45 protein-coding genes (2 of these 45 only partly in view) are annotated in these 57,671 nt (G+C 53.1%); 21 read left to right on the top strand and 24 right to left on the bottom strand.

The genetic code is table 11. The features are described from left to right. The 4 genes in view from mutL to KO508_RS12835 are tightly spaced (at most 52 nt apart) and all read right to left on the bottom strand, a layout consistent with a single transcriptional unit that may run on beyond the window. Nucleotides 1-1,119, bottom strand: the 5' portion of a protein-coding gene (gene mutL, locus KO508_RS12820; protein ID WP_216008692.1) for a DNA mismatch repair endonuclease MutL. Its footprint begins 798 nt before the window's first position; 1,119 of the gene's 1,917 nt are visible here — the first part of the coding sequence; its start codon is at nt 1,117-1,119; the stop codon falls past the left edge of the window. Between the two features lie 20 nt (nt 1,120-1,139). Further along, nucleotides 1,140-2,480, bottom strand: a complete 1,341-nt coding sequence (locus KO508_RS12825) for an N-acetylmuramoyl-L-alanine amidase (protein ID WP_252738131.1) — start codon at nt 2,478-2,480, stop codon at nt 1,140-1,142. A gap of 52 nt (nt 2,481-2,532) precedes the next feature. Further along, nucleotides 2,533-3,030 carry a tRNA (adenosine(37)-N6)-threonylcarbamoyltransferase complex ATPase subunit type 1 TsaE gene (gene tsaE, locus KO508_RS12830; RefSeq protein ID WP_216008694.1) on the bottom strand — a complete coding sequence of 166 codons (498 nt, stop codon included), beginning with the start codon at nt 3,028-3,030 and terminating at the stop codon, nt 2,533-2,535. Next, nucleotides 3,027-4,607 carry an NAD(P)H-hydrate dehydratase gene (locus tag KO508_RS12835; protein WP_216008695.1) on the bottom strand — a complete coding sequence of 527 codons (1,581 nt, stop codon included), beginning with the start codon at nt 4,605-4,607 and terminating at the stop codon, nt 3,027-3,029. Before KO508_RS12835 ends, tsaE begins: the two co-directional genes overlap by 4 nt. 147 nt (nt 4,608-4,754) lie before the next feature. On the opposite strand from KO508_RS12835, the gene queG reads away from it, so the two are divergent. Next, complete coding sequence (queG, locus tag KO508_RS12840; RefSeq protein WP_216008865.1) at nt 4,755-5,834, top strand: tRNA epoxyqueuosine(34) reductase QueG; 1,080 nt, start codon at nt 4,755-4,757, stop codon at nt 5,832-5,834. Nucleotides 5,835-5,842: 8 nt separating this feature from the next. On the opposite strand, the gene orn is transcribed toward queG, so the two are convergent. Beyond that, nucleotides 5,843-6,385, bottom strand: coding sequence for an oligoribonuclease (gene orn, locus KO508_RS12845; protein WP_200365174.1), 543 nt, complete (start codon nt 6,383-6,385; stop codon nt 5,843-5,845). Between the two features lie 321 nt (nt 6,386-6,706). On the opposite strand from orn, the gene rsgA reads away from it, so the two are divergent. Further along, nucleotides 6,707-7,762 (top strand): small ribosomal subunit biogenesis GTPase RsgA, encoded by a 1,056-nt coding sequence (gene rsgA, locus KO508_RS12850; RefSeq protein WP_216008696.1) that lies wholly within the window; start codon nt 6,707-6,709, stop codon nt 7,760-7,762. A 19-nt stretch (nt 7,763-7,781) separates the two neighbouring features. Here the strand turns inward: rsgA and motB are convergent, their stop codons facing one another. Both motB and motA read right to left on the bottom strand, forming a co-directional pair. Next, nucleotides 7,782-8,741, bottom strand: coding sequence for a flagellar motor protein MotB (gene motB, locus KO508_RS12855; RefSeq protein WP_216008697.1), 960 nt, complete (start codon nt 8,739-8,741; stop codon nt 7,782-7,784). 25 nt (nt 8,742-8,766) lie between these two features. After that, on the bottom strand, nt 8,767-9,618 hold the full coding sequence (motA, locus tag KO508_RS12860) for a flagellar motor stator protein MotA (RefSeq protein WP_216008698.1): 852 nt from the start codon (nt 9,616-9,618) through the stop codon (nt 8,767-8,769). A gap of 198 nt (nt 9,619-9,816) precedes the next feature. Here motA and asd point away from each other — a divergent pair, with 198 nt between their 5' ends. Further along, entirely contained in the window at nt 9,817-10,677 is an 861-nt protein-coding gene (gene asd, locus KO508_RS12865) for an archaetidylserine decarboxylase (RefSeq protein ID WP_216008699.1), read from the top strand. A gap of 206 nt (nt 10,678-10,883) precedes the next feature. On the opposite strand, the gene epmA is transcribed toward asd, so the two are convergent. Together epmA and efp are read right to left on the bottom strand one after the other, a co-directional pair. After that, complete coding sequence (gene epmA, locus KO508_RS12870) at nt 10,884-11,852, bottom strand: EF-P lysine aminoacylase EpmA (protein WP_216008700.1); 969 nt, start codon at nt 11,850-11,852, stop codon at nt 10,884-10,886. A 7-nt stretch (nt 11,853-11,859) separates the two neighbouring features. Further along, the gene (gene efp, locus KO508_RS12875) at nt 11,860-12,432 is read right to left on the bottom strand and encodes an elongation factor P (protein ID WP_200365186.1); all 573 of its coding nucleotides are present in this window, start codon (nt 12,430-12,432) and stop codon (nt 11,860-11,862) included. Between the two features lie 45 nt (nt 12,433-12,477). On the opposite strand from efp, the gene epmB reads away from it, so the two are divergent. From epmB to KO508_RS12890, 3 genes are all read left to right on the top strand, one after another. Next, entirely contained in the window at nt 12,478-13,527 is a 1,050-nt protein-coding gene (epmB, locus tag KO508_RS12880) for an EF-P beta-lysylation protein EpmB (RefSeq protein ID WP_216008701.1), read from the top strand. 225 nt (nt 13,528-13,752) lie between these two features. Further along, complete coding sequence (locus KO508_RS12885; protein WP_216008702.1) at nt 13,753-15,561, top strand: GTPase; 1,809 nt, start codon at nt 13,753-13,755, stop codon at nt 15,559-15,561. A 191-nt stretch (nt 15,562-15,752) separates the two neighbouring features. Then, nucleotides 15,753-17,837, top strand: coding sequence for an EAL domain-containing response regulator (locus KO508_RS12890; RefSeq protein ID WP_216008703.1), 2,085 nt, complete (start codon nt 15,753-15,755; stop codon nt 17,835-17,837). 17 nt (nt 17,838-17,854) lie between these two features. On the opposite strand, the gene serB is transcribed toward KO508_RS12890, so the two are convergent. After that, a complete protein-coding gene (gene serB, locus KO508_RS12895; protein ID WP_354668029.1) occupies nt 17,855-19,087 on the bottom strand; it encodes a phosphoserine phosphatase SerB in 1,233 nt (410 codons plus the stop codon). Continuing rightward, a complete protein-coding gene (gene parC / locus KO508_RS12900) occupies nt 19,080-21,386 on the bottom strand; it encodes a DNA topoisomerase IV subunit A (RefSeq protein WP_216008704.1) in 2,307 nt (768 codons plus the stop codon). The genes serB and parC overlap by 8 nt, the downstream gene beginning before the upstream one ends. 290 nt (nt 21,387-21,676) lie before the next feature. Between parC and KO508_RS12905 the strand changes: the two genes are divergently transcribed. Both KO508_RS12905 and KO508_RS12910 read left to right on the top strand, forming a co-directional pair. After that, on the top strand, nt 21,677-21,940 hold the full coding sequence (locus KO508_RS12905) for a hypothetical protein (protein WP_216008705.1): 264 nt from the start codon (nt 21,677-21,679) through the stop codon (nt 21,938-21,940). Between the two features lie 94 nt (nt 21,941-22,034). After that, nucleotides 22,035-23,672: a methyl-accepting chemotaxis protein gene (locus tag KO508_RS12910; RefSeq protein WP_216008706.1), complete on the top strand. Its 1,638-nt coding sequence runs from the start codon at nt 22,035-22,037 to the stop codon at nt 23,670-23,672. Nucleotides 23,673-23,704: 32 nt separating this feature from the next. Here KO508_RS12910 and KO508_RS12915 read toward each other — a convergent pair whose 3' ends face one another. The 10 genes from KO508_RS12915 to KO508_RS12960 all read right to left on the bottom strand — a co-directional run bounded on the left by KO508_RS12915 (nt 23,705) and on the right by KO508_RS12960 (nt 37,683). Next, complete coding sequence (locus KO508_RS12915) at nt 23,705-24,286, bottom strand: YceI family protein (RefSeq protein ID WP_216008707.1); 582 nt, start codon at nt 24,284-24,286, stop codon at nt 23,705-23,707. 52 nt (nt 24,287-24,338) lie between these two features. After that, nucleotides 24,339-24,899, bottom strand: coding sequence for a cytochrome b (locus tag KO508_RS12920; protein WP_216008708.1), 561 nt, complete (start codon nt 24,897-24,899; stop codon nt 24,339-24,341). 399 nt (nt 24,900-25,298) lie between these two features. Beyond that, the gene (locus KO508_RS12925; protein WP_216008709.1) at nt 25,299-27,074 is read right to left on the bottom strand and encodes an SLC13 family permease; all 1,776 of its coding nucleotides are present in this window, start codon (nt 27,072-27,074) and stop codon (nt 25,299-25,301) included. A gap of 115 nt (nt 27,075-27,189) precedes the next feature. Beyond that, nucleotides 27,190-29,085, bottom strand: coding sequence for a DNA topoisomerase IV subunit B (parE, locus tag KO508_RS12930; RefSeq protein ID WP_216008710.1), 1,896 nt, complete (start codon nt 29,083-29,085; stop codon nt 27,190-27,192). A gap of 82 nt (nt 29,086-29,167) precedes the next feature. Further along, nucleotides 29,168-29,647 carry a protease complex subunit PrcB family protein gene (locus KO508_RS19080; RefSeq protein WP_216008711.1) on the bottom strand — a complete coding sequence of 160 codons (480 nt, stop codon included), beginning with the start codon at nt 29,645-29,647 and terminating at the stop codon, nt 29,168-29,170. A gap of 29 nt (nt 29,648-29,676) precedes the next feature. After that, the gene (locus tag KO508_RS12940) at nt 29,677-32,382 is read right to left on the bottom strand and encodes a S8 family serine peptidase (protein ID WP_216008712.1); all 2,706 of its coding nucleotides are present in this window, start codon (nt 32,380-32,382) and stop codon (nt 29,677-29,679) included. Between the two features lie 157 nt (nt 32,383-32,539). After that, nucleotides 32,540-34,591, bottom strand: coding sequence for a TRAP transporter large permease subunit (locus KO508_RS12945; RefSeq protein ID WP_216008713.1), 2,052 nt, complete (start codon nt 34,589-34,591; stop codon nt 32,540-32,542). 15 nt (nt 34,592-34,606) lie between these two features. Further along, complete coding sequence (locus tag KO508_RS12950; RefSeq protein WP_216008714.1) at nt 34,607-35,617, bottom strand: putative solute-binding protein; 1,011 nt, start codon at nt 35,615-35,617, stop codon at nt 34,607-34,609. Between the two features lie 74 nt (nt 35,618-35,691). Beyond that, the gene (locus KO508_RS12955; protein WP_252738134.1) at nt 35,692-36,720 is read right to left on the bottom strand and encodes a hypothetical protein; all 1,029 of its coding nucleotides are present in this window, start codon (nt 36,718-36,720) and stop codon (nt 35,692-35,694) included. Nucleotides 36,721-37,035: 315 nt separating this feature from the next. Further along, nucleotides 37,036-37,683, bottom strand: coding sequence for a TetR/AcrR family transcriptional regulator (locus KO508_RS12960; RefSeq protein ID WP_216008716.1), 648 nt, complete (start codon nt 37,681-37,683; stop codon nt 37,036-37,038). 124 nt (nt 37,684-37,807) lie between these two features. Between KO508_RS12960 and KO508_RS12965 the strand changes: the two genes are divergently transcribed. The 8 genes from KO508_RS12965 (at nt 37,808) to KO508_RS13000 (ending at nt 49,563) form a co-directional block, all read left to right on the top strand. Next, nucleotides 37,808-39,604, top strand: coding sequence for an acyclic terpene utilization AtuA family protein (locus KO508_RS12965; RefSeq protein WP_216008717.1), 1,797 nt, complete (start codon nt 37,808-37,810; stop codon nt 39,602-39,604). 150 nt (nt 39,605-39,754) lie between these two features. Further along, the gene (locus tag KO508_RS12970) at nt 39,755-40,621 is read left to right on the top strand and encodes an SDR family oxidoreductase (protein ID WP_216008718.1); all 867 of its coding nucleotides are present in this window, start codon (nt 39,755-39,757) and stop codon (nt 40,619-40,621) included. Between the two features lie 9 nt (nt 40,622-40,630). After that, nucleotides 40,631-42,247, top strand: a complete 1,617-nt coding sequence (locus tag KO508_RS12975; protein WP_216008719.1) for an acyl-CoA carboxylase subunit beta — start codon at nt 40,631-40,633, stop codon at nt 42,245-42,247. 295 nt (nt 42,248-42,542) lie between these two features. After that, entirely contained in the window at nt 42,543-43,703 is a 1,161-nt protein-coding gene (gene atuD, locus KO508_RS12980; protein WP_216008720.1) for a citronellyl-CoA dehydrogenase, read from the top strand. 153 nt (nt 43,704-43,856) lie between these two features. Then, nucleotides 43,857-44,675, top strand: a complete 819-nt coding sequence (locus KO508_RS12985) for an enoyl-CoA hydratase/isomerase family protein (protein ID WP_216008721.1) — start codon at nt 43,857-43,859, stop codon at nt 44,673-44,675. A 235-nt stretch (nt 44,676-44,910) separates the two neighbouring features. Further along, nucleotides 44,911-46,881 carry an acetyl/propionyl/methylcrotonyl-CoA carboxylase subunit alpha gene (locus KO508_RS12990; RefSeq protein WP_216008722.1) on the top strand — a complete coding sequence of 657 codons (1,971 nt, stop codon included), beginning with the start codon at nt 44,911-44,913 and terminating at the stop codon, nt 46,879-46,881. Continuing rightward, entirely contained in the window at nt 46,878-47,705 is an 828-nt protein-coding gene (locus KO508_RS12995) for an SDR family oxidoreductase (RefSeq protein WP_216008723.1), read from the top strand. The genes KO508_RS12990 and KO508_RS12995 overlap by 4 nt, the downstream gene beginning before the upstream one ends. A gap of 34 nt (nt 47,706-47,739) precedes the next feature. Further along, the gene (locus KO508_RS13000) at nt 47,740-49,563 is read left to right on the top strand and encodes a long-chain-acyl-CoA synthetase (protein ID WP_216008724.1); all 1,824 of its coding nucleotides are present in this window, start codon (nt 47,740-47,742) and stop codon (nt 49,561-49,563) included. Between the two features lie 389 nt (nt 49,564-49,952). Here the strand turns inward: KO508_RS13000 and KO508_RS13005 are convergent, their stop codons facing one another. After that, the gene (locus tag KO508_RS13005; RefSeq protein WP_216008725.1) at nt 49,953-50,933 is read right to left on the bottom strand and encodes an NADPH:quinone oxidoreductase family protein; all 981 of its coding nucleotides are present in this window, start codon (nt 50,931-50,933) and stop codon (nt 49,953-49,955) included. Nucleotides 50,934-51,159: 226 nt separating this feature from the next. On the opposite strand from KO508_RS13005, the gene KO508_RS13010 reads away from it, so the two are divergent. The 5 genes from KO508_RS13010 (at nt 51,160) to KO508_RS13030 (ending at nt 55,906) form a co-directional block, all read left to right on the top strand. After that, nucleotides 51,160-51,771: a trimeric intracellular cation channel family protein gene (locus KO508_RS13010; protein ID WP_216008726.1), complete on the top strand. Its 612-nt coding sequence runs from the start codon at nt 51,160-51,162 to the stop codon at nt 51,769-51,771. 173 nt (nt 51,772-51,944) lie between these two features. Beyond that, on the top strand, nt 51,945-53,243 hold the full coding sequence (locus KO508_RS13015; protein WP_216008727.1) for an NCS2 family permease: 1,299 nt from the start codon (nt 51,945-51,947) through the stop codon (nt 53,241-53,243). A gap of 30 nt (nt 53,244-53,273) precedes the next feature. Next, nucleotides 53,274-53,816, top strand: coding sequence for an adenine phosphoribosyltransferase (locus tag KO508_RS13020; RefSeq protein WP_216008728.1), 543 nt, complete (start codon nt 53,274-53,276; stop codon nt 53,814-53,816). Nucleotides 53,817-53,885: 69 nt separating this feature from the next. Beyond that, on the top strand, nt 53,886-54,548 hold the full coding sequence (locus tag KO508_RS13025) for a fumarylacetoacetate hydrolase family protein (RefSeq protein ID WP_216008729.1): 663 nt from the start codon (nt 53,886-53,888) through the stop codon (nt 54,546-54,548). 47 nt (nt 54,549-54,595) lie between these two features. After that, nucleotides 54,596-55,906 (top strand): ABC1 kinase family protein, encoded by a 1,311-nt coding sequence (locus KO508_RS13030; protein ID WP_216008730.1) that lies wholly within the window; start codon nt 54,596-54,598, stop codon nt 55,904-55,906. Between the two features lie 100 nt (nt 55,907-56,006). Here the strand turns inward: KO508_RS13030 and KO508_RS13035 are convergent, their stop codons facing one another. Then, a complete protein-coding gene (locus KO508_RS13035; protein WP_216008731.1) occupies nt 56,007-56,690 on the bottom strand; it encodes an SIR2 family NAD-dependent protein deacylase in 684 nt (227 codons plus the stop codon). Beyond that, nucleotides 56,690-57,671, bottom strand: the 3' portion of a protein-coding gene (locus KO508_RS13040; protein WP_216008732.1) for an FAD-binding oxidoreductase. 422 nt of this gene lie beyond the right edge of the window; only the last 982 of its 1,404 coding nucleotides appear in the window; its start codon lies beyond the right edge, outside the window; its stop codon occupies nt 56,690-56,692. Before KO508_RS13040 ends, KO508_RS13035 begins: the two co-directional genes overlap by 1 nt.

Genomic DNA, 57,671 nt, shown 5'->3' on the forward strand with positions numbered 1-57,671 from the left:
CTGCCCGCTCCATGGGTAGGTTTGTGAAGGTGCTACCCCATCAGCCTGCGGCAATCCCTGCTCTTCCGTTTCGCGGCCAAACGACTGGGCTACAGCGCCCCGGAGATGATCATCGGGACGTACATCAGCCAAAGCCTTGTGCAGCGTGCGGAAGATAAAATCGTGGACCAGCCTGCCATCACGAAAACGCACTTCGTGCTTGGTTGGATGCACGTTCACATCAACAGTTGCAGGATCAACTTCGAGATATAGAACAAACGCAGGATGGCGATTGTTATACAACACATCGCGATAGGCTTGACGAACAGCGTGGGCAACCAACCGGTCGCGGATAACGCGACCGTTCACAAAGAAATACTGAAGGTCAGCCTGACTGCGAGAAAAAGTGGGCAAAGCGACCCACCCCCACAAGCGCAAACCTGTGGCTTCCGCGTCAATTACTACCGCATTATCGATAAACTTTTGCCCACACAAGGCGCCAATGCGGCGTTCTTTATCGAGCATGGACTCTGCTGCCCGTAAATTCTGAACAACTTTCTGATTATGACGCAGGGTAAAGCCCGCATCAAAGCGACTGAGCGCTTGCCGCCGCACGCATTCTTCTACATGGTTAAACTCGGTTTTCTCGGTACGCAGAAACTTGCGCCGGGCTGGAGTATTGAAAAACAGGTCTCGCACTTCCACCGTGGTGCCCACGGGGTGTGCGGCAGGTGCTATTTGAGCATCCATATCACGCCCTTCAACCTCCACCCGAGAGGCCGCCTGCTGCTGGTCGGTGCGGGAGGTTAGCGTTAAACGGGAAACCGAGCTGATACTGGCGAGGGCCTCACCTCTGAACCCGAGCGAGGCGACAGACTCCAAATCGTCGAGGCTAGCGATTTTGCTTGTAGCATGGCGGCTAAGCGCCAGAGGCAGGTCGCTTTCCGCAATACCACTCCCATCATCGCGTACACGGATTAGCTTTACACCGCCCTGTTCCACCTCGATCTCAACGCGATCAGCGCCCGCATCGAGTGCGTTTTCAACCAGTTCTTTGACAACAGATGCAGGGCGCTCAACCACCTCGCCGGCAGCAATCTGGTTTGCCAGCCGCGGCGAGAGTAATCGGATGGAGGGCATGTTTCGGAACTACCTCTTATTCAGGATGCGGGAATACGAATGGTTTGCCCTACCATAACACGGTCATCCCTCAGGCCGTTAAATTGCATCAACTCGCTTACGGTTGTTTGGTTTTCACGCGCCACTTCTGAAAGGGTATCGCCACTTCGAACCCGATACCTGCTAATCCGCCCACCACCTTGGCGGTTCTGCTTCTGCCACGCCAGCAGGGTACCGGGCGGGGGTGTTTTCTGGAAGTAGTCATCTATACCCTGCATGATGGCGCCAGCGAGCTTGCGTCGGTACCAGTCGGTAGACAAGTTCTTCTCTTCCTGCGGGTTAGATATAAAGCCTGCCTCCACAAGAATGGAAGGAATATCCGGCGATTTGAGAACGGCGAAGGCCGCCTGTTCCACGCCGGGTTTGTGCAAATGCGCCACTCCGTTGAGCTTGCCCAAAATTGAACTGCCCACACCCAAACTGGCATTGATACTGGCGGTCATTGAGAGGTCAAGCAGCACACCAGCGAGCATGTCGTCGCGACCATCAAGAGACACTCCACCTGTACCGCCAATCAAATCCGAGCGGTTTTCGCTTTGCGCCAACCAACGAGCCGTTTCACTGGTTGCGCCACGCTGAGAGAGCGCAAATACCGAGGCGCCCTTGGGTTGCGGCGTGCGGAATGCGTCCGCATGCACAGACACAAACAGATCCGCACTGTATTTGCGGGCCAGAATGGTGCGATTTCTCAGGCCTATATAGTAATCACCGGTGCGGGTAAGCTTAGCCGTATAGCCCGGCCGCTTATCAATCATCTCTTTGAGAATGTGAGCCATTTTTAGCACTATATCTTTCTCATGGGTACCCCTTGGACCAATAGCGCCAGGGTCTTCACCACCGTGGCCTGCATCGATAACAACGATAACGTCGCGCTTGCCCGCTGAGTTGTGAGTCACCGTTGGCTTGGCCGCCTTTTCCAACCGACTGCCACTTTCGTCAATTAGGTCCAGAACCAGACGATGACCATACTGTTGGTTGGGTTCTAACTGAAAACTTCTAGGCTTGATATCGCTAGCTAAATCAAGAACCACCCTTAGATCGGTGCCATTGCGCGGTGCACTGCGAATACGGCGAACCGGGCTGCCAGACAGATCAAGCTTGTCGAGGTCGGTTTTCAGGCGTGTGTTTTTGAGGTCAATCACCAAGCGCGAAGGATTGCTCAACGCGAACATATTGTGATCCACCTTGCCTGCGGTATCCAACACCAAACGGGTATGATCCGGGGCTGGCCAGATGCGAATCCCCTCCACCTGAGTACCTGCTTGCGCCTGTAAGGATGCCGAAAGCAACCACGCGGACGCCAGAGCCACTAATATCGTCATCGTCAGCTTGTGTTTTTTCATACAGTCTGCCTGTTTGTGCGGTTTCGGCCAGTCAATGCTCTGGCCCGATCAATTCCAACTCGTTCAACAGTGACGCACCAAACTCCGATCGCGCCCTAATGACCGCCGACCGACCGTCGCCCTGATGCTCTAAATGCACTTCGAGATCCGGGTTTGGCAGCACCCCCTCACCACGTTCCGGCCACTCGATAAGACAAATACTCTGGCCACTGAAATAGTCACGAATGCCCATGTACTCCAACTCTTCCGGATCGCCCAACCGATATAAATCAAAGTGATAGGTCGGTGGGACCAAGTCTTCGTAGGGCTCAACCAACGTATAGGTCGGGCTTTTTACAGCGCCCTCATGCCCAAGGGCTCGAATAACCCCACGGCTGAGTGTGGTTTTCCCCATTCCTAGGTCGCCCTCGAGGAATATGGTCAGCCCTTCACCCGATTCTTTTGCCAAACGGGCCAGTTCACTGCCCAGCTTTTCGGTCTCTTCTTCACCTTCCAGAAACAACCTGCGCTCGTTCCCGAAAATGCTCATTCTTCCTCCTCGCGGCGGCCAATGATTGACTCCGCCTCCCGGAAAACCTGCGGCAATGCATCAATCACGTCAGTGGCGATGAGCCCCATATAGCCTTTTTCAACGGATGCCCTGCTCGCCGCTTCAAGATGCACAACAGCGCCCAGTGTGGCGGCCTGAGCGGGTGACTCATTGATTTGGGCATAGAGTGCGCCAATGACTCCCGAGAGCACGTCCCCCATGCCCCCTGTTGCCATACCCGGGTTGCTGCCCTCGGCAATATCCACAGCCGCCTCGCCAGCGGAGATAACCGTTCCTGCCCCCTTGAGCAAGACTGCGCCCCCGTATAAGGACTGCAGCTTATTCGCGGCAGCCAAACGATCCGCTTCAATTTCCGGTACAAGACAATTTAGCAATCTCGCGGCCTCGCCCGGGTGAGGCGTTAAAATTTGATTGTTGGCTGGCACAGCTACCCGGGATGAAAGCAGGTTTAAAGCATCTGCATCCAAAACACGTGGCTTGCCGCTCTCCACTACCTGTTGCAGCATCTGCTGCCCCCAGGCGCTCTGCCCCATACCGGGCCCACACACAACAACCGTTGCGGCATCCAGCAGCGAGGGCAGTTCCGAGCCGTGGGTCAACCCATGAACCATCACCGAAGGGCAGCGTGCCAATGCGGCGGTTACATGCTCAGGGCGTGTTGCCAGCGACACCAACCCCGCACCAGAGCGCGCAGCTGCTTCTGCAGCGAGCAAGCCCGCGCCACCAAAACCACGATCACCTGCGACGACCAAAACATGGCCAAAACGACCCTTATGTGCGTTTGCAGGGCGCCGGGGCAGCCATCCCTGAACTGACTTCCAACTCTGAAGCATGGCTATGGGGCTTTCGCCGCTCTCGCGATTTTCACCAATGTCGCCGGCTTTCATGGCAGTGCTCAATGATTCAAACACCGTATCGCCGCACGCCGCCGCGCCGTGCCCGGTATACAACCCAGCCTTGCGGCCAATAAACGTAACGGTCATGCTGGCCTGCACCACCTCGCCCTTGGCTGCGCCTGTCGTCGCGTTAAGCCCGGAGGGCACATCAACCGCCAACGTAGGAAGCCCCGAACGATTACAGCGTGCTATTACACTGGCAAACGGCTCTCTGGGGGAACCGGAAGCCCCTGTCCCCAACATGGCATCTACGATTAACCCGGCGTTTTCTATTAACGAATCCAGCTCGGCCTCACTGACCTCGGCCAGCTCCCGGACCTTTACTCCGTCAGCAGTTGCCTTCTGCCAAGCCTTGCGGGCATCTCCGTTCAATTTTTCTGTGGGGGCAACCGCGACACAGTGCACAGTCAACCCGTGCCGCGCCGCATTGGCCGCTATCAGGTAGCCGTCACCACCGTTATTGCCTGCACCACAAAGAACCAGCAAAGTTTCAGTGCCGGGCCAGCGCAATGCTAGCCTGCGAAATGCCGCACGGGCAGCAGACTGCATCAAATCAAATCCATCGACACCGAGCTGTTCGATAACATACTGATCGATACGGCGCACAGAATCGGCGGAAAACAGCGCGTCTGGTAAACTGCCTCCAGCATGCTGTGGCATGAGCCTTTGCTCCCGTTACAGAAACCGGTTTAAGAAAATTGGCCAGCTATTTGTAAAGCATAGCAAAACCATGGAAAAGGTCATAACTTAATCAAATTAAATATCTGTACCTCCAGCTCGGGCATGGCGGGTACACCAATGGTACTTATGAGCGCACCCAAAACAGACATGTCTTTGCCACCAGAACTGGCTGATTTGCCTACACTTATCCGGCAATGGGCCAAGGAGCTCGGGTTTTCTGATGCAGGAATAACAACGGCGGATACCGGCGAACATGCCCAGCGACTTCAAGACTGGCTTGACCAAGGCTATCAAGGAGAGATGGAGTACATGGGACACCACGGGGATAAGCGCTACACTCCTACGTCGCTGGTGCCTGGAACAACCCGAGTCATTTCTGTACGCATGGACTACATGCCCACACCAGACAGCCCTAAAGAAGCGCTTACTAACCGGGAAGGCGCCTATATCACTCGCTATGCCCTAGGTCGCGACTACCACAAACTGATCCGGAAGCGGCTGGCCACTCTGGCAAAAAGGATTGACGAGGCAGTTAGCGGATATGACCACAGGGCATTTGTGGACAGCGCCCCAGTTCTAGAGCGGGCACTGGCGCAACGCGCGGGGTTGGGCTGGATTGGCAAGAACAATATGTTGATTCATCCTAAGGCTGGGTCGTTCTTTTTCCTTGGGGAAATATTCACCAGTGCTCCCTTGCCCGTAGACCCTGCCTTTCAAGCCGACCACTGTGGCAGTTGCTCTGCTTGCCTGGATATGTGCCCCACCGATGCGTTCGTGGGTGCTCACTTACTTGATGCACGGCGCTGTATCAGCTATTTGACTATTGAGCTTAAAGGCAGCATTCCGGAAGAGTTACGCGCGCCGATGGGCAATCGGGTGTTTGGCTGTGATGACTGCCAATTGGTGTGCCCCTGGCAGAAGTTTAAAAAGCCGACTCGGGAAGATGATTTTCAGCCACGGCATGGCCTGAACAATAGTTCGCTGGCAGAGCTGTTTTTATGGACGGAGGAGCAGTTTCTGAAGCGCACAGAGGGTTCAGCTATTCGCCGCACGGGTTACGAGGGTTGGTTGCGCAATCTGGCGGTAGGGCTGGGCAACGCACCTTCAACGATCCCGGTTATTGAAGCCCTTAAGTTGCGCGTGAACCATCCTTCAGAGATGGTCCGCGAGCATGTTCAATGGGCATTGGCCCGGCACGGTTTATAGCTTTTAGGTTACAGCTTGAAGAAGTGCTCGCGGTAGTGGCGCAGTTCGTTGATTGAGTCGCGGATGTCATCTAGTGCTAGGTGGCTGCCCTGTTTTTTTACGCCTTCTAGTACATCCGGGCGCCAGCGGCGTGCGAGCTCTTTTACGGTGGATACGTCTAGGTTACGGTAATGGAAGAAGTCTTCCAGTTCGGGCATGTATTTTACGAGGAACCGGCGATCCTGGCCTATGCTGTTGCCGCACAGGGGGGACTGGCCTTTTTCCATGTATTCTTTGAGGAAGGCGATGGTTTGCTGCTCGGCTTCGGCTTCTGAGATTTTGCTTTCGCGGACGCGTTTGGTTAAGCCGCTTTCGCCGTGGGTGCGGGTGCACCATTCGTCCATGGCTTCGAGCAGGCTGTCGGGTTGGTGAATGGCGAGAACCGGGCCTTCGGCTATGAGGTTTAGTTCGGAGTCGGTGATGATGGTGGCCATTTCTATGATGCGTTCTTTTTCTGGATCAAGGCCGGTCATTTCCAGATCGATCCATACTAGGGGTTTCCCTGCTGACATTCTGCTTTCCTCACTAATCAAACATCGGTGGCGAGTGGAGTGGCCCCTTGCTTTCCGGGAACCGCTACGAGCTCTTCCCTGAGCGCTTGTCGTCGGCCATCCATGGCCGTCGGCATTCCCAGAAAGCAAGGGGCCACTCCACTTCAAACTTTGGTGATATATCCCATATGGTTCGGGCAGTTTTATCTGGATAAGACACTGCACTGCCCGGAGGTTCGGTGATATGTTTCTATTAATCGGCTCGGTTAAAGCCGCACAAAATTTATTCCCGTATGATGGCACAGCAACGTCACAACTTTCATCCGTGTTAACTGAGACCTTATGGCAAAACGGCAACTGAACAAGCAACAGCAATTCCGGATCAAGAAGATTCAGGAGGAACGTGCGGCCCGTGCAGCTCGTAAAGAAAAGTCAGTTCAGGCGCAGGCCGATGCCGGAGAACTTGGTCCTGAGCAGGAAGGGCTGATTATTGCCCACTACGGTCAGCAACTGGATGTAGAGGCGCTGGAAGGTGACCGTAAGGGTGATGTTGTGCGGTGCTTTGTTCGGGCGAATATCGACAGTCTAGTGACGGGTGATCGGGTTGTCTGGCGGCCGGGTAAGAATGAAACCGGTGTGATCGTCGCTCGGTGTGAACGCGATAATTTGCTGCAAAGGCCAGACAACTTTGGCGCTGTAAAGCCGGTGGCCGCGAATATTGACCACATTATTTTGGTGATCGCGCCGGAGCCCGAGCCCCATGATAATTTGATTGACCGGTATTTGGTGGCTTCTGAGATCACGGATATTCCAGCTGTCATTTTGTTGAACAAGACGGATCTGATTACGGATCAAAATAGACCACACATTGATGCCCTACTCGCGCGTTATGCAGCATTAGGTTATGAGATTGTGCGTACGTCTGCGGTGCAGTTCGATGGAAAACCATCGCCGGAAGTTGAGACCTTGGTGAAGGATAAAACCAGTGCTTTTGTGGGTCAGTCTGGGGTTGGTAAGTCGTCGATTATTCAAACGTTGATGCCGGATGAGGCGATTCGTGTGGGTGCGGTTTCCGAGAGTACTGGCAAGGGTGTTCACACCACTACCACGGCGAAGCTTTTTCACTTGCCGATGGGCGGTGATTTGATTGATTCGCCGGGTATTCGGGAGTTTGGTCTCTGGCACATGAGGCCACAGGAGATTGAGTACGGGTTTCGTGAGATTCGTGAGGTGATCGGTTACTGCAAGTTTCGCAACTGCAGGCACATGGGCGACCCGGGTTGTGCCATTGATGCAGCAGCAGAGGCGGGCACGCTAAGCCCTGAGCGGCGACGTAGCTTCCATCGTATACTTCAAGACATGGCGGAGCAGCAGTCGCGGGGGTTAAAAGTCGACTGATAGGTTATTGCTGGGCTGTCTACCAGTTTAGTTCGCCCGGCGCCGGTTCTTCTTTTTCTCTCAGCCAGTCGCCACTTTCCAGATTATCCATGGCTTTTTTCTGATCTTCTTCTGACGGGGCCGTAAGGTCGATGAGGGGCGCGCCTTTGGCGCTGGCACTGTTGTGAATGCTGCTGATGGTTTTCTTGTTGAGCACGATAATGGAAATTCGGCGGTTTACGGGTGCCGTTGGTTCATCCTGGTCGAATAAAACAGAATCACTGAGCCCGACTACTCGGGCGATTTGTTGGGAGCGCACACCACCGGCAACCAACGCGCGGCGGGCTGTGTTGGCGCGGTCTGCCGAGAGTTCCCAGTTGGTATAGCCAGGGCGGCCGCCGAAAGGAGTGGCGTCTGTATGGCCGGTGAGGCTGAGCTTGTTATCAACAGACCCCAGCGTTTTCGCCAGTTCGAAAAGAATCTCCTGCGAGTAATATTTCAACTCGGCCCGACCGCTATCAAACATCGGTCGGTTTGAGCGATCAACGATCTGAATCCTCAGTCCCTCATCGGTAATATCAATCAGCAGTTGATCTTTGAACTCTTGCAGCGTCTGGTTTTCTTCAATCCGTTGCTTTAGCTCTTGAAACAGCTCTTCCATCCGGCGTTGCTCGAGGGTTTCCGACAACGTATCAACCACCTCATCCGCAATCACTACAGGGTTTGGATCAATATCCGTGCTGGCTTCGCTGACGACAGACGCGCTGCCTTCAAGATCGACCGGGTTTGGTGAGCCGCCGTCAGTGAAGCCCACAGGATCTTTAAAATAGCCTTCTACGGCTTTCTTTTGTTCCGGGGATGCGGTTGCGGTTAACCAGAGCACCAAAAAAAACGCCATCATCGCCGTTGCAAAGTCAGCAAACGCAACCTTCCAGGAGCCACCGTGATGGCCCGCCGCAATGACTTTTTTGCGTTTTATGATTATCGGCTGCTGTTCCACAAGACTACTCCGGATTCAGGCTAGGCTATTTTGAGCGTACGTGGTCGTTCAATTCCTGAAAGTCAGGGCGTTTTTCTGTGGGTAGAGCTTTACGACCGAATTCGATGGCCATTTGAGGTGCCTGCCCGGACACGGTGGCAACAATAGCGGATTTAACGCATTCGTAGGCTTTTAGCTCGTACTTTGCGGCATGCTCCATGGCAATGGAGGTTGGCCCGACAAAGCCATAGCCCATCCAGATGCCAAGGAAGGTGCCCACCAGCGCAGCCGCCACACTCAAACCAATGCGCTCTGGCCCCTCGCTTAGGAAATTCATAGTGATAACAATGCCCAACACTGCCGCCACAATGCCAAGCCCTGGCAGGGCATCTGCAATTTTGTTGACAGCATGGGCCGGCTCTTCAAGTTCATGTTGGCGGCTATCAATTTCGTTCTCCATCATGCCCTCCAGCTCATGGGTGGCCATGTTGCCAGCGCTGATGATCCTCAGATAATCCGTAATGAACGCCAGCAACTCCTTTGACTTCATAATTGCTGGATAGCGACTGAAAATTTGGCTGGACTCCGGATTATCAATGTCTTCTTCTATGGACATAACCCCTTGCTTACGGGATTTATCGAAAATCTCATACAGCATACTGAGCAAATCCATGTAATAGGATTTGTTGAACGGGGAGCCTGTAAGCAGGCGCAAAATACCGGAAAACACCTCTTTTACGGTATGCAGCGGGTTGGCAATGATAAAAGAGCCCAGGGCCGCGCCGAAGATAATGAGCAGTTCTGTCGGCTGCCACAACACCATTAGGTTGCCGCCATGGAGGACGTACCCACCCAGAACACTGGCAATAACAATTACTGAACCAATAATAAGTAGCATGAGAAGAATGTAAGCCTTTTATCTTGAGGTGTCGCCCAGCGCCGGTAACAATGACGCCTTTTCTGGCTTGATAATAGCAAGCCCCCGCCGTATCCGCGAAGCCATACAACAATTTCTATACATACGGTCGCCTGCGCAACACTCTTGCGAGACTATTTGTTAAACTTCGAGCCTTTGAGCACATAGGATCGCATTCAAATGTTCGACAAGCTGTTTATTCTGAGCCAGTACGTTACTCCGCAACTTGCGGTTTCCCGCGCCGCTGGTCGCCTTGCAGACAATGACCGCAATCCTGCGCTCAAAAATCGGGTCATCAAGTGGTTTGTAAATCGTTACGGCGTGAATATGAGCGAGGCGGCGGAAGCTGACCCTACGGCCTATCCCAGTTTTAACGCTTTTTTTACGCGCGCACTCAAGCCGGGGGTTCGCCCGATTGCCGAAGGGGACGATATTTTTGTTAGCCCTGTGGATGGAGCTATCAGCCAGATCGGTCAGGTAGCTGGTGGTCGTATTTTTCAAGCTAAGGGGCAGTCTTTCAGCCTGTTAGAGTTACTGGGTGGCGACACCCAGCGAGCGGCTACTTTTTCGGACGGCGAGTTTTCTACGATTTATCTTGCGCCAAAGGATTATCACCGTATCCATATGCCTATGGCTGGCACGCTGCGGGAGATGATTTATGTTCCCGGCAAGTTGTTTTCAGTGAATCCGGTCACAGCGGCAAATGTGCCTAATCTGTTTGCTCGCAATGAACGGGTTATTTGTATTTTTGATACGGCTGCCGGGCCTATGGCGTTAGTGCTTGTGGGTGCAATGATTGTAGGTAGTGTTGAAACGCCGTGGGCGGGGGTTGTGGCGCCAAATAGCAGTGGTGTGAATGCGATCAGCTATGAGGGTGAGAGTGCTATTTCGTTTGCCAAAGGTGAGGAGATGGGGCGTTTTCGGTTGGGCTCTACGGTGGTGATGGTGATGCCCAAGGGTCGTGTTCGCTGGGATGCCAATCAGGTAGCCGAGAAGGTTGTTCGCATGGGTGAGGCATTTGGGAAGCTTTCTGCCGAATAATCTTTTCAGTCTGGTGTCGGCACTTGCCGACACCTCGTCATCCCCTCTTACCCTCTAGCCTTCTGATTCTTGAGTCCGGCATTGCCGGGAACCTCTCCCCAAAACACGCTGTGAATACTTCCCTGTACGCTCCGCTCCGCCATCCATGGCTCCGCAGGGTTTTGGGGAGAGGTTCCCGGCAATGCCTCGTAGCTTTTGAGTAGACTTCACGCTCGCTCTAACGAGAAGGCCAGTACATCTGAAATATCCCGTGTGTCGATTTTGAGCATCAACAAGCGATCCAACCCTAGGGCAACCCCCGCGCAGCCTGGCAATCCGTGCTCCATGGCCGCAAGAAAGGCTTCATCTATATCCATTTCGGGTTTTCCATCGGCTTTTCGCAGGCGGTTGTCGGCTTCGAAGCGGGTGCGCTGTTCATCAACGTTGGTAAGCTCCCAGTAGCCGTTACATAGTTCTATGCCATCAACATAAAGCTCGAAGCGGTGGGCTACGTCGAAGCCGTCTACGTTGGAGATTTTTGCCAAAGAGGCTTGGGAGGCTGGGTATTGGTTTATGAATACCGGGGTTTCGGTGCCGAGGTTGGGTTCGACGGCGAAGCTCATTAGCAAATCGAGGCAGCCGTCGCGGCTGAGGTTTTGTAATTGTTCGGGTTCAAGCCATTCTCGGCAACGTTGGTGCAGGTCACTCTGTGTTATCACAAAGGGGTCGATGCCAGCCCAGTCGATCATCGCCTGCCGGTAGCTGATTGCCTTTGGTCTGGGGCATTCGAGCCAACCGCATACTAGGTCGGCAACTTCTGTCATTAAGGTCTCGTCGTCAAACCCGGTGCGATACCATTCCAACATGGAGAATTCGGGGTTGTGGCGGCTGCCGCGTTCGCCGTTTCGGAAGACCTTTGAGATCTGGTAGATGGAGCCCGAACCTGCAGCCAGCAGGCGCTTCATGTGGTATTCAGGCGAGGTTTGCAACCAACCCCCTTTGATACCCTGAGCATCTAGTTGCGCATGTATACCATCGAGATTTGGCTCTGTTACGCCGCAGCGCCCCAGCATTGGGGTTTCTACTTCCAACACGTCCCTTTGCGCAAAAAAGCCGCGCACAAAGGCTGACTGTTCTGCGCGGCTTTTCAGGGCTGACCGGGAGGCAGTGGGCTGCCAGTCAGGCTGATTTTTCATGTTGGGGTCAGTTTTTTACCCGGTTCATGTATTCGCCAGAGCGTGTGTCGACTTTGAGCACTTCGCCGATGGTAATAAACAAGGGTACGCTTACAACGGCACCGGTAGATAAGGTTGCAGGCTTGGAGCCGCCCTGTGCAGTATCTCCTTTCATGCCCGGGTCGGTTTCAACTACTTCCAATTCGACAAAATTTGGTGGCGTAATGGTCAGAGGTGCACCGTTGTATAGAGTGACGGTGTAAACATCCTGCTCTTTGAGCCATTTGATGGTGTCGCCAACGGCTTTTGCGTCTGCGGCATATTGCTCGAAGGAGCCGTCGGTGAGCATGAAGTGCCAGAACTCTCCGTCTGTGTAGAGATATTCCATATCCTGCTCAATAACGTCTGCCGCTTCGAGACTTTCGCCGGACTTGAAGGTACGCTCCCATACGCGGTTGCTCATCAAGTTGCGCAGCCGAACTCGGTTGAAGGCTTGGCCCTTGCCAGGCTTTACAATCTCATTCTCGAGAATAATACAGGGGTCGCCGTCCAGTAGTACTTTAAGACCGCCACGAAATTCGTTGGTAGAATATGAAGCCATGAAATGTCCACCTGCCAAAATGCTGTTTAAAATTCAAAGGCCGCTATGATACAGCGAACCCCTGCCTCTATAGAAGCCCGGCTTTCGGGCGATGATAACCGGAGCTGGCAACAACTGCTTTCCGATTCGATAACTTCACCGCAAGAATTGCTGGCGCGACTGGATTTGCCTGCTGAAAAATGGCTGGCAGGAGCTGAGGCGGGGCACCGATTGTTTCAAATCAGGGTTCCCGAGCCGTTTCTTGCGCGAATGGAGAAAGGCAACCCCGCAGATCCATTGCTGCGGCAAGTGCTGCCCCTTCACGCAGAAGTGAACACGGCAGAGGGATTTGTTGTCGATCCGCTTCAGGAAGACGACGCCATTCAAACCACTGGTTTGATCCGGAAGTATCGCAGTCGCGCTCTTCTCATGGTAACGGGTCAATGTGCCATCAACTGTCGCTACTGTTTTCGTCGGCACTTTCCTTACGACGAACAGCGCCTGAGCCCAGTCGACCGGCAACGTGTGCTGGACACTCTCTTGGCAAGCCCCGAAATTAACGAAGTCATATTCAGTGGCGGTGACCCTCTAGCGGTCAACGATCAGCTGCTGTCCCAGTGGACTTCAGCCATCAGCAGCATTCCACATATCCGACGCATTCGCCTGCACACTCGCCTGCCTGTGGTCATTCCGCAACGTGTAAGTGATTCACTGCTAAAGTGGATCAGTAGCGCACGGGTGCAGGTTGTCATGGTACTCCACATCAACCACTCAGCAGAAATCGACAAAACAACGCGTCGCGCCTTGAGCTACCTGCGTGCGGCGGGCGTCACTTTATTGAATCAGAGCGTGATTCTCAGAGGTGTCAACGATGATGCGGAGGTACTTGAAAGCCTGAGTGAAGCTCTGTTTGAGGCAGGTGTTCTGCCCTATTACCTCCACGCATTCGATCCGGTGGCTGGCGCCCATCATTTCGATGTCTCAGATGAAGAAGCCAGACTGTTGGTTCAAGATCTGCTTTCCAGACTGCCGGGGTTTTTGGTTCCAAAGCTGGTTCGCGAAGTTCCAGGAAAGCCTTCGAAAACACCAATAGACATTTTTTCGCCCCTCCCCTAACGATTGCTTAAAAAAGTTGGCCTCAGTTCACATGTCAAACATTGTCAACATGTGAATTTCTCGCTTTCTTGCACTAGTTTGCTACTTTAAAGTCAAGTAACGTCTATTTTGTAAAAATATGTATTTGCGGCATTTTCCCGATAAACCGGCGTACCCAAGCATCTATTGCCGTGCTGGCCAAGGGAATCCGTATACACAACATTGTCCTGACGGTGGCGCATTTTCATGGAAGGCACGATCCTTAAACCTGATCTCCGTGTTCCCGAGCAAAAAACGGCAAGCTTGTCGTTTTGCGATACAACACCCAAAGCCTTTAAGGCCTGGACGCGACAGCTTCCCATGGCCAATATCGGCGAAGTATCGCGTCAGCTCTATCACGCAATCATCGAGCTCAACCATCTGTTTCTTGCGCCTCAACACCGCCTGCAGTTTCTTGAACTGATTCGTGAAAAAATTCACTTCGTTTGTAACGAGCTCTCACGTCATTATTTGGGGCTCGCGGTTGCCTTACCAGAGAAGCAACGCAAAATAGCCAATCTCTCTCAAGCACTGCAACTGCACCTTTCCAGCGGCTATAAACTGTGCATTTTAGAGGCGCTGGAAGACGGAGGTTTAGACAAGAACCGAAAGCTGATCGCCATTGCCACTCACCGCGCTATATCTGAGCTTGCATCGACAATTTTACGTTCGCACCAGCTTTATTGCCCCAGTCCAGCCCTCAGCTGGCTCGAGTGCCACCGCATGTTCCGGTTTGCCCATCGAAACAAGCTTTCCGGCTCGGCAGTAGAAGACGCATCTCTAAAACAAAGACAGTCCTCCACCATCGCAGACAGCTATAAACGCCTTTTGCTGCTTGGGTGCGCCAGACCCAACCAGCTTAGGCAAACGGACCTGTTACAAGCATACGAACTGTTTGAGTCCTGGACAGAACATTCACGCTGCGGTCCCGATATCGGCGACGATAGCCTTTTTGTTGTCAATATGGAGCGGGACAACTCTCCGGTTTATAGAAGTTTGCTGGACCATAAGCCAGGCGATGAGAGCTTCGGTTTCGACACCAGAGAGCTGGCCAATATGATATCTGAGCATCTTGAAGCACGGCTTCGTAAGCAACCCGTGCCGGAGACACTGAGAGTAGGCAGCAATGTTAACGAAACACTGCTTACTCACTTGAGTCAGGCCTTAGGTATTTTGGCCACAAGAAACTTCAACCGGATTGCCAGCCACGGCACCCTTGAGGTGTGTGTGGGTCTCACAGCAGTGCATTATTTCATTGCCGGAGAAAAGTCGTTTACGGAATTTGTAACCGGTAATGATAACGGCCCTGAAGGTGAGGAAAACCTTTTCATTCGCTCATCACGAAAACGCGAAGATGCCTGGGGAGGCGCTCCAGACGCTGCACCGACCGATGAACATTTGCACGCTGCCGACACGCCAATCAACTTCCGCGGCAGCTTCGGAAACACACCCACACCCGCGAACGATAAAAACCGGCCCAAGTCACACTCCACCCTGCTGGTAAACACCAGCCCCGGCGGCTATTGCGTTTCCTGGGAGGCAAGTGTTCCACCCTCCATGCAAACAGGCGAGATTTTGGGGGTGCGAGAGCAACGCTCACATCCGTGGAGCCTTGCCGTCGTGCGCTGGATTCGACAAGTGAAAAATCACGGAACCCAAATTGGTATAGAACTGTTGGCCCCCAGCGCCTCGCCCTGCGGCGTACGCCTTCTCCAAAAGGTTGGGCAAAGTAGCGAATACCTGCGTGGGCTTCTACTTCCGGAGATCAGTGTGGTTAATCAGGCCGCAACCCTGATTACCCCCCGCCTTCCATTCCAGCCTGGTAGCCGAATCTCTATGCTGCATGATGGCCGGGAGGAACAAGGCCAACTAGCTACGAAAGTATCGTCTACCGGTAGCATCAGCCAATTTGAGCTCAAGCTTCAGAAAAATGTTACTGCCGCAGCGCCAGCAAGCACATCAGCGCCTGCTAGCGCCAGTGAAGATGATTTTGATTCATTGTGGCCTTCTCTGTAATTGTCTCCGGTTGATATATGTATATCCGCCGGAGGCTTGTTATTAAGCCTCAACCCCTGCATCATTCAGCGATAGTGACAGTCCGGTCTAGCAGTACGAGTCCACAGTTTCTAACAAGATACTGAATCTATGGCAGAGCATTTCTCTGCCGTGGCCGGCCCAGCCAACCTGTATGACGAGACGCCTTAGGAATGCAGAAACAGAACGCGACCGTACACCTCCTGATTCTCGACCCTTCGCAAAACGACGCCGAATCTCTGATTAGCTTATTAAGAAACTCTGGGAAAGCCACAAGAGCCCACCGGATTACTTCCGAAGAAGACATGGAAGAAGCTCTTAAAAACGGCAACTGGGATTTGCTACTTGCCCGGGATGTAGAGCAAGAGTTCACGGCAGATGAAGCCTTGGCCACGATTAAGCGCTTGGACAAAGACATCCCCTGCCTATTTTTAACGGCAGAGGAAAGCCGCGAGAGAACCGTAGCTGTCATAAAGGCTGGTGCACAAGGAACTGTGCAGTTCGAACACAGCGACCTTCTGATACTCAAAGTCAAACGTGAACTGACCGCGCTTGAAGACCGCAGGCGCAAGCGCGCGCTGGAATCACACCTACGCGAAGCAGAACAGAGGTGCCAGCTACTTCTGGAAAGCTCAAAGGACGCCATCGCCTATATCAATGACGGCATGCACATTTATGCCAACCAGTCCTATATGGAGTTTCTGGGCTACGACGATATCGATGATTTGATCTGCATTCCCGTTCTGGACACTCTCACATCGGAAAGCCAGAGCGAGTACAAAGCCTTCATGAAATCTTTCGCAGAAAAAGGCGAAGACGGCATGACCATTAATTGCACGGCAAAGCGTAGTGATGAGCACGAATTAGCGGTAACTATGTCTGTGTCTGCGGCAACCTATGATGGCGAAACATGCACCCAAATTGTTCTCCAACCGGAGCACAGCGACGCAGAGCTTGAAGAAAAACTAAGGGAGATCAGCAGTCAGGATCTGCTCACGGGCCTTTACAACCGCCAACACTTGATGAAAGAGCTTGATCAAGCGATTGCCAAAGCTGGCAAGGATAATAAAACCGGCGCGCTGGCATATATCGCTCTTGACAGTTTCATGGCCATGAAAGGTCAAGTGGGAATTTCCGGTGCAGACCTGTTGCTGGGAGATTTGGCCAGCCTTCTGAAAAACGAGGCGGGAGATGACTTAATGCTCGCACGCCTCAGCGATGATGCTTTTGGTGTACTTTGCCTTCCCTGTGATGAAAAATCCATGAGCAGCCGTTGCGAACAAATTCGCAAAGCTGTTGATGGGCATCTATTCGATATTAATGGTCGCACTGTTCCGCTAACCGTTAGTATCGGCATTGCATCCATCACCGAAAACTCACCAAAGGCAGAAGAGCTGCTAGCTCGGGCGCACGTTGCATCTTCGGAAGTACGTAAACAGGAAGGCCAGTCTCAGGGTAATGGAATCCGCATTTACAACCCGGCAGATTACGAAACTCTGGATGAAAGTAACTCTATTGAGGCGATACAGAAGGCACTGGATGATAACCGCTTCAAGCTTCTATTCCAGCCCATCATAAACCTTCGCGGTGAAGGCGAAGAACACTACGAAGCCTCCGTAAGAATGCTCGATAAGGATGATAAAGAAGTCTCACCTTACGACTTCCTTCCACCTATGGGGCCGAGCGATACCGCCATGAAAATTGATCGCTGGGTTATCCTGCAAACGATAAAACAGCTAGCTAGCCACCGCTCCAGAGGCAACGATACCCACATGTTCCTCAACGTGACAGCAGAGACTCTGCAAGACAAAACCTTTACGCCGTGGCTCAGCGTGGCACTGAAAGCAGCTCGCCTACCTGGTGACTCGCTTATTTTCCAAATTCGCGAAGGCGACGCGACCAACTACATGAAGCAGGCAAAGGAGCTTACCAAAGCCCTGCACCAGCTTCACTGCAAGGTATCTATTGCCCAGTTCGGTTGCGCACTGAATCCGTTCAACACTCTCAAACACATTGATGCGGATTATGTGAAAATCGATGGCTCCTTTACGGAGGAGATCCAGAAGAGTGACGAAGCCAAGGAACAGGTAAAGGAAATGGTCACCAGCCTGCAAAGCGCGGGCAAACTCACCATTATTCCGCTGGTAGAGAATGCCGGTATACTTGCCACGCTCTGGCAGGCCGGTGTGAATTACATACAGGGCTATTACCTGCAGGCACCGGCGCCAGAGATGAACTACGACTTTGGCGATAACTGAGACTAAAAAGCGCCGGTTCAGAAACCGGCGCTTTTTAGTCCCTGATTGGTTTCACTTTCACGAAAGCCAATTAGGTAAAGGATAGCATCCAAGCCAAGCGTCGAAATTGCATGACGGGCAGATTCCTTAACCAACGGTTTTGCCCGGAACGCAACACCAAGACCGGCCTGGCTCAGCATCGGCAGATCATTTGCCCCATCACCCACTGCAATAACCTGCTCTCGGGAAATGTGCTCTTTTTTGGCAATTTCCAGCAAAAGCTCCGCTTTGCGCTTACCGTCGACAATCTGGCCGGAAACCTCACCGGTTACTTTGCCATCCCGAATTTCCAACTCATTTGCATAGACGTAATCAATGCCCAGTTTGCTCTGAAGATGCCGGGCGAAATAGGTAAAGCCTCCTGAAAGGATCGCCGTTCGGTAGCCGAGCGCTTTCAAGCTTCGGATCAAGTGCTCCGCACCTTCTGTCATCTTCAGCCGACTAGCAACCCGCTCTAGCACTGATTCATCCAAGCCTTTTAGTAACGCAAGGCGTTCTGCAAAGCTCTGGCTAAAGTCCAGCTCACCCTGCATAGCGCGCTCGGTTATTTCTGCAACCTGCTCACCGACACCCGCTTCCAGAGCTAGCTCATCAATCACTTCCGCTTCAATGAGAGTGGAGTCCATATCAAACACCACTAAGCGCCGGTTTCGGCGGAAGATGGAGTCTTCTTGAAAGGCGATATCCACATTCATTTCGCCTGCAATATGCAGAAAATCGGCTCGTAGCTGCTCCAGATCCGAGGGTGTGCCACGTACAGAGAACTCAACACAAGCAATGCCGTTACCGGCAGTATTGAGTGACGGCCGCGCCGATAGCCGGGAGATATTGTCAATATTCAAGCCATGGCGTGCGGTTATCGCAGAGACACGGGCAATTTGTTCCGCCTTGATGTCGCGAGACAGCAGAGTAACGATGTAGCAAGCACGGTTCCGACCTTCTGCCCAGGTTTGGTACTCCTCCACGGTAATCGGAGCGAACCGAACCTGAAGATCCAGCGCGTGTAGGCGGAACAGAAGATCACGGATCACTGGCGAAGATTTCGATTCATCCGGAATCTCAATGAGGATGCCCCAGGTTAGATGATCGTGAATAACCGCCTGCCCTATATCCAGAATCCGAACATCGTACTGCCCCATAATACCGGTAATTTCCGACGTGAGGCCGGGTTTATCGCGTCCGGACACGTTTATCAGAACTAGTTCACTCACTGTCGGGATTCTCCACCTTGGCACTCTCCTCCTTCGCACGTTCGGCAGAGGGGATTACATCGATCGCATCAACGCGCTGCAAACCACGGGGCAGTTTATGCCCTCGCCTGCCCCGCTCTCCCAGATAATGCTCAAGGTCTGCAAATTGCAGCCCCATCTTACGCTTACCTGCACGCACCTCTAACTGGTCATCTTCAGCGAACACAGCAATAGCGACAACATATTCCTCACGGTTCTGCACCCGCGCAGAGGGAATGCTAATGATTTTATTACCCTTGCCTTTGCTCAGTTCCGGCAGTTCACTAAGCGGGAAAACAAGCATTCGGCCTTCGTTCGAGATAGCTCCCAGATACAGAGCTTTCTCCGTAACCGGAATAAGCAGCGGCGGCATAATCTTCGCCCCCTTAGGCACACTCACTATGGCCTTGCCGTTCCGGTTTTTACTGATCATGTCGTCCAGCGATGTCACAAACCCATAACCACCATCAGTCACCAGAAGCGTCTTGCGGGCCGGATCACCCATTAGGAGACCTGAGAAACTGGCCCCGGAAGGCGGGTTTATCCTGCCGGTAAGCGGCTCGCCCTGCCCTCGGGCAGACGGGAGGCTATGGGCCATCAGCGAGTAGGCCCGACCGGTCGAATCCAGAAAGATCGTTTGCTGATTATTGCGACCCCGTGCTGCCAAGGCGAAGCTGTCTCCAGCTTTATAACTCAACCCGTCCGGATCTATATCGTGGCCCTTGGCGGCCCTTACCCAGCCTTTGTCCGACAATACAACGGTAACCGGGTCGTTGGAAACCAGATCGTTTTCGCTAAACGCTTTGGCTTCTTCTCGCTCGACAATAGGAGAACGACGGTCATCACCATATTCTTGCGCATCCGCCTGTAACTCGCTTTTGATCAGCTCGCGCAAACGCTTTTCGGAACCGAGAATAGACTGAAGTTCATCCCGTTCTGCGGCCAGTTCGTCTTGCTCGCCACGGATTTTCATTTCCTCAAGCTTGGCCAGATGCCGCAACTTCAGCTCAAGAATGGATTCAGCTTGATCCGCAGATAATCCGAATCGCTCCATAAAGACCGCCTTGGGCTTGTCTTCAGTGCGAATAATGTGAATAACTTCATCGATATTCAGGTAAGCAATCAACAAGCCTTCCAGAATATGCAAGCGCGCCAGCACCTTGTCGAGACGGTGCTGTAGGCGGCGGGTTACGGTGGTGCGGCGAAATGCCAGCCACTCCGTGAGCATCTGGTGCAGCCCTTTCACGCCCGGGCGGCCATCGTTACCAATAACGTTGATGTTTACCCGATAGGTTTTCTCAAGATCTGTGCTGGCAAACAAGTGCGCCATGAGCCCGTCGAGATCCACGCGATTGGAGCGCGGCACAATCACCAACCGGGTTGGGTTCTCATGATCAGATTCATCACGAAGATCCGCCACCATGGGCAGCTTTTTGGTTTGCATCTGATGCGCAATCTGCTCCAACACCCGGTTCCCGGAAACCTGATGAGGCAAATCTGTAACAACAATCTCACCAGTCTCCCGTACCCAGCGGGCACGCATCCGTAAAGAGCCACGGCCCGTTTCATACATCTGGCGCAGATCTTTTTGGGGCGTGATGATTTCCGCGTAAGTCGGGAAATCCGGCCCTTTTACGTGCTCCAACAGCTGATCGACGGTTGCATTGGGCTCGTCCAACAATCGAATACAAGCTGCGGTCACTTCCCGTGCGTTGTGGGGCGGAATATCTGTTGCCATGCCCACGGCGATGCCGGTGGTGCCGTTTAACAGCACATGTGGCAGCCGCGCGGGCAGCACCGAGGGCTCATCCATAGTGCCATCAAAGTTGGGCACCCAGTCTACGGTTCCGTGCCCGAGCTCTGTCAGCAACAGATCAGAAAATTTTGCCAACCGTGACTCGGTGTAACGCATGGCAGCAAAAGATTTGGGATCATCCGGCGCACCCCAGTTGCCTTGACCGTCCACTAATGGATAACGATAGGAAAATGGCTGGGCCATGAGCACCATGGCCTCATAACAGGCGCTATCCCCGTGCGGATGGAACTTACCAAGGACATCGCCCACGGTGCGGGCAGATTTTTTGTACTTGGACGTGGACTTGAGGCCCAACTCTGACATGGCGTAAATAATTCGCCGCTGAACCGGCTTCAGCCCGTCTCCAACATTAGGGAGTGCACGATCAAGAATGACGTACATGGAGTAATCGAGATAGGCTTTTTCCGTGTAGTCTCTGAGTGATACCCGCTCAAAGCCCTCATCCGTCGTCTGAAACTCTGGCATGGATGCCTCTTTTTGCCTGTATTGCCTGATTTTAAAGAAGTCGGTGATGCTACCCTGCACACTCCACATAATCACGGAGAAATGGTGCGCCAAGGCAGAAGGACATTATATGGAGCACAAGGCTGATACACCAACAACCTGCGGATATATTGGCAGAAACACGCTACCCACACCCAACGCTGTCGATTCCAATAGCGGAATTCCCGCATGGAGAGACTGTAAGGAGCGCCGTATGCTCGTTGGTCAGTGATGAATAGAAGACCGTTTTCCTTTCTAACAAGCGGAACACTATGAAACCCAATATCAAAGCCTGCGGGCAAGCTATGGTTACGGCCATAGTGAATGCGGCACTAGCCGTGGCGTTGATGCTTCTTGTAGAATTTGCAATCAGTGGAAGTTTTCAGGTTCCTACGCCCTATCTCTGGGCTGGTTTACTGATAGGACTGGTTATTTTCGGTGCTCAGTTCTGGCGCCAGCGACACCTATACCGCTCCAGCGAAGCGGATGAGGAAACATCAACAACATCCCGCCAAGGCCTTCACTCAGATGCCTAGTGCACTGCTGATGTAACCACATTTCAATAATTTCCTACCACCCGGCTCAGGGCTGCTATGCTATGAAAAGTATCAGCAGACACTAGGGCCCATTATGACAATAAGTAAGCGCCTCGGGCTACGCTCGAAAATAGCACTCCCTTTTGCGATCACGTCTATTGCCCTTATTTTTATAGGGCTGTTCAGTGTTAACACTACCCGTCACTTGGTTTCAGGCACCGAAGATATTGCTGAGACTTATTTAACTTCCGTAAGCCAGATCCTGAATGGAGACCGAGACCTTTATCAGGCCTTGGTTGCCCAGATGGCCTATGTTGACGCCAGTATCAACAACGAAGACGGTTCAGAATTCATTTCAACGTTTGAAGAAAATGCAGATCAGGCACGAGCGCGCTTTGAGAAAACCGTAAAACAACTCGGTGGCACCGGCGTGGCCTCAGTCACTCAGGGGTTCGACACCGCCTTTGAAAATTGGCAGCGATCAGCTCGCAAAGTCATAAGTCTGGCGGAACAAGGTCAACCCAAAGAGGCTAGAAAACTCGCTTCAACTGAAGCAGCAAACCGCTTTGAAGCCCTACGGAACTATTTTGACAAGGTCGGCACCCATGCAGATGATAAGGCTCGGGAGCGAGCTTTAGGTGTTTCAAGCGAGGGTCAAAGTAGCTCCGTTGCAATCCTAGTAATCACCTCGCTCGCCATCATCGGTAGCGTCACGATCTTCATCCTATTCCTCAGGATGATCATTCAATCCATATCAGCTCTTCGTGAGCAATTGGACAACATTGCCCAAGGAGACGGTGACCTTACTCAACGTATTCCAGTTGAGGTTAATGACGATCTGGGCGCTCTCGCCAAAAGCTTCAATCAGGTTCTCAACAACCTTCAATCTATGATCGCCTCAATTCAGCAGCTGACTATAGAGCTGAGCCAAGGGTCTGATAGCCTGCGTCAGGCTTCAACTGACAATAACGAAGGTGTAAATCGACAAACCAGCGCTATCTCAATGGTTGCAACCGCTATCAATGAAATGCAGAGCGCGATAGAGGAAGTTGCCGGCAACGCGTCTCAGGCGGCAGACGTTACTAAGGACGCCGAAAACAAAGGCAATAACAGCGCAGACATTATCCGAAAATCGTCGGAGCAAGTTCGTCGCCTTTCAAGTCAAATCACAAAAGCGGTTGAGGTTATTCGCAAACTCTCTAATGACTCCGATAATATTGCATCGGTATTGGATGTCATCAGGGGCATTGCAGAACAGACGAATTTGCTGGCATTGAATGCAGCCATCGAAGCTGCCAGAGCAGGCGATCAAGGCCGTGGATTTGCGGTGGTTGCGGATGAGGTGCGTACTCTGGCAAAACGTACGCAGCAGTCCACGGAAGATATTCAAGCCATGATTGAAGCTCTGCAAACCGGTGTTGCCGATATTGTTGCCGTAATGGAGACTGGAAGTCAGGAAGCGTCGGAAACCGTGAAGCTATCAACGGAAGCCGAGCAGGAGTTAAATGCAATACTCGAAGCAATGACGACGATAACCGACATGAACACCAGTGTTGCCTCCGCAACCGAAGAGCAAACTCAAGTAGTAGACGAGATCAACCGGAGCATCACTGAAATTAACGATTTGGCAACCGAAAGCGCAACCCGATCCAAGGACATAAACGGCATCAGCCAATCACTTGACGAGTATGCGCGCGAATTAGAGAAGCAAACAGGTAGATTCCGGGTGTAAATCCGGAATCTACCATGTCAGGAGGCAGAAACTTACTGACGAACACCTTCAACCGAGATAGTAATCTCTACAGTTTCGGAAGCCTTTCCGAGGCTTGCAGGAATGCCAAAGTCCTCAAGGCGCAATTCCGTCTCAGCCTCGAATCCCATGCGGTAGCCGCCCCAGGGATCTTTACCGTGGCCTAGCATTTCCACATCCAACGTAATCTCGCGGGTTACACCGTGCAGTGTGAAATCACCTACGATATCCGCTTCACCTTCATCATCAACAACTACACGCTTACTTTTAAAGCTCGCTTCGGGAAACTCACCAACGTTCAGAAAGTCCTTACTACGAATGTGCTTATCCCGCTCAGCATGGTTGGAGTCCACACTGGAGGTATCAATGGTTACGGATACCGAACTGTTTTCAGGTTTTTTTGCATCGTAAACAAACTGACCATCAAAATCGTTAAAACGTCCATAAAGCCAACTGTAACCCAAGTGAGAAATTTTGAAGGTGATAAACTGGTGGGCACCCTCTTTGTCAAATGCATAGGTTCCACTGTGTTCGTCGGCTTGAACACTTCCTATCAGCGCCACAGAAACGGCAGATGCAAGCAATAATTTCTTCATAACACTCTCCTCTAAGTAGATAAACGCGCTGTTAAACACAGCGCTGTACGAATCAATCATTTCGCCGTGCAGGAACCAACATCCGGCCAAGGGTTTCATCACGATCGAAGAAATGGTGCTTCAACGCACCTGCAGCATGGACAGCCACAAGAGCAATTAGTGCCCATGTACTCCAGTAATGCACCAGACCAGCGGTATCTTCAAGCCCTTTGATTTGGCCAGTGACCGATGGTACGTCGAACCAGCCAAATACACTTATGGACGACCCGTCGGCGGTTGAGATTAAGTAACCACTCACCATCGCCGTAAAAACCAAGACATATAGCAGCATGTGAGCAATCCGGGCGATCAACACCTCCCAGCGTTTGTGTGCGGCAATAGGCTTCGGTAAAGATGAAGCCAACCGCCACAGAAGTCGAAAAATCATTAGCCCGAATAACAAAATACCAATGCTACGATGAATATCCGGAGCACGCCGGTACCAGTCATCGTAGTAAGACAAGTCCACCATCCAAAAGCCGAGGGCAAACAGGCCTATCACGGCAAACGCTACGATCCAGTGAAGCAGGATCGCCAACAAGCCATAGCTGGCAGGGGTATTGTTTACTTGCATAGCAATTTAGGCCTCATATTCAGGTCCGCAATTTGAACTGTATTGAGTATAAAAAGCCGCACGTTTAAAAGAAATCGGAATGTTTTGCCTTCCACCGTCAAAATTTTTGACCATGATAGCGTGACGATCGAAATGGCTTGACTTTGGTCTCATTCGGGTTGTACGGATTGTCGATTTTTATTAACCCGGTAGACTTTCTCTATGATTAAAGCGCCCCGTCGGGGGCCTCATTGAACGAGAGGACAGGACATGGAACTTGAATTCGACGAATCCGTTGTAATCCCAAGCAACAATTGATTATGTGGTAGCTCTCTGTGAAACCCTTTTCACGCACAGAGAGCTGCCAAATTTTAGCTACGCAGTAAACGAACTGGCCGATAATACTCACCGCTATGGCGTTCAGCCTGGGCTAATTCCGTACACCGTCGCAATTACCGTAACCGATACCAGCCCAACGAACACGTTCATTGGCAAGCCAACGCGCACGAAATCCCAAAAGCGATAGCCTCCCGGGCCAAATACCATCATGTTGGTTTGGTACCCCAGCGGCGTGGCGAAACTGGCCGATGCGGCCATCATTACCGCAATCACGAAAGGTTCAGCCGCAACCCCCATGGCGCTGGTCATCGATAACACAACAGGAATCACCAGCACAGCTGCCGCGTTGTTGGTAATCACCTCTGTCAGCACAGACACGGAAAAATAGACGAGAAACAGAGCCAGTAAAACATGGCCCTTGCTTAGGCCGAGAATAACGCCAGCAACATAACTGGCCGCCCCCGTTTCCTCTAGGGCCGCGCCCAGAGCGAACGAAGCCGCGATCGTGAGCACCACTGGCACATCCACTGACTTCTGCGCCTGACCTACGGAACAACAACCGCTCAGAATCATCAAGGCGGCGCCTAGCAAGGCAGCGTTTAGCATGCTGAGCACACCACAAGCCGCCAGCCCCACCAGAACAATCAAGATGCCCCAAGACAGCCACGCGCGATCGTGCCTCGGAGCCTCGGTTTCCAGATCATTTATAAGCAGGAAATCTTTGTTGTAACGTTGACGACTTACAAACGCGGGGCGCGCTTCTAGCAACAACACATCACCAGGCTTTAGGCGAATATTACCCAGATTTCCAGATACCCGGGCACCGCCACGGGCAACGGCCAAAACAACCGCCCCGTAACGTTCCCGGAACCGAGCATCACGAATGGTCAGCCCCAAGACCTCAGACTGGGGAGACAGCGCAGCTTCCATCAAACAACGCTCCGCGCGGTGCTGACTCAAGCTGGGCTCATCTGCGTGCACAGATGGCACAATGCCATTTATTCGTAGAAGATCTGAAATAGCCTGAGTATCTCCGGCAAATACCAGCCGATCGCTGCCGCACAGGCGTTCTTCAGAAGGCACAGCCGTGACCACGCTGCCATCACGCTCGATCTCTACCAGGTACAGTCGCTCCAACTCTCTTAGGCCGGCCTCACCCACGGTTTTACCGACCAAAGGCCCATCAACCGCAACCGCAACCTCCAGAGTGAACTCTCTCATTGATCCAAACTTATGCCTATCTTCCCGATTTGGAAGTGCACGGGGCATAAACAGCAGTATTGCGGCGATACCCAGAATGGCCACCGGCAGACCAACGGCCGTAATAGAGAAAATGGAAAGCCCGGTATCGCCAGTCAATTGCTCGTACTGGCCATTAACAACCAAATTGGTGCTGCTGCCTATCATGGTCAGCGTGCCACCGAGAATGGCGGAATAGCTAAGAGGGATCATCAGCTTTGATGGGGCAATACCTATCTTCCGGGACCAGGCATGGATCGCCGGAATCATGGTCGCCACAACGGGGGTGTTATTGAGAAAACCGCTCAACAATGCTACCGGAAGAGTAATGCGCGCTTGCGCCGAGCGAACGGTTTTGGGGTTTCTCAGCAAGTGCCTGACCAGCAAATCGACGCCACCGGAATGGTGAATGCCTGCCGCCACTACAAACAAGGCTACAACAGTAATTAGCCCGGTATTCGAAAAACCCGACAGGGCTTGGTCGGCTGAAACGATGCCACTGGCACTGAGCACAACCATCACACCCATCAGAACCAAATGGGGCGCATAACGCCCTGAGCTCATGAGTATAAGCGCGACGCCCGCCAGACCCAGCGCAAACCATCCTTGCCAGTCCATTTACGGCTCTTCCCGATCAGAAAACCGGCAGGATAACGAGTTTGCGGAAGACTTAAAAAGAATAACGTATTCTTTTTATATGACCAAAAAGAATAAGCCGAGAAATAGAAGAATGTCAGGTACCCACATCCGCCATATTTCCATAGGCCTCCAGCCAAGATCTCCGGTCTGATGCGCGCTTCTTACCCAGAAGCATATCCATGCGGCTGTCGGTATCATCTCCATCTTCAATGGTGAGCATGACCAAGCGGCGAGTATCCGGCGCCATAGTGGTCTCACGCAATTGCAGCGGGTTCATTTCACCCAGCCCCTTGAAGCGGGTTACCGAGATTTTGCCCTTGCGTTTTTCGGCTTCGATGCGGTCCAGAATGCCCTGCTTTTCATGCTCATCGAGGGCGTAAAAGGTTTCCTTACCCAAATCAACCCGATAAAGCGGCGGCATGGCAACAAACACGTGGCCTGCAGCAACAACCGGCCTGAAGTGTCTAAGGAACAGGGCGCATAAAAGCGTCGCGATGTGCAAACCGTCGGAATCCGCATCGGCGAGGATGCAGATCTTGTTGTAGCGCAAACCGTCCAACTGGTCCGAATTCGGGTCTACACCTATGGCAACGGCGATATCATGAATTTCCTGAGAGGCCAGAATTTCACTGGAATCCACTTCCCAGGTATTCAAAATTTTCCCACGCAACGGCATAACCGCCTGAAATTCACGATCGCGGGCCTGTTTGGCAGAACCGCCAGCCGAGTCTCCCTCAACCAGAAACAACTCAGAGCGAGCGGCATCACCACCCGAACAGTCCGCCAACTTGCCCGGTAGCGCCGGCCCAGAAGTCACTCTTTTACGCGCCACTTTCTTACTGGCTTTGAGCCTACGCTGTGCATTGCTTATAAATAGCTCTGCCAACACCTCGGCCACATCGGTATGCTGGTTCAGCCACAAGCTAAAGGCATCTTTGACCACACCGGAAATAAAGCCCGCCGCCTCTCTTGACGACAATCGTTCCTTGGTCTGGCCTGAAAACTGCGGCTCCTGCATTTTGAAGGAAAGAACGTACGCCGCCTTTTCCCAAATATCTTCGGGCGACAGCTTTACTCCCCGGGGCAGCAAATTACGGAACTCACAAAACTCCCGCATAGCCTCGAGTAGCCCGGTGCGCAAACCGTTCACATGGGTACCGCCCTGAACGGTAGGGATCAGGTTTACATAGCTTTCCATGACCCCTTCGCCACCCTCAGGCAGCCACTGAATAGCCCAGTCAACGGCTTCATTTTTACTGGAGAAACTGCCTATGAAAGGTTCCAGAGGTACTACTTCATAATCTACCAGCGCGGTGCGCAGATAGTCGCGTAGCCCTTCTTCATAGAACCACTCATCTTTTTCGCCCGTCTTTTCCTGCAAAAAGGTTACCGTCAGGCTTGGGCAAAGTACTGCTTTGGCCCGCAAGTTATGGCGCAGACGGCTCACAGAAAAATTGGGACTATCGAAATAAGCAGCATCCGGTGTGAACTTGATACGGGTTCCGGTGTTGCGCTTACCAACCGTATCAATAACTTCCAGTTCAGAAGCCTTGTCACCGTTGGCAAACGTCATGCGATGGAGTTGGCCGTTACGCTTTACGCTAATTTCAAGATGCTTGGAGAGCGCATTAACTACCGAAACACCGACGCCGTGCAAGCCGCCCGAAAAGTTGTAGTTACCCTGAGAAAACTTACCCCCCGCGTGCAGCCGAGTAAGAATCAGCTCAACCCCCGAGAGGCCTTCTTCTTTGTGCAGGTCGACAGGCATACCCCGACCATCGTCTTCAACACTTAGCGATCCGTCTGCATAAAGCACCACATCAATACGGCGAGCATGGCCAGCCAGAGCCTCATCCACACTGTTGTCGATCACTTCCTGAGCCAGATGGTTCGGGCGGCTAGTGTCTGTATACATCCCGGGGCGCTTACGCACCGGATCCAGGCCGCTCAGTACTTCAATGGCATCGGCGTTATATTGTTGCTCGCTCATAGGCTGGACGTAACTCCACGAGAAGGAAAATTCGATCCCATAGCTTATGGATTCATGGCCAAAGATCAACGGCTGATTTTTATTAGGGCTTTAAAACTAAATCCTGATCCCTAACACCCGACACTCGGATTTGCGACCAATCACGAGCAGGAACCGCCACCACTACACAGGGCGACGTTATTACCTGAGCGGTCATGGTTCCGGGCGCCGGCGAACGCATCGTCACCGCAAGCTGTAATGTGCTTGTGGTGCTCTGCGCAGAACTCAGGCTAAGGCTGTAACCGCTCGTTGGCCGTTCCCCTAACGTGACAAACAGCAAATGTTCTTTGGCGAGATCCACCTGTCGCAACTGCTGCACCGCCATATTCTGAGTTGGTAGATCAAGCATCTGCTGCAACCGCTCGGCAGCCTGAACATAGGCCAACCCGGGGCCCGTTAGCCCACAATGGGCTGATTGAGTAACCTGTCGCGCTAAGGGCACATCGCGCTTATCCTCGGTAACATGGGAAGACGCACACCCTGCCAACAACGCAAGGCCGGCCACCAGAGAAACTGATGACACGCCTGCAAATAGCTTTCTACATACAGAAATCAACGCTCTGCTCCAATCAGTTTGGGGGCGGGCTCATGGCCAGAACCGCTCTCTATTTGCTCTGGCAGAAGCTTATAGCCTCTAAACCCGGGGCGGGGCAATACATTGGGTGTCGCCGCCGAAATGGATGGGCGCGAATAGCTGGTTGTCATTTCTATACCTGTAAGCGATTGCCCCGGGCTGATGGTGATTTCCTGCCTGAGACCTGTCACCGGGTATTCCGCACAGGCTTCCCCCGCATGGCAAATCAACCCATCGTTATCCAGATCAGACCCGGCCACCAAAATATAGTTACCGGGCGGAACCTCATTGAGAGTTTGCGGCTCAACGCCATCATCAGGTGCAAAAGAAAACCGGTATTGCCCGTTATCAACCACCGCCGTCGTCTGGGCAACCGTAGTGTAAAAGTCACCTTCCGACTCGGGATCAACCAATAAAACAAAGTGTCTGCCTGCATCACGAGCTTGCTGGTCCGTTACCCTCTGGCCTATCACCGGGATTTCAAGCCTGCGTAACCTGTCGCTTCTGTATTCCACAACAATCGGTGCCCGTGTCGATATCCCAGCTTCCAGCGCTTCCGGACGCAATGTTAGGGAAAGGGTAAACTCGGTTCCGGTTGCCCCACTGGCAGGCGCAGAATCCAAACGCACCCAAGGTGCATTTACAGAGACAGACTCAATAGTTACAAGGCCCGGGTCACTGCCATAAACGCTCAAGGTCACGCTTGCGGAAGAAGCCCCCTCCGACGACAAGCTTACAATGGCGGGGGACGATGCCAACAAATTGGGCACCACCGCCGTAGAGGCCGCCAAAGTGGATTTACCCGCATCGAGAAGACCCCAACCCCGATCTGCGGTTTTAGAGCAGATTTCACGGCCACAATCCTGAAAGGTCAAGTCTCCAGCCATTAGCATGGCTCTCAGCGTGCCATGATCCAGAGCCGGATTGAGGCTCTTCATCAAAGCAAAAACCGCCGAGACATGCGGGGCCGCCATAGAGGTCCCTTGCAAGCCTATGTAGGTTTCTTTCAGGGTGCCATTTATCAAGCTGGCGCTGGTGCTGCTGACCAAGTCACTGCGCCCGTCAGCGTTACCATCACGGCTGGCATCGCCGCCAGGTGCCGCCAAATCGATCCAGCTGCCGGAGTTCGAATAGGCCGACAGCTCACCTGCCCCATCAACAGCGCTTACAGAAAACACTTGATCATAGGCCGCTGGATAGGAGGCAAGCGTAGACGCAGAATTTCCCGCCGCCGCGACAAATACCACACCTCTACTTACACCATCATCAATGGCCTCACTCAACTGCGACTGAAAAGGAAGCCCGCCCAAGCTCAGGTTAACGATATCCGCACGGGGGCTGTCACCTACAGGGCCAGCAACCCAGCGCAAAGCCGCCAACAAATCCGCAGACGAACCTGTGCCACCTTCGCCCAGAACCCGTACAGGAAGCAGCGAGGCGTTGTATGCAATACCGGCGCCGCCCGCACCATTTACCGCAGCGGCAATGGTGCCTGCCACATGGGTACCATGATAAACACTGGTGCCAACTGCGTTTCCTGGGTCCGAAGGGTTATTATCCCGCCCAGCAGGCAGGTCAAAGTCATTATCAAACCCTGCAGACACGAAATCCGCACCACCAACAACGTTTGCATCCAACTCGCTGTGCCAGTTACCCGGCTCGCCGTACAATCCCGTGTCCATCACTGCGACGGTCACACCAGCACCGCCATCACTGGCTAGTTGCCAGGCGGTTGGGGCGTTCACCAACTCATAGTGCCACTGCTGCCCTACGGATAGATGGTTATATAGCGGCTCATTCAGGGGCGTTGTGTTCATCGCCTTCATTTTGTAGTTGGGTGTAGCCGCGGCCACGTCCGCACGCTTGCTCAGGGCCCGAACCCACTCAAGAGTCGAGTCTTGTGGTTGCAAGCCATTACTACGCAACGCCTGAGCCGGGGCTTGAACCAGCCAAACACCCGGCGACAGCTCTTTTTTGGGCTCCATGCCTTCCCGTGGCCCAAACGAGTATTGGGACATCTGGCTCACCCCCTGCTTAAACTCAACGATGGCCTCGGAATCAACAAAATCGTGATCTGGCCATTCAAAACCAGCCGATAAAGCACTGCCTGCCGTGGACGTCGATAGAATATACAGCATAGGCTCAAAACCGGTCGCCTCAACAGCCAAGCTGTAAGAGCCTGCAGGCTCGGTTTCCGGTAGTGAAATCTGGACCGGGTCCGATTGGTTACCCGTAGACTCGGTGGCAATAAGACGATTACCTATGAAAAGAGATAATCTCAGCGGTGATGGGCCCTCGCTGGTAGAGAACGGCTGAAGGGAAATACTCTGCCCTGAATGTAAGGGCAAAGTGAAAATATCAACAGAGTCTGCAGAGTACACATTCCCAAGCCCATCGCCCGCGCCGGAATAAACTCCGAACATAGGACTAACATAACCCGCAAGAACAAATTCCGGAGGCAGAAGTTGCGCATCAGACTCGGGAGAGGCACCCAATGCCAACGTTTCTCCATCGTCAGCATCTACCCGGGTTCCGGCTTCAATAGCGATACTACCCGATAGCGCAACATCACCTGGTGTTAGCTCAATGCTTCCAGAACTTCCGTCACAACCCCAAAGAGCCCCTGTCAACCCCGCCAGAATTGAACACTTTAAAAACGTCGCTGCCATTGCGTGAGCAGGCATTCGCACTAGCCCCTGTTTTGATGTGCCAACAAGTATACGCTACACGGCCCTTCCCAGATGCCGAGAGCTGCTTAATCACTCTGGCATGATTCTACACAAATAAAAAAGCCGCCTTAGAAAACTTTCCGAAGGCGGCTCTGACATCTCACGGTAAAACTCAAGTCGCGTAGAACAACATAGGCACGAAGGCGACCAGCAGCAAGGTTGGCCCCATAACCGCAATAGGTAACAGGAGCCGCTCGTAGCGATGCCAGAAGGAGCCAACACGTTCAGCCGCCAGCACTTCGTTCTCTCCAACCACCTGCCGGGTAAGGAGATGGTTCAACGCCACAGGCGGGCTGAGGTAACCCAGCTCAAACGCTACCAAGCAAACAATCCAGAAATGCAAAGGATCAATACCCAGTTGAATAGCTGGCTGTGCCACGGTTGCCGACACCAGTATGACTGCGCCAAACGGATCCATAACCATACCGATAACCGTCAACATGAGCACGATCACAAACATCGCAAGCCAGGGACTGGTTAGATGCTCAGGGAAAAGCGCGTGAACAATCTCAGAACGTTCAAGAATACCCCCTAAACAAATCGAAAAACCGATCAATGCCAGCAAAGCACCAATATGCACGGCCGAATCGCTGGCTGCAGTGCAGCTTCGGCCCCAGAAGGCTTGGGTGCGAGTTTCGTTGTCTCCGCGGCTGCTACTATTGGCATCGAGAAACACGAGAGCAAGCATGACCAAAGGCAGGATCAAGGGGGCACTGTATTCGTTGAAAGACAGGCCAAGCACAAAGTAGATAACAAATATAACCGCCGCAGCCACCGCCACGTATGGCAGCAGGGGTTTGAGTTGTTGCAGCGATGCGTTGAAAGCACCCGGAGCCGGTCGTGGCCGCCAGTTGCCTTCCGTTTTACATACGATGATCGAGAACAGGGTGGCCGACATAATGAACACCCAAAAGCCCCAACCATACATTTCAGTGGTCGTGACTTCCTTGTTCAAAGCTGCGACAACCACAATCAACAAGCAGGGGTTCAAAACAACACCGAGACTCCCCGACATCGCCGTTGTCGCCAACGCCAGCTGCCGCCCAGCCCCTGCCCTACGCAACTCATCGTAGACCACGCCGCCGACAGCAAGAATGAAAATACCGGAGGCACCGGTAAACGCCGTGGGAAAAGCTGTCGCAAAGATAATCACAGAGGCCAGCATGGGGGCAGGCAAGTTATAGGGCTTGATGACGTTCAGCAATAACTCTGGCAAGCGGGTCTGTTTAAGAACCATGCCCACCAGAACATAGAGCCCGATGTTGATAAACATCGACGACAGGTTGGACATCATGCCGAAGTAAATAGCCAGCCCTGATGCGTAGCCATCAACAAAGAAAAAGTAGGTCATGGCTATCAGGCCCATGGTGCAATACAGCGGCAACACCAAACCCGAAGACAGGGCTAGCCCGCCAGGCTTTATATGCTTGGGCACGTAAAGAAAACGAAAGGCGTTGATCACAATGAACAAGCCGAACACACCTGTCCAAGCATACTGAAGTATGACTGTAGATTCGGCCCCGGGCGAGCTTGCCAACCGGCCCAAATAAGCATTCATCGAGAAGACCATCATGCCATTAACCGCAAACTGCACCGCCTGACTCAAGCGCCACTCTGACCGATTTCTGGGCAGCCGCAGTGCAATATGGTCGGCATCCATAGCTGCCACCGCCGCCGCCATCGCGAAGATTGCGATAAACAGGTACTTGGTTAACTCAATGTTCTCCAGCAGAAACGCCGCCAATCCTTGCTCAACGGTCTTGAAAGCGCCCAGCGCAGGCGTGGCATGTTCAAGGTTGTTCTGATAGGCAGCATGTTGGTCCGCGCACAGGACAAGGTTTCGTTCTAGCGAGGTGCGAATGGCGTTGGGGTTCGGTGGGGAATCAAACAGATCGTCCGGGTCCGGCTTATAGGCCTCCACCCTCTTGCGAACTTCTGCATCCACATTCATCTCCAACCGACACGACGGCTCTGTGGCATCTGGATTCAGCAGATAATAGTTCGGCCATGTTTGCTCACCAATCCAAAGCAAGCGAGAGTGAAGCGAGTTACCCATACCGAGGAGCAGGGTAAAAAACAGCAGCAACAACAGAATAGCTCCATGCATTTTATGCACGGGGTAAAGGGCTCTTGCGGCCGGTGCAGTTATGGCTTGCCAGTTCATGGGTAATCCGCCCTATTATTCCCGGTTTTCCGAGGTACACTCCGACGCTGACGGGTTACTGGCACAGCGAATTTTACTCAGCAGGCTCAGCATTTTCGGGTGGTAAACATCAGGTGCTCCGTTTAGGCCGTCACGCATTTCAATGCGGTTCTGACGGAACATTTCCTGATACCCCTGAATGTCTTTCTCTGGAATGCGAATCCACTTTTCTTCCGAAATTGCCGCCTCCTGATTGCTAATCAGGTTCATTGCCTGCGGGTACATATCCCAGGCTACTTGTCGAGAAGCTTGGGCGGTTTTGTCGTCCAGAACGCCTTCGCGGGCGATCACCTGAATAGTAAGCTGGGCCAAGGGGTAGTCCACGATACCGCCGGACTCCCCAATACCCTTGTAGAGTTCGAGTGCTTCATAAGCGAATGCCGGTGCGTAAGCGGTATCTACGGAACCGTTATTAAACTTGCCAGCAAAGTTGGTGATGTCTGAGGGCACCACGGTTGCCTTAACAAAGTTCACCATGTGAATGGCGTCTTTCTGGTAGTCCAAGGTCGCCATCCTCTTGCCCGCTAAATCGCCCGCAGTATCCATGCTGCGGTCGTTAACAAACAGATACCCGGCGCCAGCTGGCACAATACCCAGCACTTCATAACCATCCTGTTTCATAAGCGGTGCAGCCTTGGCTTGCGCCAAAGTCGCTAGAAGCGTTTTAAGGTCATCATAAGTAGGGAGCGCACCAACGGCACTAACGGTTCCCGTAAAACGATTAAAAGGTCTGGTGCGAAGGTCTGTCGCAGCAACGGCATCACATTGGCCCGCGTTGAAGTCACCTACTGCAACACCTTCATCGGTGTAGGGCTTCAGATCATAGTCCACACCGTGAGATTTCATCTCTAGGGCGTAGTCCTTAACCATGTTGAACATGTCACCGTTTGCGCCAATGACATCAAAGACGCACATTTTTACGGTTTGTGCTGAAGCCAAGGGCGCTATGGCAGCGAGAGTCAAGGCGGTAAGGGATTTACGGATCATAACGACCTCCTAATCATTCTTGTGTTTGTATTGAGTTTATTAGGCGGCCGAATACCGCCACCGGCGCTAACCAATCAGAGCAATCCATCCAGACTCATGGTTTCAATATTTTCAGTGTTGCGTTCCGGGCTCATTTTTCCGAAGAACGACTGTGGCGTGCGGTAGCCGTACTCAGCTGTCCAGTGCTTGTCTGAGGAAAACCGAATGATGTTCTCGGCCACATAGTCGGCCAAGCGATACTTCTCCCATACTTCAATGGTGTCGTCCGCTTCTACAAAGCGGTGAATAACATCAGCTAAAATATCTGTGCGACCGAAAGTTTCCGCCGCAACCGCTTCAAGAGCCATGGAAGCGCGCATACCCGAGCGCACACCCATAGCCGAACTGTTTTCAAGCACCTGCCAAGGATCGGGTGACTGTTCTGGACGGGTGTCCGGTAACAATAACCAAACCATCGCGCGCACAGCGTTGGGTAGCCCACCGGTTTTATCGTTATCAATACAGGTTGCGGCGCGCTCAGCTTGCGGCGCGATGTTACGTGGTATGCCTGCACGGGCACCGGAATTGGCATCGTTCACAACCGCTTGCAAACCCGTCAGCAAACCAAGCAGAAAGGTCATTTCCTCCTGCTCGCTTTGCAGGGTTGGACACTCAAGAGGTTCTTTGGAAGGATCAAAATCGTAAGCCGCCATAGCCCTGAGGAAAGCCAACTGGCGACGTTTAGCGGTGAGTGCATACAAGCGCTTGGAACGCTCGCGGGCGTCTTTGGCAGCAGGCACATCGCCTTCGTAGTCTGCCCGCAAATAGCCGAGTTCAGCCTCCCAGGCTTCGTACTCCATACAGTTGGCCGCTAGCAGCATCAACAACGAACCACTGGTATTCGGTGCATCGTTGATCCGCGAAAAAGAATAGAGCAAGGGGTCAATCCCTTCCCCAAGGGCGCATGCCATTTCCGGATCAGACATCTGCATGACATATGGGGTGGCTTCACCCTCAGAGTAATTTGCCAATACAAATCCGGTCGTTTTGTAGATCGGGTGTAAAGAGCAACCGGTAAACAAAACGGCGATTACCAGAAAAACCAGTTTATTGCGTACCGCCATCAGGCGGCTGGCATGAGTTGCCAGTGTGGACATCGTTAAATCACCCTGCTCTGAATTATTTTTATCAGCATGAAACACAGTCAGTCCTGTGATTCTGGTGGCAAGAGTGCGTTTAAAGGGGTGCTACAGAAATGGCTCGTTTGCCGAATCGCTTGTGCCTATCAGGCCAATGGCCTGATATGGGAAGCCTAATTTCGGCATATTTTAAGTTAAAACAATGCGATAAGGAGAAATACAAAAACAACAATTGTTCGAACATTTTGTTACAAACTGACGACTGGCTCTCATTATGGTCAGCCTGCACAAACAGGCTTTTTAGCTTAAGCCCAGCATGGCCACTACTTGATCGGTTAGGCCATCTTGAGTCAAACCGCCGCGGTCTGGGCGGTACCAAGTAACAGTCCAGCTCAATGCACCCGTTAACATACGGCGCACTATAAAGGGATCGGCAACGAGAGCGCCTTCCTGTTTCAAGCCAGTCAACACATCCAGCCACAAAGCCTCGTAAATATCTCGAAGCTTTAGCACTTCGGCTCGGGACGCTTCCGAGAGGCTACGCCATTCAAATACCAGAACAGCCATAGCTTCTCCGGTTTGGCCGTTAATCGATTCTAGCTCGGCACTTACCAGTGCTCTCAACTTCTCCCGGTTGGAATCAGCCGAGCTCATTGCGGCCTGCATCAACGCTGTGTTCAGCCTGATCGTTTCTACCATCACCGCCTTCAATATTTCTTCTTTGGTGCGGAAATGATGAAACAAGCTTCCGGACTGAATACCAACGGCTGCCGCCAAGTCCCTCACTGTAGTGCGCTCATACCCCTTCTCACGAAAAAGGCGGGCAGCTTCCCGAAGCAGTCGTCCACGGGCACTTTCGGGATCTGAAACCAGATTTTCGGTAACGAGTGATTGGAGAATTTTGTCTTGATTCACAGGTAATTCCAGCGGCTTTGAAAGAAGCAACATTCTACCTAAGATTTAGCTGTTTACAAACCAAGCGCTTGCTTGGTATGGTCTATTTGTTGGTTAATCGTCTGCTGGCACACATTCCCTGTGCGCTCAAGCAAACACAGGAACAGGATGCACAAACATGACTAGCTCACCGAAGACCATCCGCATTGGTTGTTCCTCCGCATTCTGGGGTGACACCGAAACGGCCGCAGCACAACTGGTGCACAAAGGTGACATCAACTATTTGGTTTCGGATTATTTGGCTGAAGTGACCATGTCAATCATGGCTGGCCAGAAGATGAAAGATCCCAGCCAAGGCTACGCCCGAGACTTCGTCGAAACCGTTATGGGCCCATTGCTGGGTGACATTAAAGCAAAGGGCATTCGCGTACTCACTAACGCTGGCGGCGTGAATCCAGTGGCCTGCCGCGATGCCTTGCAAGCGCTGTGCGAAAAAGCTGGCGTAGATATGAAAATTGCTCTGGTGCTTGGGGATGACCTGCTTCCACAGAAACAGGCCCTGAGCAAAGCCGGCATCACCGAAATGGCAACCGGCGAACCCATGCCCACCATGATGGTAAGCCTTAACGCCTACCTAGGAGCCTCCGGTCTAGCAGAAGCTTTGGATCAAGGCGCAGATATTGTTCTTACCGGGCGAGTGGTAGACAGTGCGTTAATACTCGCTCCTCTGGTTCACGAATTTGGCTGGGACTGGAAGGACTACGACAAACTAGCCCAAGGCAGCCTTGCCGGCCACCTGTTGGAATGTGGCGCACAATCCACCGGCGGCAACTTTACTGACTGGGAAGAGATTGCTGACGGCTTCGCCGACATGGGCTTCCCGATAGCTGAAGTAAGCGCAGACGGTGAATTTGTTGTCACCAAGCCGGAAGGTACAGGCGGAAAGGTCAGCCGTGGCACGGTCGCAGAGCAGCTGGTTTACGAAATTGGTGATCCCCGTGCGTATTTTCTGCCAGACGTAACCTGCGATTTTACCGATGTTGAACTTATAGAAAGCGGGCAAGACCGGGTAACCGTTCGCGGTGCCCGTGGCCTGCCTCCCACCGATAGCTATAAGGTTTCAGGCACTTGGCCAGATGGCTTCAAGTGTACAGCAACGTTCCTGCTCGCGGGCATTGATGCTCCAAAAAAGGCACAGGCAGTAGCCGAGGCCATCCTCACTAAAACATCGCGATTGTTTCAAGAACGCGGGCTACCAGATTACACCGAGACCAGCATTGAGTTGCTAGGCACTGAAACCACCTACGGCGAGCATAGTCGAGGTCAAGGTAGCCGGGAAGTCGTGGTTAAGATCAGTGCAGCCCATACAAAAAAAGCGGCGCTGGTGCTTTTCTCCCGGGAGATTGCACAAGCCGCTACCGGTATGGCTCCTGGCCTAACCGGAATAGTGGGTGGTCGACCAACAGTTTGGCCAAAAATCCGCCTCTATTCTTGTTTAGTTCCAAAGAGCGAAGTAACCGTGTCTGTTGACTTTAACAGCCAGACAACACCAGTTGATGCCGATTCCGTTGGTGGTTTCCAGCCCGGTCTAATCAATGATCAAGCTCCAATCGAAGTCGCATCAGCCACCGATACCACCGTACCTTTGGTTGATCTGGCCTGGGCCCGCAGTGGTGATAAAGGCGACCACAGCAACATTGGTGTTATTGCTCGCAAACCTGAGTTCGTTCCTTTTATTGCAGCTGCATTGAGTGCAGAAGCTGTGGCCGAGTGGATGGAGCACACACTGAATCCGGAAACCGGCAAGGTCACTCGCTGGACGCTGCCGGGCCTGCACGCATTCAACTTCCTGCTGGAGCACAGTCTGGGCGGAGGTGGCGTTGCCAGCCTGCGCATTGATCCGCAAGGTAAGGCGTTTGCACAGCAACTATTGGAATTTCCGGTGCCGGTGCCTGCTGGGCTGGTTCGTTCCTGATTCTATGGACCATGCACTCTGGCTGGCCGTCCCTCCTGGGACACGCCGTAAATACGTCCCTGTAGGCTTGGCCGCAGCATCCATGCTGCCCACAGTCCCGGGAGGGACGGCCACCCAGAGCGCTCATACATTGAGCAAGGTTATTAAACTATGAGTTATCAATCCGTTTTTCACCCTGACCTGTTCAAGGGTCACGTATTTATCGTGACCGGGGGCGGCTCCGGCATCGGACGCTGCACCGCGCACGAACTGGCTGCCCTAGGCGCCAAAGTTGCGCTGGTGGGTCGCAAAGTCGAAAAAGTTGAAGCCGTAAAAGCAGAAATTCTTGAAGACGGTGGCGTTGCCTCGGCTCACGTATGCGATATCCGCGAAGAAGAGTCTGTAAAAGCCACAGTCAAAGCGATTATCGCAGAGCATGGCGGCCTGAACGGCGTCGTTAACAATGCTGGCGGCCAGTTCCCTTCTCCTCTGGCGGGCATCAACCAGAAAGGTTGGGAGACTGTGGTTCGCACCAATCTCACCGGTGGTTTTTTGATGGCGCGAGAGGCCTATACGCAGGCACTTTCGAAAACCGGCGGCGCCATCGTGAATATCGTGGCCGACATGTGGGGCGGTATGCCGGGCATGGGGCACTCGGGTGCCGCAAGAGCTGGCATGGTGAATTTCACCCAGACAGCCGCTGTGGAATGGGGCACCTCTGGCGTTCGCGTGAATGCGGTTGCTCCGGGCTGGATTGCCTCCAGCGGCATGGATAACTACCCCGAGCACATGAAACAGTGGATTCGTAGCCTTGGGGACAATGTGCCAATAAAACGCATGGGCACCGAGTCGGAAATAAGTTCGGCCATCTGTTTTTTATTAAGTCCAGGCGCTTCGTTTATCAGCGGCGATTGCTTGCGAATTGATGGTGCAGCATCTCAGGGCGGTCGCGTATGGCCGTTCCCGAAGGCAAAGAACAACGAGCCGTACAACGGTTTTCATCGAGCAGTCGCGCCCAAAGTGTTAAGCGAGGATTGAGGAGTTTTTATGCAAACACTGGAAACCAGCGTTAACCCGCAATCCGACGAGTTTCGTGTCAACACCGAAGCCATGAACGGTCATATTCAGATCTTCCGAAATGTGGAACAAAAGGTTCTGGATCTTGCCGAAGCCGCACGGGAGAAGTTCACCAAACGCGGAAAGCTGCTCCCCCGGGATCGCATTAACCGTTTGCTCGATCGCGGCACTCCGTTTCTGGAACTGTGTTCACTCGCTGGCTACAAGATGCACGATGACAAAGACGGCAGCATGGCTGGCGGCAACATCATCGCCGGTATCGGCACCGTAAGTGGCATCCGCTGCCTCGTGGTCGCCAGTAACAGCGCGATTAAAGGCGGCACCATTACTCCGGCCGGCCTAGACAAGACCCTGCGCCTGCAACAGATCGCCAAGGAAAACAAGCTACCGGTTGTGTCTCTATCCGAGAGCGGCGGCGCCAACCTGAACTACGCCACCGATATTTTTGTTCAAGGCGCACGTGGTTTCGCCAATCAGGCACGCATGTCGGCGGCCGGGCTGCCACAGGTCACCGTGGTTCACGGCAACGCCACCGCTGGCGGTGCCTATCAGCCCGGCTTGTCGGATTACGTAATCGCGATCCGCGGCAAAGCCAAGATGTTCCTCGCTGGCCCTCCCTTGCTGAAGGCGGCGACCGGTGAAATAGCGGGCGACGAAGAGCTTGGCGGCGCAGAAATGCACGCTCAGGTTGCCGGTACCGTTGAATATCTAGCCGAAGACGACGCAGACGGCATACGCCAAGCTAGAAATATCATGGAAGCTTTGCCGTGGAATGAGCAGCTTCCGCCGCAGCGCGAACTGACATGGGACGAGCCCTTATACCCTGAGGAAGAGCTGTTGGGTGTGATCCCTTCAGACTCGAAAAAACCTTACGACGTGCGTGAAATCCTCGCACGAATTGCCGACGGCTCAAAGTTCATGGATTTCAAAAACGAGTTCGATGACCAAACCGTGTGCGGAACCATACGAATTGAAGGTCATTCCGTTGGCATCATCGGCAACAACGGCCCGATCACCCCGGCCGGTAGCGCGAAAGCGGCTCAGTTCATCCAACTCTGCGATCAGGCTGGTACACCTCTGCTCTTCTTGCACAACACTACGGGGTTCATGGTGGGTACGCACTCGGAGCAGAACGGCATCATCAAGCACGGTTCGAAAATGATTCAGGCTGTTGCTAACTGCCGGGTGCCGAAAGTCGCAATTGTGATCGGCGGTTCCTATGGTGCAGGTAACTATGCCATGTGTGGTCGCGGTCTTGATCCGAGGTTCATCTTCGCTTGGCCCAATAGCCGAACTGCGGTTATGGGCCCAGCCCAAGCTGGCAAGGTGATGCGTATTGTGGCGGAGGACAAGCAGCGCCGCAGTGGTATCGAGCCGGATCCAAAAACTCTGGAGTTTCTGGAGCAGGCCACAGCGAAAAAACTGGAGGACGGTTCCACTGCCCTGTTCGGTACTGCACGGCTATGGGATGACGGCCTGATCGATCCACGAGATACCCGGCGCGTAGTCGCACTGGTTCTCGATGTGTGCCGCGAAGCCGAAATCCGCCAGTTGCGGCCCAATACATTTGGCGTGGCCCGCCTCTAGAGGCTTGGGCAATGGTGTATGGAACCGGGCCGAAGCACCTCCCAAAAAACGCCCGTAAATACATCCCTGTAGGGCTCGGTCGCGCCATCCATGGCGCTCCACGTTTTTGGGAGGTGCTTCGGCCCGGTTCCGGCCAACCAAGAGTTATCTCACAGCAGCAATACAGAAGCTCAAAATAGTTAACAGGTAGCAAAGAACTAGCAGACACAAGCGGGTGTGGGGCAGACCTGCAACCCAAGTTAGCGAACCTGCACCCATAGGTGTAGATGAGACCCAAATGGCAGGAGAACAAAGCGTGAAATTCACAGCCGAACATGAAGCCCTGAGAAAAACCGTCCGCGATTTCGTGCAGAAGGAAATTAACCCCCATTGCGACGAATGGGAAGAAGCTGGCCAGTTCCCCATTCACGAACTGTTCAAAAAACTGGGTAACCTTGGCCTACTGGGCATCCAGAAGCCCGAAGAATACGGCGGCATGGGGCTCGACTACAGCTACAACCTCGTAGCAGCTGAAGAGCTGGGCATGGCCAACTGCGGCGGCGTACCCTTGGCAATTGGCGTTCAGACAGACATGTGCACGCCTGCTATCGCCCGCTTCGGTTCTGACGAACTAAAACGTACCTTTCTAGCACCTGCGATAGCCGGTGACATGGTGGGTTGCATTGGTGTGAGCGAGGTAGGTGCCGGTTCCGATGTGGCTGGTTTGAAAACCACCGCAAAGAAAGACGGTGACGATTACATCATCAACGGCTCCAAAATGTGGATCACCAACAGCCCTCAGGCAGACTTCATTTGCCTGCTGGCCAATACGAGTGATGACAAGCCGCATAAAAACAAATCACTGATCGTAGTTCCTATGAACACTCCGGGGATAACCTTCAGCCCGCATTTGAACAAACTAGGCATGCGTTCTTCCGAAACTGCCCAGATTTTCTTCGACGATGTGCGCGTTCCCCAGCGCTATCGCATTGGAGCCGAAGGGACTGGCTTCATGATGCAAATGCTGCAATTCCAAGAAGAGCGTCTCTGGGGTGCTGCGAACGTTATCAAAGCGTTGGAAAACTGCATTGACCAGACCATTGAGTACTGCCGCGAGCGCAAAACCTTCGGTACACCACTAATCGACAACCAGGTGATTCACTTCCGCTTGGCCGAGTTACAGACCGAAGTAGAAGCACTGCGAGCTTTAACTTACAAGGCATGTGAACTGCACATTGAAGGCAAAGACGTAACCAAACTTGCCTCCATGGCCAAGCTGAAAGCTGGCCGTCTGGGCCGTGAAGTGACCGACAGCTGCCTGCAGTACTGGGGCGGTAACGGCTTCATGTGGGACAACCCGGCTTCCCGTGCCTTCCGTGATGTGCGATTGGTGTCTATCGGCGGTGGTGCTGACGAAATCATGTTGGGGATCATTTGCAAGCTTATGGGCACCTTGCCTGGCAAGCGCAAAGGCTGAAGCTTGGTGCCAGACCGGCAGCCCGGTTGAACTCTTCAGGACACGCCCGCGAGTACGTCCTTGTAGGGCTCGATCGGGCCATCCATGGCCCTCAACGGTCCTGAAGAGTTCAACCGGGCTACCGGCCCCAAATAATGTTCGTGGAGTCTATCAATGCAAACCTTGCCTCATTGCGAAACACTGCTTCTGAAAAAACAAGGGCCAGTCCTGCACGTCACCATCAACCGGCCAGAGTCCCGGAACGCCATGAGCCTGCAAATGGTGGCAGAGCTGTCGACAATTTTTACCGAAGTGGAATCCGATTCCAGCATACGCGCCGTGGTCATTCGCGGCTCAGGCGGTCACTTCTGCGCAGGAGGTGATATCAAAGACATGGCCGGAGCCCGCAATCAAGATGCTGGCGAAGGCGAAACCGACCCCTTCTACCGATTAAACCGAGCCTTCGGACAGATGCTTCAGCAAGTGAACGAATCGTCGAAAGTGGTCGTTGCCGTAACCGAAGGAGCCATCATGGGCGGCGGTTTTGGTTTGGCCTGTATCTCAGACGTTGCCATCGCAGGGCCGACCGCCAAGTTCGGCATGCCCGAGACCTCCCTCGGCATCATTCCTGCCCAAATTGCGCCGTTTGTAGTGGAGCGCATCGGCCTGACCCAGGCTCGTCGACTTGCACTGCTTGGTTTGCGAATTGGAGCCGCCGAAGCCTGCGCATTGGGTATTGTTCATCAGGCCGCTGCCTCCGATGAAGAATTAAACGAAATGTTGGCTCAAGCACTGGATCGCATTCGCCACTGCGCCCCCAACGCCACTGCAGAAACCAAAGCCCTGCTACACCGGGTTGGCCACGAATCCATGGGAGGCTTGCTCGATAGCGCTGCAGATATCTTCGCAAAAGCTGTCCGGGGCAGCGAAGGCGCAGAAGGCACCATGGCATTCATGCAGAAGCGCCCACCAGCCTGGACAGACACGAAATAATTCAGAGGGAGTGAGAGCCGGTGGATGCGGTTTCAGGAAATGTCGTCGGCCACTCGCGATCAGGCATACCGTTTCGAATGATTGCGGAGCGAGTAAGGGACGATAAAGGTCTCCAGAAAATGTTGGAGGCCAAGGATGGCCGGAAACAAGCGCACATAGATGTGCTCGTAGCGGTTTTCTGGAGACCTTTATCATCCCTTGCTTGCGGCCTTGCACAGTAAAAGAGACCAAGACCATGCTAAAAAAACTATTAATAGCAAACCGGGGCGAAATCGCAGTCCGCGTTATTCGCACCGCCAAAGCCCTCGGATACCGCACCGTCGCCGTATACTCCGAGGCAGACGCCAATGCCATGCACACCGAACTGGCAGACGAAGCCGTTTGCATAGGCCCCGCACAGGTAACTGCATCTTACTTGAATGCCGACGCCATACTCGATGCCGCCTGCAAAACCGGCGCCGACTGCATTCATCCAGGTTATGGTTTCCTCTCGGAAAACTCCAGTTTCTCCAATGCCTGCAAAGAAGCTGGCATCGTATTCGTAGGCCCGCCAGCCGGTGCTATCGAACTCATGGGCAGCAAAAGACGCTCCAAAATCGCCATGCAAAAAGCTGGCGTACCCGTTGTTCCCGGATACGAAGGCGACAACGCCAGCGACAATGAGCTGATGGCCGCAGCAGCTGACATCGGCTACCCGCTGATGATCAAAGCCTCCGCTGGCGGCGGTGGTCGAGGCATGCGTCTGGTGCACAGCGAATCCGAACTGGCCGACAACATCAAACGGGCACGCTCTGAATCCAAGCAAGCCTTTGGTGACGACGAATTGATACTAGAAAGAGCGGTAATCGAACCCCGGCACGTAGAAATTCAGGTGTTCGCCGACCAGCACGGCAATGCCGTCTATCTGGGCGAACGGGATTGCTCCGTTCAGCGCCGCCACCAGAAGGTCGTTGAAGAAGCGCCCTCTCCCTTCGTGACCCCCGAACTTCGCGCCGCCATGGGCGAAGCTGCAGTAAAAGCGACACTGGCCTGCAATTACGAAGGTGCAGGCACAGTCGAATTCCTCGTCGACAAAGACCGCAACTTCTACTTTCTGGAAATGAACACTCGCCTACAGGTAGAACACCCGGTTACAGAACTGATTACCGGTCAGGATCTGGTGGCTTGGCAGCTCACCGTTGCCGAAGGCCTGCCATTACCCCTGACTCAGAGTGACATCGAATTGAATGGCCACGCCATCGAAGTCCGGCTCTACGCAGAAGACCCATCGAACGGCTTCACACCTCAGACCGGCCCCCTGCATGTTTTCCAACCTGCAGAAGGCGAAGGGCTGCGGTATGACACAGGTGTGCGTTCCGGTGATGAAGTTACACCCCACTACGACCCCATGCTTGCAAAGGTTATTGCCTGGGGTGAAAACCGCGACGAAGCACGCCGCCGCCTGATTCGCGCTCTGGAAGATACAACCGTATTTGGTGTTACAACCAACCGGTACTTCCTCGGCCGCATCATTGCCGACAGCACCTTTGGCGCCGGTGAAGCAACCACAGGATTCCTGCAACAGAGCTTTAGCGAAGACCCGTCACTCCAGCCAGCCAAACTGGAAATCCGTCAGCTTGCCATTGCAGCCTGTGTACTGGCACACGATGCATCCGGAAAGAAAGCCTGGAGCAACGCACCTGCCACCAACACACCCATGAAGTTGGGTATCGGCGACGAAACCGTTGAGCTACTGGTACAGGGCAGCGGTAACAGCGTGTCCTGCAGTCTGGGTGATCAACACCACGAATTGATCGTTACCAGCATGGATCATGGCATCTTGGGCATTATCGACAACGGCATTCGTCAGCGTTGCCAATATCACCGCGACGGGGATTCTCTATATTTACAGGCGTTCGGAAAGTCGTGGTCGGTTACTGATCTCACGCACCAGCCTGCGGCAGGTGCCAACGGCGCTGGAAGCGGGCGCATTCAGGCCTCAATGGACGGCGCCATTATCGACGTTCTGGCAGAGCCCGGGCAGGCAGTCCGCCAAGGGGAAACCCTGGTCATACTGGAAGCCATGAAGATGGAACACCCGGTCAAAGCCGACTGCGACGGTGTCGTTGCGCAGGTTTTGACGAGCAAAGGTGATCAGGTGAAGCGTAATCAGTTGCTGGTGGAAGTCACCACTGGCGAAACATCCGAACAGGAGAAGGATAGATGAGCACACTGAAAGACCAAACTGTATTTATTACCGGCGCCAGCCGGGGCATCGGTCGCGCTATCGCCCTTGCCTGTGCCCGTCAGGGTGCGAACGTAATTATCGCAGCAAAGTCCGACACACCGCACCCAAAGCTGCCAGGCACCATCCACACAGTCGCCGAAGAAGTTCGTGCGGCAGGTGGGCAAGCATTACCGTTGGTACTCGACGTGCGCGATGAAAACCAGATAAAGCAGCGTATCGATGAGGCCGCTGATCACTTTGGCGGCATTGACGCCCTGATCAACAACGCCGGCGCCATTCGCCTAACGGGCGTAGAAAACCTGAAGGTCAGCCGCTTCGATCTATTGCATCAAGTAAACGCGCGTGCAGTGCTTGCATGCAGCCAAGCTGCCCTACCCTGGCTCAAAAAATCCAAGCGTGCCCACATTCTGAGCATGTCACCGCCGCTGAACCTTGACCCAAAATGGTTTGCTCAGTTTGGGCCATACACCTCTACAAAATACGCCATGACCATGATCAGCATCGGCATGGCTCAGGAGTTCAAACGTTACGGCATTGCCGTTAACACGCTTTGGCCGAAAACGCTTATCTCGACCGCGGCCATTGAGCATGAAGCGGGCGGAGCGCAAATGATGGCCCAAGGCCGGACGCCCGAGATAATGGCAGATGCCGCGGTTAGCATTTTGAATCATTCCATTGAAGAGATGACAGGGCAAAATCTGATAGACGAAGACGTGTTGCGTCAGGATGGCGTAACCGATTTTGAAGGCTACCGTTATGAGGCCAATGACAAGCCATTATTGCCAGACCTCTACCTGGACTAGCCCTAACATATAAAAATAACCTGACGGACAAACCATGAGCCAAGATAACGTTACTGCGATGGATCTAATGCGCAGCCTGCCGGGAGTCTTCAAACGCCTCCCCGCAATTGCCAAAGGCTATTACTACTTCTCAGTGAAGAATGCGAGCAAGCCCCTCACCCTCGGAACTCTCATAGAGAAGAATGCCGAAAAATACCGAGATAGAACGGCTATTTTGTTTGAGGATCGCAGCATCACCTGGGGCGAGTTCAATGCCTGGTCCAATCGCATTGCGGCTTATCTTCAGGCTCAAGGTCTGAAAAAGGGCGACTCAATTGCGGTATTACTTGAGAATCGCCCGGAAATTCTGGCGGTGGTCGCAGGCGCGGCCAAGATTGGCGTTGCCTGCGCCATGCTAAACTCCTCCCAAAGAGGCAAGGTGCTGGAACACAGCATCAACCTGACAAGCCCAAAAATGATTGTGGTTGGTGCAGAACTGGTTCCATCCTTTGATGACATCAAAGCCAGTCTCCAGCTTGATCATCCCAGTCCATTTCTGTTCCTTGCTGACACCAACACCCTGAATTCCTTTGGCGATACGCCTTCGGGCTACGCCAACATGGCACAGCAGGTGAGCACATTTAACAGCAACAATCCGGAACTAAGCGACCCGCCCAGAACCGGCGATACAGCAATTTTCCTGTTTACCTCCGGTACCACCGGCCTGCCCAAAGCCGCACCCGGATCACACACCAAGTTCATAAAAGCCTACGGCGGCTTTGGGATGATGGCGCTTTCAATGACGCCAGACGACGTCTTCTACTGCACCCTGCCCTTGTATCACGGTACTGGCCTGGTGGTGTGCTGGAGTACGGCTCTGGCGGGCGGTTCTGCCTTCGCCCTACGCCGAAAGTTCTCCGCTAGCGCCTTCTGGGACGACGTGCGCCGCTACGATGCAACAGCCTTCGGCTACATTGGTGAACTCTGCCGCTACCTGCTAAATCAGCCGCCAAGTGATCAGGATCGCAACCATCGCCTGACCAAAATGCTGGGCAATGGTTTACGGCCCTCCATCTGGAATGAGTTCAAAGACCGTTTCGGTATTGAGACCGTCTCGGAGCTCTACGCGTCCAGTGAAGGTAACGTCGGCTTCAGTAACTTCTTCAACATGGACAACACTGTCGGCCTATCTACAGCACCGTACAAACTGGTCAAATTCCACGACGGTACCCGGGACCCGATTCGTAATGAAAAAGGCGTACTGGAGGAAGCCGAGAAAGGCGAGCCAGGCCTGCTTATTAGCGAGAACACAAAGAAATGGGCTTTTGAAGGCTATACCCAGAAAGAAGCCACCGAGAAATCCCTAATTCGGGATGCATTCAAAAAAGGCGATGCCTGGTTCAACACGGGTGATGTTTTAAAATCAATCGGTTGTGGTCACCTACAGTTTGTAGATCGAATGGGCGATACCTTCCGCTGGAAAGGCGAGAACGTTTCGACCAACGAGGTGGAAAACATGATCGATGGTTCTGGCATGGTCGAGGAAGCCATCGTTTATGGCGTGGAGATTCCGAAAACCAATGGCAAGGCGGGTATGGTTACGTTGGTACCGAGCAAGGGTAGTTTCGATATCAACAAGCTGCTGACCTACTTGCAAGCTAACCTGCCAGCATATGCGGTTCCAGTGTTTATTCGTGTGACTGAAGCCATCGAGAAAACCGGAACCTTTAAGTACCGCAAGGTGGATATTCAGAAAGCTGGCTACGCGCTGGAGCGTCCTAATGAAGAGGTTTATGCGTGGCTGCCAAAAACTGAGGGTTACACGCTGCTGACCCCTGATTTGGTTTCGGATATTGATTCTGGGCAGTTTAATTTCTGAGCATATCGCTGCCTGCAGATTATGGCCCTAGCCTTTTAGATCGAGGGTAGCCATGCAGGGCGGGTCTTCCCAAAAACCGCTACAAGCACATCCATGTGCGCTTGTTTCGGGCCATCCTTGGCCCTCTACATTTTTGGGAAGACCCGCCCTACATGGCTTTTACAATATAGTGCGATAGTCCTTAAAACAGAAACCCTCTTCTATTTATTGAAGCGCATTACTGGATATAACTGAGAAGCTGGATAGTGAGAGTGAGCGCCCCCTCCCAAAAATGTCTGCGGCCATGGATGGCCGCAGCCAAGCCCACATGGATGTGCTCGTAGCGTTTTTTGGGAGGGGGCGCTCACTCTCACCTACACCCAAGCCATCAGGCTACAAATGGTCAAAACTCAAGAGCCAATCTTCAGCACCACTTTGCCAGTAGCACGCCGCTCAGTGAGCGCGCCCAAAGCCTTGGCGTAATCCTCGAATTCGTATACTTCACTAATGTTCGGGTCAATTTTGCCGTCGGCATAGAGCTTCATCAGCTCCATCATATTCTGGGCGCTAGCTTCCGGCTCACGCTGGGTGAAACTGCCCCAGAAAACGCCAACAACCGAACAGCCCTTCAGCAGGGTCAGGTTGGCAGGAATTTTCGGAATGTCGCCAGCAGCGAAACCGATGATCAAATGGCGACCGTTCCATGCCATGGCTCGCAAAGCCTGCTCTGTGAAATCACCACCTACGGGATCATAAATCACATCCACGCCTTTGCTATTCGTCAGACGCTTCACGGCGTCCTTTAGGGGCTCCTCGGTATAGTTGATCAACTCATCTGCACCAGCCGCCTTGGCAATCTCCAACTTCTCGGCGGAGCTGGCAGCAGCGATCACGCGGGCGCCCATAGCCTTTCCAAGCTCCACAGTGGCCAGCCCTACCCCACCACTGGCACCCAACACCAAAAGGCTCTCGCCCGGCTGAAGGTTGGCACGCTGTTTGAGGGCGTAATACGAGGTGCCGTATACCATGGTAAACGCAGCGGCTTTTTCATCGCTCATGCCTGTCGGTATTGGCAGCAGGTTGTGCTCAGGCACGATGACTTCTTCTGCAAAGGCGCCGTAGCCGGTCAACCCAGCCACACGATCACCGATTTTAAAGCGGGTTACCTTATCCCCTACTGCAATGACTTCACCAGACAACTCACCACCGGGGGAGAATGGCATGGTCGGCTTGAGCTGGTACTTGCCTTCTATGATCAGAGTATCGGGAAAATTTAGTCCCGCCGCTTTTACGCGGACTTTAACTCCGCGACCTTTAGCTTCAGGGCTAGGTACATCCTCGATGACCAGGGTGTCTGCCGAGCCATATTCTTTACAGAGGATCGCTTTCATGGTGATTCCTTTTGATAAAAATCTGTTTTTTATTGAATGACGCCAAGCTAAACAGACTCTCCCCACGAAGCAAATAAAGAACTTTTATCCAGAAGTATAAACACAACTTATATCCTACCCACCAAAGACACGAGCCAGCGGATGAATCGGGCGCAATTTTCAGCTATTCTTCGCGTTCCTGATCCAAGCTGTTCAAAAACCGTCCGCCCTCTTTTCAGGATGCCTCATGCCAGATATTGTTTACTCCCTTGAAATGATAGGAATTATCGCCTTCGCCATATCAGGCATGATGGTTGCCCGCTCCAAAAATATGGACCCGGTTGGTGTCTTTACCATCGGGTTTATTACTGCTCTAGGCGGCGGAACCTTGCGCGACCTCATGATGGACAACCATCCACTTTATTGGATCAAACACGAAGAGCAGCCCATTCTAATTCTCGCCATGGCGGTGGTATTCAGCTATTGGAAGCATACTGAGCGTATTCGCCCATCATGGATTGTGTTTCCGGATGCCATAGGGCTTGGTATTTTTTCGATTCTGGGTGCGCAGCTAGCGCTCGATCTGGGCCACTCGTGGTTTATCGCATCACTACTTGGCGTGATGACAGGTACTTTCGGCGGTGCACTGCGAGATACGCTCTGTAACGATGTGCCCTTTATTTTTCGTAAGGATCAGATCTACGCATCTATTTCCTTTGCTGGCTGCTGGCTTTACTTCCTTTGCCAGTGGGGGCTTGAGAGCGAGACCTTATCGTTAACTATTGGGCTGCTTTTTATCGTTATTGTCCGCATGGCAGCGGTGCGTTTTGATATACGCTTGCAACGTGACCCCACGTAAGGCTGATGCTCAGGGACTCTCACCTTGGATCCCTAATCATCACTTGGCGGGACAACCCTCAACCGGTAAGATTACCGTTTTTTCACGCAGTCTTTATTCAATTACCAACTGTTTTCCGTTCTTAACAGACTCCAAACCCTACATTCTGGCATCCTGAGAGGCAGACACCCGTCATGCTCGAACGACTGTTCCAACTTCAGGCCCACGGCACCAACGTTCGTAAAGAACTGGTTGCGGGCATCACCACCTTCCTGACCATGGCCTATATTATTGTGGTCAACCCCAGCATCCTGTCCTCGACAGGCATGGATTTCGGGGCAGTCTTTGTTGCCACCTGTTTGGCAGCAACCATAGGTACCCTGATTATGGGGCTTTGGGCCAACTACCCGATCGCTCTGGCGCCGGGGATGGGGCTAAACGCTTTTTTCTCCTTCACAGTTGTGGGCAGTCTTGGGTATAGCTGGCAAGTGGCACTGGGGGCAGTTTTCCTCTCAGGCCTTATCTTCTTCTTACTGAGTATTTTCAAGATCCGCGAATGGATCATAAACAGCATCCCCATGTCTTTGCGATTCGGGATTTCTGCCGGTATCGGCTTCTTCTTGGCGCTTATCGCCCTGAAAAACGCGGGTATAGTGGTGGATCACCCTGCAACGCTGGTTGGTTTAGGCGAACTAAAAACCGCAGAGAGTCTGCTGTTCTTTGGTGGGTTTGTTCTTATCTGCGCCCTCTCTTTCCGCCGCATAACCGGCGCGGTAATGATTGGTATCATTGCAGTCACCGTGATTGCCATGATGCTGGGCCTAGTAGAGTACAACGGTTTTGTCTCCGCCCCCCCAAGCTTGGCACCCACGTTCATGCAGTTGGACATTGCCGGTGCGTTGAATGTTGGCATGATCAGCGTTGTTTTCGCGTTTTTGTTTGTGGATCTGTTTGATACCTCAGGCACGCTGATAGGTGCCGCGCAGCGCGGCGGCCTGCTGGACAAAGACGGCAAGCTGCCACGCCTTGGCCGTGCTCTGATGTCTGACTCTGTGGCCACCATGTCTGGCGCTGCTCTCGGCACCTCAACCACCACCAGCTACATTGAATCCACTGCGGGCATTTCCGCCGGTGGGCGCACCGGCCTAACCTCTGTCTTTGTTGCCTTGCTGTTTCTTGCTTGCCTTCTGCTTTCACCCATTGCCAGCATTATCCCAGCCTACGCTACAGCGCCAGCGCTGCTTTACGTTGCGGTGTTGATGGCCAGCGGGCTGAAACTGATAGACTGGGACGACATTACTGAAGCCGCTCCAGCAGTAGTCACAGCGCTGATGATGCCCCTTACGTTCTCGATCGCCAATGGCATTGCATTGGGCTTTATCACTTACGCTGTCATCAAAGCTTTAAGCGGGCGCTGGTCAGATCTGAACGCAAGTGTTGTGGTGATCGCCATCGTTTTCATCCTGAAATTCGTGTTTTTGGACGCAGGTTAAGCTGCGTCCAGAATAAGAGCCTGACTTTTTATGGATTACTTCTCTCAAAGCATTAAACAAGCCATCCGCACCGTGCCAGACTGGCCCAAGCCCGGCGTTGCTTTCCGGGATATCACCACGGTTCTACAGGATAAAACGGCCTTCCGAAAACTGATTGATGCCTTCGTGCACCGCTACCACGGCCATAAAATTGATGCTGTGGCCGCGGTGGATGCCCGGGGTTTCATCATTGGCTCGGCGCTAGCCTACGAGCTCAACGCATCGCTGGTCTTGGTTCGTAAGAAGGGAAAACTACCGTTCGACACACTTGTTGAAGACTATGAACTGGAGTACGGAACCGCCTCGGTAGAGCTGCACCAAGATGCCTTCAAGCCCGGCGATCAGGTGGTGCTGGTGGACGACTTGATCGCAACCGGCGGCACCATGCTCGCAGCAGCTCGGCTGATCCGCCGCATTGGCGCGGACATTGTGGAAGTGGCTGCAATGATCGATCTCCCAGACCTTGGCGGGTCGACCAAGCTGCAGGAAGAGGGATTGAAGGTCTATACTGTGTGTTCGTTTCAGGGCGAATAGCAGCGTCGCCCTCCTCGCGCGCAATCAAGCGCGCGGCTAAGGTCACTACCAGAACATCTGGAGGTCTACGTGGATCAGTATCAACATCATTGGAAAGATGGCACACCGGTGCACCTGCCTTTGGGCAAGATCGTCTGCGTTGGACGGAACTACGCGGACCACGCCAAAGAGCTCGACAATCCGGTGCCCACCGAACCTCTGTTGTTTATCAAGCCAGCGACCTCGGCCGTGCATGTAACCCGACCTCTAAGCTTCGCTGCCAATCACGCTCAGGTACACTTTGAAACCGAACTGGCTGTGCTGATTGGCAAACCTCTTACCAACGCTTCTGCCAGCGAGGCTCAGGCGGCTATTCTCGGTTACGGTCTGGCGCTGGATTTAACCTTGCGGGATTTGCAAAGCCAACTGAAAGAAAAGGGACACCCTTGGGAGCGGGCCAAAGCGTTTGATGGTGCCTGTCCTTTATCGCCGTTTGTAGCTGCCGAACACTTCCCTAATGACCACATACTCTTCAGCCTCGATATCGACGAGCAACGTCAACAAAGCGGTGATACCAGAGACATGCTGTTCCCGATTATTCCGCTGCTCGCTCACATTAGTAGCCATTTCACACTGTTACCGGGCGATGTAGTGCTCACGGGAACACCAAAGGGGGTTGGCCCACTGCACTCGGGACAAACTCTGGTACTGCAGTTGGAGGATCAGTTGTCTGTTTCCACCAAAGTGGTTTAACCTGGACTGACACAATCTTTCTATCTAAAGAGTACGTATAGTCAGGCATGGCAAAAAAACCGGTTACCTCACGCAGTGGTCGTTTCTTTAAGCTTGCTGGCATGACTGCCTCGGTGGCGGGCCAATACGCTGGTCAGAAAGCTCGCAGCATGTTCAGTAGCGAAAACGACGATGGCGCTCGCAGCGAAAGCTATACCCGCATGGCCAACCGGATCACCGATACGCTCGGTGAGATGAAAGGTGCGGCCATGAAAGTGGGCCAAATTGCCTCTCAAACTCAGGATTTCCTGCCCCGGGAGTTCTCTGATGCGCTTCAGAAACTACAGAAAGAAGCACCGCCCATGCCGTTCGAGGTTATTCTTGAGCAGGTAGAGACGGAACTGGGAAAACCGGTTGGCGAATTATTCGAGTATCTGCAAGAAACACCCTATGCCGCAGCATCCATCGGCCAGGTGCACCGTGCCCGGCTGCACGACGGTACAGATGTGATTGTGAAGGTGCAGTATCCGGGTGTGGATGAATCCTGCGATTCCGATCTTAAGCAGTTGCGCCTCGCCTTAAAGCTCGGTGGCCTGCTAAAGATGCCGAAAGAGTCTGTGGATCAGCTATTCACGGAGATTCGCGAGCGTCTGCGGGAGGAGTTGGATTATGAGAACGAGGCCCGCAACATCGATTTGTTCCGGGAGTTTCATAAAAATGATCCATGGGTGGTTATTCCTGCTGTCATCCCCGGCCACTCGACCCGTCATGTACTGACGCTTGTGCTTGAGGAAGGCGATCATGTGAGTGAAGTGACGCCGGAGCGTTATGATCAGGCTACAATTAATCTGATTGGCCATCGTATGTTTACCACCATGGCGGATCAGTTATTCCGCTTTGAATGCATTCATGGCGACCCTCACGCCGGAAACTTTGCGTATCGGCCGGATGGCAGCGTTGTGATGTACGATTTCGGCTGTGTTAAGAAGCTGAAGCCGGAGATTGTTGAGGCTTACCGTAATGCGGTTACGGCTGCGTTGGCTGAAGATTATAAGGCGCTGGATGCGTATTTGGTTGATTTAGGTGCTCGGGTTGGGAGTCAGCCAGCGATTGATGAGGCCTATTACGCGATGTGGCGGGATATTCTTGTGGTGCCGTTTGATTCTGAGCAGCCTTATGATTTTGGTGAGTCGAGTATTCATAAGGATGTGGCGGCTAAGACGAGTACGGTGTTTAAATATCTGGATTCGTTTAAGCCGCCTGTTGAGAGTATTTTTATTGATCGGATGATTGCGGGGCATTATTGGATGCTGAAGCGGCTAGGGGTTCAGGCGGCTTTTGGTGAGGAGCTTCGTAAGTATCTTGCTGAGTCTCGCTAGCCGGTTAATCTGGTGCTAACGGCCTTGGCGGGATACGTACAATTGAGTTCGGTGCTCCAAAAAACTTCTCACAAATTTGAACACTAACTGCCGCCGATACTTATCTGACCAGGAAATTCGCTGCCCATTCGGCAACGCCTTCTCCTGCACCTTTTCTGATAACTCTGGCACGGGAAACTCCAACGGTTTCGCCGGGATCTATAACTGTAATCGGCACATCTCTCTCCACTTCATGCACCAGTCCGGCAGCGGGATAAACCTGTAGCGAAGTGCCGACGATCAGCAGGTCGTCTGCGGTGCGGACTATATCGGCTGCTGCCTCTAGCATGGGGACTTCTTCGCCGAACCAGACAATGTGAGGGCGGAGTTGTTCGCCGTATTCGCAGGTCTCACCCAGTTCTATGTCCCGGTAGCCTATGTCGTAGACCAATTCCGGATTCACCGAGCTTCGGGCTTTGGTGAGTTCGCCGTGGAGGTGGATTACGTTACTGGAGCCGCCGCGTTCGTGCAGGTCGTCTACGTTTTGGGTGACGATGGTTACGCGGTGGTGCTGTTCCAGTTCGCCCAGCAATGTGTGGGCGCGGTTTGGCTGAACCATGGCGAGTTGGCGGCGGCGTTCGTTGTAGAAGCGTAGTACCAATTCGCGATTACGGGCGAAGGCTTCGGGGGTGGCTACGTCGTATACGCTGTGCTGCTCCCATAGCCCACCGTTGTCGCGGAAGGTGGAGAGGCCGCTTTCGGCGCTGATGCCAGCGCCGGTGAGTACTACGATATGCCGTTGCATCAATCGAAGATCTTGCCGGGGTTAATGATGCCGTTGGGGTCAAAGACTTGTTTGATCCCTCTCAGGTAAGCAATTTCCGCTTCGCTGCGGGTGTATTGCAAGTAGGGCTTTTTAGTCATGCCTACACCGTGTTCAGCGGAGACACTGCCCTGGTATTTTTCGACGATTTCGAACACCCATTTGTTCACCTGCTGGCACTTTTCGAAGAAGTCTTCTTTTGCCATGTCTTCAGGCTTGAGGATGTTGAGATGCAGGTTGCCGTCGCCAATGTGGCCGAACCAGATGATTTCAAAATCCGGGTATTGTTCTGCGACCAGTTCGTCAATTTCCTGCAAGAATCCGGGAACTTTGGAGACTACAACGGAGATGTCGTTCTTGTAGGGGGTGCGGGGCGCAATGGATTCCGAGATGCGCTCGCGCAGTTGCCACAGGTTCTGGGCCTGAGTTTCGCTCTGGCTGATAACGCCATCCAGAACCCAGCCGTTTTCCATGCACTGCTCGAACAGGTTCATGGCGTCTTCCATTACTTGATCCGAAGTAGCTTCAAACTCCAGTAACGCATAGTAAGGGGCTTCGGTTTCAAACGGCGCAGGTACTTGACCATGGGCCAGTACGTGCCCCATCGCCTGATGCGAGAAGAATTCATAGGCGGTCAGGTCGAGACCGCCCTGAAAGGTTTTGAGTACGTCCATGGTGTTGCCAAGGTCATTGAGCCCGAGCACCAACACGGTGAGGTTGTCTGGCTGGCGCGAGAGTTTCATGGTGGCTTCGGTAATAAAGCCCAGCGTGCCCTCGGCGCCGATAAATAGGTGGCGTAGATCGTAACCTGTGTTGTTCTTTTCCAGATCCTTGTTCAGATCAAGGATATCGCCTTTGCCGGTAACCACTTTTAGCCCAGCGACCCAGTCACGACTCATACCGTAGCGGATTACTTTAATACCGCCCGCATTGGTGGAGATGTTTCCACCCAGCTGGCTGGAG

This window comes from Marinobacter salexigens, assembly GCF_018860765.1.
Lineage (GTDB): Bacteria > Pseudomonadota > Gammaproteobacteria > Pseudomonadales > Oleiphilaceae > Marinobacter > Marinobacter salexigens_A.

Excerpts from the sequence above, each read along its gene's own strand:
- KO508_RS13030 (WP_216008730.1), top strand. The coding sequence starts at position 54,596 with ATGGCAAAAAAACCGGTTACCTCACGCAGTGGTCGTTTCTTTAAGCTT.
- KO508_RS12960 (WP_216008716.1), bottom strand. The coding sequence starts at position 37,683 with ATGTTGCTTCTTTCAAAGCCGCTGGAATTACCTGTGAATCAAGACAAA.
- orn (WP_200365174.1), bottom strand. The coding sequence starts at position 6,385 with ATGTCAGCAGGGAAACCCCTAGTATGGATCGATCTGGAAATGACCGGC.
- KO508_RS12910 (WP_216008706.1), top strand. The coding sequence starts at position 22,035 with ATGACAATAAGTAAGCGCCTCGGGCTACGCTCGAAAATAGCACTCCCT.
- KO508_RS12945 (WP_216008713.1), bottom strand. The coding sequence starts at position 34,591 with ATGAACTGGCAAGCCATAACTGCACCGGCCGCAAGAGCCCTTTACCCC.
- epmA (WP_216008700.1), bottom strand. The coding sequence starts at position 11,852 with ATGAAAAATCAGCCTGACTGGCAGCCCACTGCCTCCCGGTCAGCCCTG.
- KO508_RS12890 (WP_216008703.1), top strand. The coding sequence starts at position 15,753 with ATGCAGAAACAGAACGCGACCGTACACCTCCTGATTCTCGACCCTTCG.
- tsaE (WP_216008694.1), bottom strand. The coding sequence starts at position 3,030 with ATGAGCATTTTCGGGAACGAGCGCAGGTTGTTTCTGGAAGGTGAAGAA.
- KO508_RS13005 (WP_216008725.1), bottom strand. The coding sequence starts at position 50,933 with ATGAAAGCGATCCTCTGTAAAGAATATGGCTCGGCAGACACCCTGGTC.
- efp (WP_200365186.1), bottom strand. The coding sequence starts at position 12,432 with ATGGCTTCATATTCTACCAACGAATTTCGTGGCGGTCTTAAAGTACTA.
- epmB (WP_216008701.1), top strand. The coding sequence starts at position 12,478 with ATGATACAGCGAACCCCTGCCTCTATAGAAGCCCGGCTTTCGGGCGAT.
- KO508_RS13010 (WP_216008726.1), top strand. The coding sequence starts at position 51,160 with ATGCCAGATATTGTTTACTCCCTTGAAATGATAGGAATTATCGCCTTC.
- KO508_RS13000 (WP_216008724.1), top strand. The coding sequence starts at position 47,740 with ATGAGCCAAGATAACGTTACTGCGATGGATCTAATGCGCAGCCTGCCG.
- KO508_RS13020 (WP_216008728.1), top strand. The coding sequence starts at position 53,274 with ATGGATTACTTCTCTCAAAGCATTAAACAAGCCATCCGCACCGTGCCA.
- KO508_RS12950 (WP_216008714.1), bottom strand. The coding sequence starts at position 35,617 with ATGATCCGTAAATCCCTTACCGCCTTGACTCTCGCTGCCATAGCGCCC.
- motA (WP_216008698.1), bottom strand. The coding sequence starts at position 9,618 with ATGCTACTTATTATTGGTTCAGTAATTGTTATTGCCAGTGTTCTGGGT.
- parE (WP_216008710.1), bottom strand. The coding sequence starts at position 29,085 with ATGAGCGAGCAACAATATAACGCCGATGCCATTGAAGTACTGAGCGGC.
- KO508_RS12915 (WP_216008707.1), bottom strand. The coding sequence starts at position 24,286 with ATGAAGAAATTATTGCTTGCATCTGCCGTTTCTGTGGCGCTGATAGGA.
- KO508_RS12985 (WP_216008721.1), top strand. The coding sequence starts at position 43,857 with ATGCAAACCTTGCCTCATTGCGAAACACTGCTTCTGAAAAAACAAGGG.
- KO508_RS12965 (WP_216008717.1), top strand. The coding sequence starts at position 37,808 with ATGACTAGCTCACCGAAGACCATCCGCATTGGTTGTTCCTCCGCATTC.
- KO508_RS12905 (WP_216008705.1), top strand. The coding sequence starts at position 21,677 with ATGAAACCCAATATCAAAGCCTGCGGGCAAGCTATGGTTACGGCCATA.
- KO508_RS12925 (WP_216008709.1), bottom strand. The coding sequence starts at position 27,074 with ATGGACTGGCAAGGATGGTTTGCGCTGGGTCTGGCGGGCGTCGCGCTT.
- asd (WP_216008699.1), top strand. The coding sequence starts at position 9,817 with ATGTTCGACAAGCTGTTTATTCTGAGCCAGTACGTTACTCCGCAACTT.
- KO508_RS13015 (WP_216008727.1), top strand. The coding sequence starts at position 51,945 with ATGCTCGAACGACTGTTCCAACTTCAGGCCCACGGCACCAACGTTCGT.
- KO508_RS12995 (WP_216008723.1), top strand. The coding sequence starts at position 46,878 with ATGAGCACACTGAAAGACCAAACTGTATTTATTACCGGCGCCAGCCGG.
- parC (WP_216008704.1), bottom strand. The coding sequence starts at position 21,386 with ATGCCAGAGTTTCAGACGACGGATGAGGGCTTTGAGCGGGTATCACTC.
- KO508_RS13035 (WP_216008731.1), bottom strand. The coding sequence starts at position 56,690 with ATGCAACGGCATATCGTAGTACTCACCGGCGCTGGCATCAGCGCCGAA.
- KO508_RS12940 (WP_216008712.1), bottom strand. The coding sequence starts at position 32,382 with ATGCCTGCTCACGCAATGGCAGCGACGTTTTTAAAGTGTTCAATTCTG.
- queG (WP_216008865.1), top strand. The coding sequence starts at position 4,755 with ATGAGCGCACCCAAAACAGACATGTCTTTGCCACCAGAACTGGCTGAT.
- KO508_RS12970 (WP_216008718.1), top strand. The coding sequence starts at position 39,755 with ATGAGTTATCAATCCGTTTTTCACCCTGACCTGTTCAAGGGTCACGTA.
- KO508_RS12955 (WP_252738134.1), bottom strand. The coding sequence starts at position 36,720 with ATGGCGGTACGCAATAAACTGGTTTTTCTGGTAATCGCCGTTTTGTTT.
- rsgA (WP_216008696.1), top strand. The coding sequence starts at position 6,707 with ATGGCAAAACGGCAACTGAACAAGCAACAGCAATTCCGGATCAAGAAG.
- KO508_RS12990 (WP_216008722.1), top strand. The coding sequence starts at position 44,911 with ATGCTAAAAAAACTATTAATAGCAAACCGGGGCGAAATCGCAGTCCGC.
- KO508_RS12825 (WP_252738131.1), bottom strand. The coding sequence starts at position 2,480 with ATGACGATATTAGTGGCTCTGGCGTCCGCGTGGTTGCTTTCGGCATCC.
- KO508_RS12975 (WP_216008719.1), top strand. The coding sequence starts at position 40,631 with ATGCAAACACTGGAAACCAGCGTTAACCCGCAATCCGACGAGTTTCGT.
- KO508_RS12885 (WP_216008702.1), top strand. The coding sequence starts at position 13,753 with ATGGAAGGCACGATCCTTAAACCTGATCTCCGTGTTCCCGAGCAAAAA.
- KO508_RS12835 (WP_216008695.1), bottom strand. The coding sequence starts at position 4,607 with ATGCCACAGCATGCTGGAGGCAGTTTACCAGACGCGCTGTTTTCCGCC.
- KO508_RS12920 (WP_216008708.1), bottom strand. The coding sequence starts at position 24,899 with ATGCAAGTAAACAATACCCCTGCCAGCTATGGCTTGTTGGCGATCCTG.